Genomic DNA, 57,671 nt, shown 5'->3' on the forward strand with positions numbered 1-57,671 from the left:
CGGCCTCGTGACCGCTCCGCAGCCAGAAGGCTACGGAACAGAACTGCCAGCGCTAAAGAAGCAGGGAGCGAATATCCCCCAACAACTGACTCAACACGGATGTAAAACGGGCCGCATCCGCCCCGTTCACCGCCCGGTGATCATAGGACAGCGAGAGCGGCAACATCAGCCTCGGCTGGAAATCCTTGCCATCCCAGACCGGCTTCATCGCCGCCTTGGACACACCAAGTATCGCCACCTCCGGCGTATTCACGATCGGCGTAAACGCCGTGCCGCCGATACCCCCCAGACTGGTGATGGTAAAGCAGGCGCCCTGCATCTCAGCAGGTTTGAGCTGCTTGTCCCGCGCCTTCTGCGCCAGGTCCGCGCTCTCCGCCGCCAGCTCCCAGAGGCCCTTCTTGTCGACATCCTTGATCACCGGCACCATCAGCCCGTGAGGCGTGTCCACCGCAATCCCAATGTGAATGTACTGCTTGCGGATCACTTCCTTGCGGTCCATATCCAGAGACACATTGAACTGGGGCAACTCCGCCAGCGCCGTGGCGCAGGCCTTCAGCAGGAACGGAAGCGGTGTCATCTTCACACCTTTCTTCTCGCCGGCTGCCTTCTGGGCCTTGCGGAAGTCTTCCATGTCGGTGATATCCGCATCCTCGAACTGGGTGACGTGGGGCACGTTCAGCCAACTGCGCTGCATATTGTTCGCCGTGGCGAACATCATGCGTGACATGGATTCACGCTCAATTTCACCAAACTGACTGAAGTCCGGCAGTTTCACGCCTGGAATACCGGCGCCACCGCCGCCAGCCACTGTGCTGCCCTGCTGCGTCTGCTGCAGCTGGCTTTTCACGTAGGCCTGGACATCGTCCTTCAGGATGCGACTCTTCGGGCCGGAACCCTTGATGCGAGTCAGATCCGCGCCGAATTCACGGGCCAGCTTACGCACCGCTGGGCCCGCATGAACCTTGGCACCCGGTGCCGGTGGCTCGTAGGTTGCCGAGGACTGTTCCGGCTTCGGTTCGGAAGGCTTGCTTTTCGATTCAGGCTCACCTTCCTGCTTTTCCTTGCCGGAAGACTCAGACGCCTCGGACGACGCGTCCTCTTCGCCTTCGTCACCACCCTCTTCCACTATGGTCATTTCAACCAGATCGAGACCTTCGGAGATCTTGTCGCCCTCAGACACCAGAATCTTGCCGATCTTGCCGGCATAGGGAGACGGAATCTCCATGGTGGCCTTGTCGGACTCCACGGTCACCAGCGCATCGTCCGCCTCAACCTCGTCGCCTTCGCTGACGTTGATCTCGATCACCGGCACATTGTCGAAGCCGTCCAGCGCGGGCACCTTCACGGTTTCCTTACGGGAACCGCCGGATTTCTTCGGTGCCGGCTTTTTCTCTTCAGACTTGGCTTCCTTGTCGTCCGACTTGGCTTCCGCCTCGTCTTTCTCATCGGACTTGGCGTCTTCGCCAGAATCCTTGTCGTCATCCGAGCCACCAGTGTCGCCACTGGCTTCCATCATGCCAACGACATCGCCTTCCTTGACCTTGTCACCCACTTTGACGGTAATCTTGGTGATTTTTCCGGCACCCGGTGACGGCAGTTCTACCGATGCCTTGTCGGACTCCACCGTCAGTATCGGATCTTCTTCTTCAACCGAATCTCCCTTACTGACGAGCACTTCGATAACCTCGACCTCGTCTGCACCGCCGAGATCCGGAACCTTGATTTCCTGTTCACTCATGGCGGTCTCCTTAGCTCAGCACCGGGTTCGTTTTGTTGCGATCGATTCCGTACTTGCGCATAGCGTCGAGAACCACGTCATTCTTGACTTCACCGTCCCGCGCCAGGGCTGCCAACGCAGTCACCGCCACGTAGTAACGATCCACCTCGAAGTGACTCCGCAACTTCTCGCGGGTATCACTGCGGCCGAAGCCGTCGGTGCCCAGGGTCAGGTAGGTTTTCGGAATGTACGCCCGCACCTGTTCAGACAACAGCTTGATGTAGTCGGTGGACGAAACCACCGGCCCCTGCTGCTTCTCCAGGCATTGAGTGATGTACGACTTCTTGGGCGTATCGTCCGGGTGCAGGCGATTCCAGCGTTCAATGTGCAGGCCGTCACGGGCCAGTTCGTTGAAGCTGGTCACGCTCCAGATATCAGAGGCAACACCAAAGTCTTCTTTCAGCAGTTCCGCCGCCGCACGCACCTCATTAAGGATGGCACCGGAGCCCATCAGCTGAACCCGTGGGGTTTTCTTACGACCCTTGGTTTCAACGGAATCCAGCAGGTACATACCCTTGATGATGCCTTCTTCCACTTTCTTGCCGTCCTTGCCTTCCGGCATGGCGGGCTGCTCGTAGTTTTCATTTTCGATGGTCAGGTAGTAGAAGACGTTCTGGTTGTCTTCGAACATTTCCTTGATGCCATGCTGCACCACCACGGCCATCTCGTAACCGTAGGCGGGGTCATATGCCTTACAGCTGGGGATGGTCTGCGCCAGGATGTGGCTGTGGCCGTCCTGATGCTGCAGGCCTTCACCGTTGAGCGTGGTACGCCCGGCAGTACCGCCCACCAGGAAACCGCGGGCCTGAATGTCACCCGACGCCCAGGCCAGATCGCCCACACGCTGGAAGCCAAACATGGAGTAGAAAATATAGAACGGTATCAGCGGGAAGTTGTTGGTGCTGTAGGAGGTCGCCGCCGCCATCCAGGCTGCCATGGAACCATCTTCGTTGATCCCCTCTTCAAGCACCTGACCTTTCTTGTCTTCCTTGTAGTACATGATCTGGTCACGGTCTTCCGGCACGTATTTTTGACCTTCGGACGTGTAGATACCCAACTGTCGGAACATGCCTTCCATACCAAAGGTACGGGCCTCGTCGGGCACGATCGGAACAATTCGCTTACCGATACGTTTGTCCTTGGTCAAAGCCGTCAGCAATCGAACAAACGCCATGGTGGTGGAAATTTCACGACCGTTAGAGCCTTCCAACAAATTCTTGAAGGTATCCAGTGGCGGTGTCTGCAATGGCTGACAGTCCTTGCGACGCTTGGGGTAGAAACCGCCAAGTTCCTGCCGGCGCTTGTTCATGTAGACGATTTCCGGGCTGTCCGGCGCCGGACGGTAATAGGGTACGTCTTTGAGCTCTTCGTCCTTCAGCGGCACAGCAAAGCGGTCACGGAACGCTTTCAGTTGCTCGATATCGAGTTTCTTGAGCGAGTGCGCCGTGTTCTGCGCTTCGCCGGCGTTACCAAAGCCATAACCTTTGATGGTATGGGCCAGAATCACCGTCGGCCGCCCACCGTTGTTATGGATAGCGTGATGATAGGCCGCATAGACCTTGTAAGGATCATGGCCGCCGCGATTCAGCTTGTTGATGTCCTCGTCGGTGAGGTTATCCACCATCTTGGACAACTCCGGGTATTTGCCGAAGAAGTGCTTACGGGTATAGGCCGGGCCGTTGCTCTTGAAGTTCTGCAGGTCGCCGTCAACGGCTTCGTCCATGACGCGCTGCATCAGGCCGTCCTGATCCTTCTCGAACAGCGGATCCCACATGCGGCCCCAGACCACTTTCAGTACGTTCCAGCCAGCTCCCCGGAAGACGCCTTCCAGTTCCTGGATGATCTTGCCGTTACCACGCACAGGGCCGTCGAGACGCTGCAGGTTACAGTTAACCACGAAAATCAGGTTGCTGAGGTTTTCACGGCCAGCCACAGAGATGGAACCCAGGGTTTCCGGCTCGTCGCACTCGCCATCACCAACAAAGCACCAGACCTTGCGGTCCCCCATGTCGATCAGCTCGCGGCTGTGCAGGTACTTCATCACGTGGGCCTGATAAATGGCCTGAATCGGCCCGAGGCCCATGGACACCGTTGGGAACTGCCAGTAATCCGGCATCAGCCAGGGGTGGGGGTAGGATGACAGGCCGTCGCCGTCAACCTCTTCCCGGTACTTGTCCAACTGATCTTCGTCAAAACGCCCTTCCAGGTAGGAACGGGCATAAATGCCGGGAGAGGAGTGGCCCTGGAAATACACCAGATCCGATTCACGCTTCTCGTCACCGCCGTGGAAGAAGTAGTTGAAGCCAACATCGTACAAGGTGGCCGCCGAGGAGAAGGATGACACGTGCCCCCCCAGATCACCCGGGCGCTGATTGGCCCGCAGCACCATGGCCATGGCGTTCCAACGGATCAACGAGCGAATACGGCGCTCCATGAACAGGTCCCCCGGCATTCGGGCTTCCTGGGTCACCGGAATGGAATTGCGGAAGGGCGTGGTAATGGAGTAGGGCAACTCAGTGCCGTCGCGGCTGGCTCGTTCGGAGAGCCTTTCGAGAATGTACTTGGCGCGATCAACGCCCTCCTGTTCGATCAGAGACTCCAGCGCATCCAGCCATTCGCTGGTCTCTATGGGATCATCGTCCTGGTACATCAAACCTCCCCTTGGCATTAAAAAGTGCAGAGCGCGCCACGATCAGCAGCTGAGCGCCTTGCAATATCGATAAGCTGCGATGAAATGCAGAGCGTTTTATTATGGGTATCTGCCTGCCCGTTACCTTGAACAAGCATAGAACACGATCGCCAGTTTTACTGCGTGAAGCGCCCTGGGTCACTTGGCTTTCGGTCAGGCGAATTCAGGTAGCACTCACACACCGGCACAAACCACACCGACGATTAAGTAGTATTTTTACTACATTTCGGTATGAAAATTCAATTTTTGAGGAAAAATTACCATAGCCTGTCGGACTATTTCGGTTACTTACGTAAGAATGGCGCCTTTTTCTCTCCCAAACAAGCATATTCAGACCAAGGTCGTAGGTTTCCTACCAATTTGATTAGACCTGAAAATACTTTTAGATTTATGTATACTCGCCTGCCCGTTTTTTGACCAGCGGAGTGGTGGCAACGTCCACCCCTCCAGACTATGGCTCACAACCAAAGAGGGCGATCTATGAACTCCATCGTCACGTTCCCGAACCGGATTCCAACCGCCGAGTTCGAAGAGCGGCGTTTCAAGGTCTACACAGACCGCCAGCTCGATAAAATTGACGTTATCCAGAATCTCCCTGAAGAGACCCTGTTTGAAATGAAGGTGGTAGCCAGCGTGCTGCCCTTCCGAGTTAACGAATACGTGATCAATGAGCTGATCGACTGGAACAAAGTGCCGAACGACCCACTTTACCAGTTGGTGTTTCCCCAGAAGGGCATGCTGAAGGACGAGCATTACGAGCGCATGGCAAAGATGCATCGTGAAGGCGCGGAGAAGAAAGAAATACAGGCCGTGGCGAAAGAAATTCGCGACGAGCTGAACCCGCACCCGGCCGGCCAGATGGAAATGAACATGCCGGAACTGAACGGCGAAGTTCTGGACGGCGTTCAGCACAAATACCGTGAAACCGTTCTGTTCTTCCCGGCCCAGGGCCAGACTTGCCACTCCTACTGCACCTTCTGCTTCCGCTGGGCTCAGTTCGTGGGCGACAAGGACCTGAAAATGGCCAGCACCGAAGCGGAAAAGCTTCACGGCTACCTGCAGGAGCATACCGAAGTCAGCGATCTGCTGGTCACCGGTGGCGACCCCATGGTGATGAAAACCAAGAATCTGGTTCAGTACCTGGAGCCTCTTCTGCAGCCGGAGTTTGATCACATCCAGACCATCCGCATCGGCACCAAGGCCCTGACCTTCTGGCCATACCGTTTTGTGACCGACAAGGACGCAGACGAACTGATTGATCTGTTTGCCCGCCTTGTAGACGCCGGTAAGCACGTGGCGATCATGGCGCACTACAACCACTGGCAGGAAATCACCACTGATATCGCGGAAGAAGCCATCCGCCGCCTGCGTGCCACCGGTGCCGAAATCCGCGCTCAGGGCCCTTTGATCAAGCATGTGAATGACAATGCCGACGACTGGGCGAAACTGTGGGACAAGGAAGTACAGCTGGGCATCATCCCCTACTACATGTTTGTAGAGCGGGACACCGGCGCCAAGAACTACTTCGAAGTGCCGCTGGTAGAAGCCTTTAACATCTATCGCGAAGCCATCAAGCAGGTTTCAGGCCTGGCTCGCACCGCCCGCGGCCCATCAATGAGTGCTGGCCCCGGCAAGGTTGAGGTACAGGGCATCACCGAGATCAACGGCGAGAAAGTGTTCGTGCTCCGGTTTATCCAGGCCCGCAACCCGGATTGGGTACAGCGCCCGTTCTTTGCCAAGTACAGCGAAACAGCCACGTGGCTGCATGAGCTGGAACCGGCCCTTGGGGAGGAGAAGTTCTTCTTTGAGGATGAGTATGAAGAGATGAAGAAGGGTAACGGCTAACACCTTTCTGTCACCGAACCAAGGCGTCGCCGTGCCGGCGCCTTGGATATAAACCATTACCCTCTCCCCGCACCTTCATAACCCTGCACTACCTTCGAACTCCGAATTACCCCCATATGAGGGCGTTTTCCTGACAAGCCCGATGCTAGTCTCAAGCCTCACCAAACTGACTGTTTGTTTAGGAGTCTTCAGTGAAAAAAATAAACCACATTGCATTTGCAAGCGCTCTTTCCTCCTCACTCCTGCTCGCCGGTTGCGGCGGGTCATCGAGTAACAGCGATGCATCAGAGAGCAGCAACACTTCCGACGTTTCAATTTCTGGTACTGCCTCGGCGCCCGCTGCAACAGTTGCATTCGAGATCCCACCCAGCGCCATCGAATTCGCCCTGAATTTCTTTATTTCACCGGTCGCAGCCGCCGTCACAGGCCTGGACCCGATTGAAGGTGCGACGGTTGAACTGATCCGTGTAGATAACGAAGGAAAGCAGGTTGGCGAGGTGCTGGCAACGTCCGTGACCTCAATCACCGGCGACTACGAACTTACGTTACCTCAGAACGTCAACCTGGCCGGAAACCTGATTGTTCGGATCACTGGGCAGAACGACACCGCCCTTCGAGCACAAGTGGTGGACCAAGACGTTGATATCTCGCCGGTTTCCGAGTTCGTACTCCGAAAATTCATCAGCCAGGGCGCCGAACTCGACCAGTTAGTGGTGACCGACGTTGTAAAACTTGAAAGCAGCGTCGAAGAATTTGACCTCTCACTGTCTGGCTCGGCAAACCTTGAGCAGGCCTTTGCTACACTGGAAAACGCTATTGGTGATTTCGTCGAGAACGAAGTGGCAGTTGCCAAATCCGACAAAGGCGATGGCTCTGGCATCACCGGCAACTATCGCAGCGCTGCCTTCTCCTTTGCTCTACACGACAGCGAAAGCAACGACATTGGCACTTATGCCAACGATCTGTGGGCCAGTACTTTCAGCTTCGCCAACAACGGAAATGGCAACATCTCGGTGACCCATATCGCGGAAGATAGCGCCTATGGTAGCCTGACCGGCTCGGCACTGAACCAGAGCAGCGTCTATTACGAAGTTGGCTCGGAAGACATTGACGAAGGTTTTCCAGCAACCCTCACTGACAACGGCATCCTGTCGATCTCCGGCGAATTCGAGGAGGAAATCAGTGGTGACCATGGTTGGCGCTATCCCGCCCATACCTACAACTTGCAGCAAGTAACAGATACCGGCCTCTTCTTCGTCCTATCCAATGAAGCAGCTGTGCGCTATGCAACTGTCGACACAAACAGTGATGGCGAAAAAGATGCCGTCGACCCCCAACAGAAAACGGGTGACGAAGTATTTCGTTCACTTGAGGTGTTCAGCCGTCAACCCGAGGCCTTCCAGAACTCGGATCTGACCGGAACCTTTGGGCGGGTATATATTGAATCCTGGATAGCCGGGGGAGTCACTGAACTGGCAACGGAAACCAACATTCTCAGTTTCAACGGCGATGGCACTTACGACTACGGCCAGGTCAGCGGTCACCAGATTGGCCTGGAGTCCTCCGGCCCCACCTACAGCGTTCTGTCTGAATCTCCGGAGGCTGACCAGCCCATGGTGATCGCCACAAACGGCGACATAGCCTCAGCCGGCGGCGAGCCCGCGGACGGCTTCATCAACGACACGTTTAACTTCATGGCGTTTGCCGAGGCCGAGGGCGACCAGTACAACGCGGAGACCAGCAAAACCCTGCTGGTCAAGCTACCAGAAACAGCACCGACGGTTACCGGCAACCAGTACCGCATGCTTCTGACGTCCATGAAGCTGGGCAGTGGTGAAGACTTTCTGATGTCCTCCAGTAAGTTCAACACCTTCCTCACAATGACATCAGAAACGACCGGCGCCATCGACGGTGCGTTTTTCGAAGTTCGAAAGTCCGGCCTGGCCGGCGACATCGAAGTCACCACAGATACCGTCGAAACGCAGGCAGCCGTGTCTCTCGGCGGCGCCGGAAAGACCTCAATAACGATTGCCGGCAGTGATGGAACCACCCTTCTGGACGGCTTCTTCAATGAAGAAGCAAGTCTCGGCATTTTCACCCTGAAGTGGCAGGAAACCAACGAAGACCCGGATGAACTTGGCCTGGCCGTTCTGATCAAAACCAGTGAATGATCGGAAGCTGGTGCGGTGCGGGTTTTTCCTGCCCGCACCAGCGGCTCCAGTCCCCCCGCTCACCTTACCGCAGCAGCGATGACAGAATAGTGCTGATGAGCTGGCCCTGCCGACTCTGCCCGGTTTTCAGAAAAACCTGCTTCAGATAGCTTCGGACCGTTGCCTCGCTTTTATGGCGCCGGTGCGCGATATCCTTCAAGCTCATGCCTGTAATCAGATCCTTGCACAACTGGGCTTCCGCTCCGGTCAGCGAGAAATACTGCCGAATAGTCGCCTCATCAGGTAGCGCTCTCGACTCTGCATCGATCACCGTTACCAGCACACCGCCTGTCAGGAACTCGCTGTGCTCAAGAGGGCGCAGGCTCATCAGCAGAGGCGCTCTCTCTGGCCTAGGTATAACGAGCGTTTCCGGCTCATAGGTACGTCCTTCCAGATCCGCACGGGCAACTCGGGTAATCGTTCGAAAGAAGGTTTTCTGGGCAACGTCGTCACCGAACGTGAAGCGTTGCTGCCGCAACATGATGGTTCGGTCCGTAGCCAGAAACGCCTCCCCCCTTTGATTCGATACCATCAGGCGCCCACGACTGTTCAGAACAAACGCAGCGTCCGACACTAGCTCAATAAACGTCGACAACGCCTTTTCGGAATGTGGGTTCTGATGAAAGGTTTCCGCCAGGCTGACGGACTGACGGATAAAGGGGATCAGACGATCCATCGCCTCAAGTTCGGAGGGAAGATAGCCCCCCTGAGCGACTGTGCGCTGCACAGTCAGCATTACGATGTGTGTGTCTGAGGCATCGACAACCAGCCATGCCGAATCGAGCATGCTGTGATCCGACTCCCAGCGGTCGTACTGATCACCCGGAGGGCCGTCTTCAATAAGGGGCAGAGCCGAGTGGAAAGTGCCGGGAGCCTGGGTAATGGCGACGTTGGTCACGGCGTCATGGGCAATCATGTTGTTATCCAGATACCACCCAATGAACTCATCGGATAAACCGGCATACCAGATATGCTCAATCGCTCTCGGCGCTCTGCGTACAAACGAGAGCTGGGCCGCACAACCATTTACAGAGACCATCAGCATCGCCAGGAAATCATGAAATCCGGTCTGATTCTGCAGTGATTGATAAAGGCAGTGAATCAGATCAGCTTCATTTGCTAGAAACGTGTCTGCCGCTGACGTTCTTTCTCGCTGTTGAAGGGGCATCAAGCTTTCCTGCTTTCTCCGTTGGTAGGATTGTTCCGGTCAAACCGGCAACAATCACTATAGGAAGATCACAGAAAAATGTGTAGCAAAAAGGGGCGCTCCATCCTGGAAGGGGAACGGTTTCACAACCGATACCCGCGTCCGGAATGGCCGCATCAGTGCATCAACGTATACAGCTTACGCCGATAGGTACGCACATCCGGGTTGTTATTTCCCAGCTTGTCGAACAGCTCAATCAACGTGGTCTTCGCCACCTCATCCTTATACTTACTGTCCACACGCATGAGGCGAATCAGCAATTCCATCGCTTCGGCGTTGTTTTCCTGAAGGATGTGATGCAGCGCCAGCAGGTGCAGGGCATTAGGATCTTTCGGATCTTTATCCAGTGCATCTTCCAGTTCGTGGATGGGGGGCAATTCGGCTGAGGCCTTGAGGAATTTCAGCCGGGCCGCCAGCTGCTTGGCCTGGTGCTGCATCTTTTCTTCCGGCGGCAGGCTTTCCAGTACCTGTTCAGCGGTTTCCAGATCACCCAGTTCCGCCTTCAGTTGCGCGAGGTCAATCAGCACCTTCAGATCATCCGGGTTACTCCGGTTCATCTCGGTTAGCACGGCCAGTGCAGCTTCCACATCACCTTCTTCCCAAAGTCGATGAGCTTTATCGTAAGGGGCCTCCTCGTCTTCCGGTATCTCAATGTGCTTGTCGAGGACCTTGCGGATCTCGCTCTCCTGCAATGCACCATTGAAGCCATCCACTGCCTGGCCATCTTTCACAAGGATCACAGTAGGCAGGCTGCGCACGCCCAGGCTACCCGTCAGTTGCTGCTGTTCGTCGGCGTTGACCTTGGCCAGCATAAAGCCGCCCTTGTACTCATCTGCCAGCTTTTCCAGCAGCGGCATCAATTGCTTACAGGGGGCACACCACTCCGCCCAGACATCGATCAATACGGGCGTTTTAGAGGATGCTTCCATCACATCCTGCTGGAAGTTGTCCATGGTGGCTTCAAAAATGTAAGGCGAGTTGCTCATGGATGGCACCTGAAAGTAATTTCCTGAAATGTCATAACGGATTGTTGTTGGAAGTGGGGGCTGAGAGCCCGAATTCAAGGTTTTGCCGTCGGCTCTGTTCGCTGGCAGTAAATACCGGCACCTACCTTGAAATAATCCCCGTTGCCGTTACATAGGCAATAGGACCGGAGCGACTGCCCGGATGAAATCCCCTGGAGGATGCGTATACGGCATGAACGACGACAACCGCAACGACTCTTTTGAGGCTCCCGAAGAAGACCTGACCGAGTACATCGGCAAGGACGAGAACAGCAAAAGCCTGGTACTGCCGAAACAGCAGATGCCACGCCGCATGTACGTGTTACCGGTGTCGAACAGGCCTTTCTTCCCGGCCCAGGTGCAGCCGATTGTGGTTAACCAGAACCCCTGGCAGGAAACCCTCAAGCGTGTAGGCGAAACCGACCACAAGGTGCTAGGTATATGCTTTGTGGAAGACAGCGATCCTGAGCAAGGCATTCCCGGCAGCGAGGAACTGGAAACCGTGGGCTGCGCCGTGCGCGTCCATCACGCCCAGGGCGAAAGCGGCAAAGTCCAGTTCATTGCCCAGGGACTGCAGCGTTTTCGCATTACCCAATGGCTTCGCCGCCGGCCGCCCTACCTGGTGGAAGTAGAATACCCTGAAGAACCGGAAGAAGCCGCAGACGAACTGAAAGCCTATACCCTCGCCATCATCAGTTCCATCAAGGAGCTGCTGCGCACCAACCCGCTTTATGGCGAAGAAGTGAAACAGTACCTCTCCCGATTCGGACCGGATGACAGCTCTCCCCTGGCGGATTTTGGCGCCTCCATGACCAGCGCTCCCGGCCAGGAATTGCAGGAAGTACTTGATACCGTGCCGCTGCTCAGGCGTATGGAAAAAGTACTCCTGCTGATGGCGAAAGAACAGGAAGTGGCCCGCCTGCAAAGTGAAATCAGCGAAGAAGTGAACGAGAAGGTGCAAAAACACCAGCGTGAGTTCTTCCTGAAGGAACAGCTCAAGGTCATCCAGCGCGAACTGGGTATGGCCAAGGACGACAAAACCGCCGATGCCGAGCGCTTCCGCGAGCGCATGGCAAGCCTGAATCCGCCGGAACAGGTTCAGGAACGCTTTGACGACGAACTTCAGAAACTGCAGGTGCTGGAGCAGGGTTCACCGGAATACGGCGTTACCCGCAATTACCTGGACTGGCTGACCCAGGTGCCCTGGGGCGTGACGTCGGAGGACCATTTCGATCTGGCCGGCGCTCGCCGCATTCTGGACCGTGACCACGACGGACTCGACGACGTGAAAGACCGTATCGTCGAGTTCCTGGCCGAAGGCACCTTCAAGGGCGAAGTCAGCGGCTCCATTCTCTTGCTGGTCGGTCCGCCTGGCGTGGGCAAAACCTCCATCGGTCATTCCGTCGCCGATGCCCTCGGCCGCGAGTTCTATCGATTCAGCGTGGGCGGCATGCGTGATGAAGCCGAAATCAAGGGACACCGCCGCACTTATATCGGCGCCATGCCTGGCAAATTCGTGCAGGCATTGAAAGACTCGAAGGTGTCCAACCCGGTGATCATGCTGGACGAGATCGACAAGATCGGCGCCTCCTTCCAGGGCGACCCGGCCTCCGCCTTGCTGGAAACCCTGGACCCGGAACAGAACCGGGAATTCCTGGACCACTACCTGGACGTACGCATGGACCTGTCCAAGGTCCTGTTCATCTGCACCGCCAACCAACTCGACACCATTCCCCGGCCACTGCTGGACCGCATGGACGTCATCCGGCTATCCGGCTACATCACTGAGGAAAAGCTCGACATCGCCAAGCATCACCTGATGCCGCGGTTACTAAAACGAGCCGGCCTGCTGAAAAAGCAGATGAACATTACCGACGCCGCCATCAAACAGATCATCGAAGGCTACGCCCGTGAAGCGGGCGTCCGCAGCCTGGAAAAATTGCTGCACAAAGTCATCCGCAAGGGCATTGTGCGGTTGCTGGAAAACCCAGATGAACCCGTGAAAGTCGGCGTCTCCGACCTGCAAACCTACTTGGGGCAGCCGGCCTTCCGCAAAGAGAAATCCCTGAAAGGCACCGGCGTGGTCACCGGCCTGGCCTGGACCGCCATGGGCGGCGCCACCCTGAGCATCGAAGCCTCACGCATCCACAGCAGCCAGCGTGGCTTCAAACTCACCGGGCAACTGGGCGACGTCATGAAAGAGTCCGCCGAAATCGCCTACAGCTTCGTCTCTTCGAACCTCAAGCGATTCAAGGGCGACCCGACCTTCTTCGACAAATCCTTCGTGCACCTGCACGTTCCCGAAGGCGCCACCCCCAAAGACGGCCCAAGCGCGGGCGTCACTATGGCCACCGCCCTGCTGTCCATCGCCCGCCGCGAATCGCCACAGCAGAACCTCGCCATGACCGGCGAACTGACGCTCACCGGCCAGGTACTACCCGTGGGCGGCATCCGCGAAAAAGTCATCGCTGCCCGTCGCCAGAAAATCACCAACCTGATTCTGCCGGAGGCAAACCGGGGGGATTATAAAGAGCTACCGGAATACCTCAAAGAAGGCCTGACGGTGAATTTTGCGAAGCATTACAACGACGTGTTTCAGGTGTGTTTCGGGAACAAACCCCGCAAGGGATCAAGCGTCCACTAATATTACTGGTCTGACCACTGCGGGGCTGCCTTGACGCCTATGCAGCCGTTGTCTTTACTCGCTTTGACATGAGCAAAAACCGAGCACCGGTGACCCGAGGGTCACCGGCTTCCGACTCGCTGAGTCAAAGGGAGTGGCAAAACAATGAACAAGAACAACTCAATCCTGTGCGTGGCTGTGGGCCTTGCTTTCATCCCCTTCGCTCACAGCCAATCTGACGACACTCTCAAAAAGCTTGGCAACTTCCAGACCACCGGGAAAGCCGAGTTCACTGTGATCGACCAGAAAAGCGACAGCGCCGACGCTATTCGCAAGACCCTGCAGAAAATAACACTTCCCGAGGGGTTTGAAATAAGCCTCTACGCGCTCGTTCCCGACGCGCGACACATGGCGGTTGGCCCCCAGGGTGTTGTTACCTTTGTCGGAACCCGTAAAACCGAAGTCTGGGCAATGACCGACCGGGATAAAGACCGCGTGGCCGATGAAGTAAAGAATTTCGCACCGTCGCTGGCCAAGTCCGTCCCCAACGGTCCCTGTTTTTCGCCGTCGGGTGTACTCTACATTGCAGAACAGAACCGGGTCCTGGCGTATCCGGCCGCGGAGTTCTTCTTTGAGGGGGGCGATGTAGTCGCCTCAGAGGTGATCCCAGGGGGCGAGTTGATCCCTGAGCAGTTCGTCAGTTACAACCACACCGCCCGGGTCTGCGACATTGGCCCGGACGGGAAGCTCTACATCTCGCTCGGACAACCCTACAATGTTGCGCCGAAAGAACACTTGGACACGTTCAGTGAGTGGGGCATTGGCGGGATTATCCGGGTTAATCAGGACGGCAGCGGACGTGAAATCTACACACGTGGTGTCCGCAACTCTGTAGGGCAGGACTTTAACCCCAATACCGGCGAACTGTGGTTTACGGACAATCAGGTCGATGGCATGGGCGACGATATCCCACCTGGAGAAATCAATCGCCAGACCGCCATGGGCCAGCATTTTGGCCATCCCTGGTACGGAGGCGGTGATGTTCGTACCAACGAATACAAAGGCGAGGAAGTGCCGGTAGAAGTGGTGTTCCCAGTCTCTGAGACGACGGCACATGCGGCCAATCTGGGCATGATGTTTTACACCGGAAACATGTTTCCGAAGCAATATCAGGGCGGAATTTTCTCAGCGCAACATGGCTCCTGGAACAGGACCGTTCCGGTCGGAGCACGGGTCATGTTCACGCCGGTGGACGCCGAAGGCAATATTAGTGGCGAAACGATTCCTTTCGCCGAAGGGTGGCTGGATGAAAACGGTGAATACCTCGGCCGGCCGGTTGATGTGGCCCAGTTGAAAGATGGCTCACTGCTGGTCTCGGATGATTTGGCCGGGGCTGTATACAGAATCGCGTACACAGGTTCCGGCTCATGATTCCCAAAACAGGTGGGGATCCTCCGGCTCTCCGGAAAAATCATGCGGCAAGAAAAGTCAGAGCCGCCTATTCAACAATAGCGGTTCTGGCATCTTTTCTTGCGATGAGCCCAGTGGCCCAGGGCGCAGACCCTGCCGAGGGGCGGAAACTCGCAGCCCAGTGCAAGACCTGCCACGGCCTGGACGGGATAGCGAAGATCCCAGTCGCACCCAACCTTGCGGGCGAAAGTCAGATTTATATTGAAAAACAACTCAAAGCTTTTCGCAGTGGCAAACGGGAGCACGAGATGATGTCTTTGGTCGCCAAGAACCTGACGAACCAACAGATTTCTGATCTGGCGGCTTGGTACCAATCCATTGAGATCATCGCAAAAATGCCGGAATAATCCTTGAAGCCGGTGCCATCACCTCAGGACTTGTCATCGGCCTTCCAGCCATCATCCTTTAGCACCGAGCCCACCGTGAGCATCGGTGCAGCATCGATATCGTCAGCGTCCATCATATTGGCCACCCGCTGCAACGAAGCCAGAATCATGGTCTGCTCCCACTCCGCCAGGCTCTGGAACTTCCGTGTGAAGTCTTCCTGAAGCGGGTTCGGTGCCCGCGAGAGAATTTCCGCACCCTCACTCGTCAGATGCGCATGAACCTTGCGTTTGTCCTGGGTGCTGCGAACACGGTAAACCAGCTTACGATGCTCCAGCCGATCAAGAATCGTGGTCACGGTTGCCTGGCTCAGACTCACCTTGTCGGCAATGGTGCCGATGGTCACCTCTCCCAGATCACGAATGCTGCGCATAATCAGCAATTGTGGCCCAGTCAGACCCGCATGCTTGCTAAGGCGTTTGGAATGCAGGTCAGTCGCTCGAATCACCCGACGCAACGCCACCAAAACCTCTTCGTAATTGTTCAACGCACCACTCCGCTTAGATTTGACGAATTGTTTATAACACTAAGTATTAGAGGTCTTTGCTCCCGATATTGCAAGTACTAGCACTCCCTCCCATCTGAGCGTATTGCACTGACCTGCCAGCCCTTTTAAGAATTTCCGCATTTTTTCCGCCAACCACTATGCTAAGGTCACCCCCTTGTTGAATTTCCGCAAAACGGATACGGCCCAATGAACACCCAAGCACACAACTTGCTCCCGCTACGCTCTCTCTGGAAGCGCCTGACAACCGTCCTCGCTTCATGCCTGATCGCACTGCTACTCAGTTCTGCCACCATGGCCCAGGAGCCCGGCGAGAACCTTACCGCCGAGGATGTGCAGCAGCGAATCGACACCGCGGAAAAACCCATGTACACGCCATTTGTTGAGCTGTACCTGCTGGAGGAAACCAAAGCACTGCGCAAGGAAATGATGAACACCCGCGCCGAGCTGATCGAGAAGGTTGTGGACAAGGAACTCTCGGTGGCTGACAAGACCATGTCTTACGCCACCGACACCGTTACCTACTTCTTCTACCTGATTGCGGGCGCCACCTCCATTCTCGTGGTCATTGGCTGGAATTCGATTCGCGACATGCGAAACCAGCTCACCAGCCTTGCCGAGAAGCGGGTCAACGAACTGGTCGTTGAATATGAAAAGCGCCTGGAGTTCATCGAAGATCAGTTAAGGCAGAAATCCGACATCATTCATCAGAACCAGGCCGAGATCGAACGCACCAACGAGGTGCACTCCCTTTGGCTGAAGGCCAGCCAGGAAACCTCCCAACAGAACAAGATTTCTGCCTACGATACCATCCTCGATCTTCGGCCTGACGACGTGGAAGCACTGAGTTACAAGGCCGATGCGGTGCTGGAAATGCAGGAGCCCCTGTGGGCCATCAGTCTTTGCCAGCGCGCCTTGAAACTGGCCCCTGAGAACGGCCATGCGCACTATCAGCTGGCCTGCGCCTATGCCGAGATCGGTCGTTGGGACGATGCCGTGACGACGCTGCAAAAGGCGATTAATATCTCAGAAGCGTACAAGGACGACGCGTCCGTCGATCCCAGCTTTGAACAGCTAAGGGATCACGACAGTTTCCGGAAACTGATTTTTACGGACGACGGAGACCAGCCTGACGCCTGACGCGACAGTCAGGCACGCTCTTTGCTCGTCTTAATGTCGGAAAAAAACCGTCGACGTTCCGGCACATTCACTGACGCTGTCCGCTTGACAAGGTGGCAGGTGTGGTGTTTGTTTACATCGCTGAGAACATAAGAAAAACCCTGACACAAAACAGGACAGACCCAATGAGAACACCAGTCAAGAAACTCGTATCCGCTGTAGCAACCTCTATTGCCGTGATGGGCGCCGGCCAAGTGGCCGCCGACATCAAAATCGGTATCGCGGGGCCCATGACCGGCCCTGTCGCCCAGTACGGTGATATGCAATTCTCCGGCGCCCGCATGGCGATCGAACAGATCAATGCCAATGGCGGCGTCATGGGAGAAAAACTCGTCGGTGTTGAACAGGACGACGTTTGTGACCCCAAGCAGGCCGTGACCGTTGCCAACAACATGGTGAACGAAGGCGTGCGTTTCGTAGTTGGGCACCTGTGCTCCAGTTCAACTCAGCCGGCGTCCGACATCTACGAGGATGAAGGCATCCTGATGGTGACGCCAGCCTCCACCAGCCCGGACATTACCGAGCGTGGTTATGAGCTGGTTTTCCGTACCATCGGCCTGGACAGCATGCAGGGCCCCGTGGCCGCCAACTACCTGATCAGCCAGAAGCCGGAGCGCGTTGCCGTTATTCACGACAAGCAGCAGTACGGTGAAGGCATCGCAACTGCCGTACGCGACACCCTCAAAGAAGGCGGTGTTGAAGTGGCCATGTTCGAAGGTATTACCGCCGGCGCCAAGGACTTCTCGTCACTGGTCACCAAACTCAGGCAGGCCGACGTGGACTACGTTTACTATGGCGGCTACCACCCTGAACTGGGCCTGATTCTGCGCCAGGCTCGCCAGGCTGATCTGGACGCCACCTTCATGGGCCCGGAAGGCGTCGGTAACAAAGACATCAATACCATCGCCGGCGATGCGGCCGAAGGCCTGCTGGTTACACTGCCGCCGAGCTTCGACGAGAAAGACGAAAACCAGGAACTGGTTCAGGCCTTTGAAGAAAAAGGCGAAGACCCATCCGGTCCTTTCGTACTGACGTCCTACACCGCCGTTCAACTGATTGCCGACGGCATTGAAGCCGCCGAATCAACCGACCCGTTCGATGTTGCCGAAGCGCTGCGTGCAGGCACATTCCAGACGCCAATCGGTACCGTTGAGTACGACAGCAAAGGCGATATGGAGTCGTTTGAGTTTGTTGTGTACGAATGGCATTCAGATGGCAGCAAAACTCCGGTAAACTAAGCCGCAATCGTTAACAAACGGTAATTTTGAGAGCACCTTCTCACCGCGATCCGGGAGAAGGTGTTTTTCTAGGCCCCTGTTGATCCTGTATCCAGTACGCCCGGTACCCCGGGTACCTGCATGCAGCGGAGGGGGCAGGCTATCGGAGTCCCACACAGATGCAAGACCTCCTGTATTTTATCCAGCAGCTCATTAACGGGCTGACGATCGGGAGCACCTACGCCCTGATCGCCATCGGTTACACGATGGTTTACGGCATCATTGGCATGATCAACTTTGCCCATGGTGAAATTTATATGATCGGTGCCTACACGGCGCTTATCGCCATTACCGGCCTTGCCGCACTGGGCATCGCCTGGTTGCCGCTGATACTGATCGTGGCGCTGGTCTGCGCGATGATTGTATCCAGCTCCATGGGCTGGGCGGTGGAACGGGTGGCTTACCGCCCTGTGCGAGGAAAGCATCGCCTGATTCCGCTGATCTCTGCCATTGGCATGTCCATCTTCCTCCAGAACTACGTTCACCTCGCCCAGGGGTCGCGCAACATCGGCTTCCCTGCGCTGATTGAGGGCGGCTTTCGTTTTGGTGCCGAAGACTCATTCCAGACTTCAATTACCTACATGCAGATCACCATTTTCGCAACCACATTGGTTTGCATGACGATTCTCTCCCTGTTTATTTCCCGCTCCCGCATCGGCCGCGCCTGTCGCGCCGTTTCCCAGGATCTTGGCATGGCCAACCTTCTGGGCATCGACACCAATCGCATTATCTCGGCAACGTTCGTCATCGGCGCCGCACTCGCGGCAGTCGCGGGCCTGCTTCTGGGGATGTACTACGGCTCTATCGACCCGCTGTTCGGGTTTATTGCGGGACTGAAGGCGTTCACGGCGGCAGTACTCGGAGGCATCGGAAGCATTCCCGGTGCCATGCTGGGCGGGCTTATTCTCGGCGTCGCCGAAAGCATGACCTCCGGTTACCTCAGCGGCGAATACAAGGACGTTGTGTCCTTTGGACTACTGATCCTGATCCTGCTGTTCAAACCCACCGGCCTGCTTGGCAAACCGGAGGTTGAAAAGATCTGATGGCTGCTCATAACCTGAAACACGCGCTGTTTTGCGCCATTGTCACCCTGATCATTTCGTACCCCATTCTGGGATTTAACCTGGCCAGTGAAGGCACTACGGTTACCCTTGAAGGGGCCAAAACCTCGACCATCGTCGGCGTGCTGCTGGCAGCGGTTGTCGTCTTCCTGTTCCAGTTGTTCCGGGACAACCTGATGGGGTCGCTGCGGCAACTGCCCGCCGTAAACCCGCTGGCCAACCGCAAGCCAATGGAGCAGAGCAAGCGGCTGAAACTGGAATCGACCCTGCTCACATTGATGATCATAGGCGCTCTCGTCTGGCCGTTTATCGCCTCCCGTGGCGCGGTGGATCTGTCTACCCTGGTACTCATCTACATCATGCTGGCCTTGGGCCTGAATGTGGTGGTCGGCCTGGCCGGCCTGCTGGATCTGGGCTACGTCGCTTTCTACGCTGTAGGGGCATACACCTTTGCCCTGCTGTCGCAGTATTACGGCGTTTCATTCTGGTTCGCCCTGCCGATCGGTGCCCTGCTAGCAGCCCTGTTCGGATTGGTCCTCGGCTTTCCGGTATTGCGATTGCGCGGGGATTACCTGGCCATCGTCACACTCGGTTTTGGGGAAATCATCCGCATCCTGCTGAACAACATGACCAATCTGACGGGCGGCCCCAATGGTATCGGCGGCATTCCCGACCCTACCCTGTTCGGCATGGAGTTCGGTCGTCGGGTGAAGGAGGAAGGCAATACGTCGTTCCATGAAACCTTCGGCATTGCCTACAGCGGTGAGCATAAGGTGATTTTCCTGTACCTGATTGCTCTGGTACTGGCCGTCATCACTGCTATCGCTATCCGTCGCCTGATGCGTATGCCGGTAGGCCGTGCTTGGGAAGCCCTCCGCGAAGATGAGATTGCGGCTAAATCCCTGGGGTTGAACCGGACTGCGGTCAAGCTTTCCGCCTTTACCATCGGCGCTTTCTTCGCCGGCTTTGCCGGTACGGTGTTCGCCTCCAAGCAGGGCTTTATCAGCCCGGAATCCTTTGTGTTCCTGGAATCGGCCATCATTCTGGCGATTGTGGTACTGGGTGGCATGGGCTCCCAGATGGGGGTTATTCTCGCCGCAATCGCGGTCACTATACTGCCGGAACTGGCGCGGGAGTTCTCCGAGTACCGGATGCTGATCTTCGGCGCGGCCATGGTGTTGATGATGGTCTGGCGCCCGCAAGGCCTGCTGCCCATGCGACGCATCCACATTGAACTGAAAAAGCAGGAGTGACGGATAATGCTTGAAGTACAGAATCTGTCGATGCGCTTTGGCGGGCTCCTGGCGGTGGATCAGGTGTCGCTGGACGTACGGGAACATGAGATTGTGGCGATCATCGGCCCCAACGGAGCCGGCAAAACCACGGTGTTTAACTGCATGAGCGGTTTCTACAAACCTACTGGTGGCAAGATCCTGTTCAAGGGAGGCGAAATCCAGGGGAAGCCGGACTATAAGATTTCCCGTCTTGGCTTGGTCAGAACCTTTCAGCACGTGCGGCTGTTCAGCCGTATGACGGTGGTTGAGAACCTGCTGGTGGCGCAACATCGCCACCTCAACACCAATCTGCTCTCCGGCATACTGAATACGCCGAACTATCGGGAGAAAGAGCAAAAGTCGCTGGACCGGGCCGCGTATTGGCTGGACCGGGTGGGACTGACAGATATGGCGAATCGGGAAGCCGGAAACCTGGCCTACGGCCAGCAGCGCCGTCTTGAGATCGCCCGCTGCATGGTGACCGAGCCCAAGCTACTGATGCTGGATGAACCCGCTGCCGGCCTGAACCCGGCCGAAACCAAAGACCTGAACCAATTGATCATCAGCCTCAAGGAAGACTACAACGTGTCTGTGGTGCTGATTGAGCACGACATGAGCCTGGTGATGGATATCTCCGACCGCATCAATGTGATCAACCAGGGGCGCCCCCTGGCCAGCGGCACACCGGATGAGATTCGCCGCAACGATGATGTTATCAAAGCCTATCTGGGTGAGGCCTGAGGAAAAACCATGCTTGTACTAGAAGACGTCCATACCCATTACGGCAAGATTGAGGCACTTCACGGTGTCTCTGTCGAAGTAAAGAAAGGTGAGATTGTGTCGCTGATCGGTGCCAATGGCGCCGGCAAGACCACGCTGCTGATGACCGTCTGCGGGAATCCCCAGGCCACATCCGGCCGAGTGATTCTCCAGGGACGGGATATCACCCGTGACCTCACCTCAAACATCATGCGCTCGGGCATTGCTATCGTACCGGAAGGCAGGCGCGTATTTTCCGGCCTGACGGTTGAAGAAAATCTCCACATGGGCGGTTTTTTCAACACCAAATCGGAAATCCGCAAAAGCCAGGACCACGTCTACGAGCTGTTTCCACGCCTGAAGGAACGTGAGCATCAGCGTGCCGGCACCATGTCTGGTGGCGAGCAGCAGATGCTGGCCATCGGGCGGGCGCTGATGAGCAAACCGAACATGATCATCCTGGACGAACCTTCCCTTGGGCTGGCGCCACTGGTGATCAAACAGATCTTTGAAATCATCGGAAAGCTGCGTGAGGAAGGGATTACGGTGTTCCTGGTGGAACAGAATGCGCATCAGGCGCTGAACCTGGCGGACAGAGGCTACGTTCTGGAAACCGGACGCATCCGCCTGCACGATACCGGGAAAAACCTGCTGGCCAACCCGGACGTTCAGAATGCCTACCTCGGTGGTTGATGAGATAGCCACCCAACGCTAGAACGGCGTACCTAAACGCAAAAAAGCCGGAACATGGTGTCATGTTCCGGCTTTTTTGTAACACCTGGCATTAAGCAAACACTTACTTAACGCTTTTGATGGTGCCCTTGTAACCTTCAACAGTGACGTTGATGGTTGCAAACACCACGTAATCGTCCTTCTGGACGGTGTAACGCGGAGCAACAATCACGTCAGCGCCGGATTCCTGAATCGCGTTGTAGGCAGCTGCTGCCTTGACGGACTCAACCGGGTTCGGCAGCGCGAAAGGCAGAACACTTCCACCGCTACCACCGGCAGAGTAGGCAACGCCATCAGCGTATTCAGTTTCAGCACCCAGGGTGAAGAACAGAACCTTGGTTGCAGAGGATTGACCGGTAATTTTCTCGCCTACTTCGATGTCAGCCTTGACGTCGGTAGCAACGGAGCCGGACAGCGGCAGGGAAGGAGCGCTGGTGTTCAGTGAGGAACAGCCAGTCAGTGCGCCGGCAAGAATCAGTGATGATGCGACAAGAACTTTTTTCAAAACTCAATCTCCATGTGTTGTGTACAAGCCTTCATGGCCGCGCGCACTATACCCAAACAAACGCTATATAACAAGATCATCATAAAAGAACATTTTTTAGCCGATTTAGAAATATGAACACGTGATCACACTTTTGACTTTGCGGGCCAAATCAATCACTCAGCGCCTTTGTAATTTGCCTTCCTGAGATTTCAACTATACTCAGAGTCAACGGTCGACCTGTCTCCACGGGAAATCAGTCAGGGCCGTTAGCGCGCCGGCCCCGGGACCCTCTCAGGCGGGCATGGCGCGTTTGCGACGACAGCTAAACCAAACAAGGAGTGGATAATGAAAAAACTCATCGCAGGTGCACTGCTCATGGGTGCTTCTACCCTAGCCTTCGCTCAGCCTGGTTGCGGCGTGGGTGCAATGATCTGGAAAGGACAGTCAGGCATCGCCCCCCACGTTCTGGCGGCAACCACCAACGGTACTTTCGGTAACCAGACGTTTGGTATGACCACCGGTACCCTGGGTTGCCAGACCAACCAGTCCGTGCAATCCATGGCCATGTACATGGACAGCAACATCGATAAGGTAGCCCGCGACATGTCCCGTGGCTCCGGCGAGAATCTGGACACCCTGGCCGTACTGCTGGGTGTGGACGAGGCGGATCGCGACTCTTTCCGCAAAGTTCTGCAGGATAATTTCGCCACCATCTTCCCATCGTCCGACACCACCTCTGGCGAGGCTGTCGATGCCATCGTAGCCCTGCTGGAGCAGAATGATACGCTGAGCAAGTACGTAGCCGCCTGATCTTCGGGCGCGAAAAAAAAGGAGTTTGCGCGCCATGGACGGCGCAACGAATTTCTCACCATCCACCTGTCGCCTAACCCGGAATTGACTGACCATCCATGCGCACTTCGCTTCGGTTCGCGCTGGCCCTTATCTGGCTGGCATCCTGTCTTAATGCATTTGCCTCATCGCTCCCCGACACCGGAAACCTGCATCTGAATCCTGCGTGGCTGACCCTGCTCCATTACCAACCCGATCGCTTTGGCGACGGCTACACCGGTCAGGCGGACGACGATGCCTTCTATCTCAGCGACAACGGCAAAACCTCACCAAAGGCGGAGTTGGAAGCCACACTCACGGCCATCACCCAACCCGGAGGCGGAAATGAGCACGCGCGCTGCCGCTTCCCGGCACGGGACCGCTGGCTGAGGACGCAACTGGACCTGCCGGGGCACCCCGTAAACTGCCCCGCTTTCGAGGAATGGACCGACGAGTTGAATACTGAAACCGTGACCCTGGTGTTCGCCGCGTCGTATCTGAACAGCCCATCGTCCATGTTTGGTCACACGTTCCTACGCCTCGACCCACCCCGGGAAGACGAAGAAACGAACCTGATCCTGGCCAACACCATTTCCTATGCCGCCGATGCAGCTGCACACGACAGCGAAATCCTGTTTGCCTACAAAGGCATTTTCGGTGGCTACCCGGGCATTACCTCTATCCAGCCCTACTACGAAAAAATTCGCCTCTATTCCGACATTGAGCACCGGGACCTGTGGGAGTACACCCTCAACCTCACCCAGGCGGAAGTGGACATGATGCTCGCCCATACCTGGGAGATACGCGACCGCAACTTCGATTACTACTTTTTTGACGAAAACTGCGCCTACCGCCTGCTGGCCCTGATCGACGTCGCCCGACCCGGCACCGACCTGCTGGGGGAAGTTGGCACCCATGCCATTCCCTCGGACACGGTGCGATGGGCTGTCGACAAGGGGCTTGTCGACTCCGTCTACTACCGCCCCTCAGCAGCCACCAACGTCAGCCACCGCATCGACGCCCTGTCGGACGATCATCAGACACTCGCCGCCGCCATCGCCAACGGGTATGTGGATGCCGATGCGCCCGAGGTACAAGCGTTAAGCGATGAGCCGCGTGCGAGGGTGCTGGACGCCACCTACGACTATGTTCGCTACCAAAGCGAAGCCGAGGGCTGGCCCAGGGAACACGCAGCCCCACTCTCCCATGACCTGCTAAGGGAACGCAGCGAGATCCGCGGGGTCGCAATACAGGACGGCCCCCCGGAGCCTGCCATCCGGGACGACCAGGGCCATGACACCTTTCGCGCCAGCGTCAGCGGCGGGCGCATGGGTGACCGCAACTTTAGCGAACTCACGTTACGCCCCGCCTACCACGATGTACTTGACCCTCCCGCAGGCTACCGTGGCGGAGCACAACTCCAATTCCTGCGCCTGGACGCCCGCCTTTACACGGACAACGACGAAGTACAGGTTGAACAACTGACCGGCGTGGAAATCCGCTCCCTCTCGCCGCGCAACCAGTTCTTCTCGCCACTGTCCTGGCAAGTCGGCTTCGGCGGCCGCCGCACTGACACCGAAACCAACCGCGTATTCACCCCCTACCTCGAGGGCGGTGCCGGTGGAAGCTGGCGACTGACAACCGGCACCCAGGCCTTCGCCATGGCCACCGCCGACCTGGAAATCGACAACGACCTGCGCAGCGGTTACGACGCTGCGCCCGGCGCCGATCTGGGCATACTCCACCAAAACAACCAGTTCAGCCTTCTGGGTGGCGTGAAAACCAAGGCCTGGATCGTCAGCAACCAACACCGCCAGGACCAAGCCTACCTGGAAGGCAACTGGCACCTCGGACGGGACTTCAGCCTGTTCGGAAAATTCAGCCGTGAAGACCACTACGACAGGTACCGCAGCACATGGCAACTCGGACTCCACGCCTACTTCTGACAACTCTGAGAACACTGGCCAGCCTCATCGCCGCGTTTACCCTGCTGCTGCAGACCGGCTGCAGCAGCGTGTTCTTCTACCCAGACCAGGTTACCTACATCACCCCGGACCGACTGAACCTGGACTACGAAGATGTGTTCGTGGAAACCCCGGACGGCGAAACCCTCCACGGCTGGTGGCTCCCCGCCAATTCCGAACCGAAGGGGACTGTTTACTTCCTTCACGGCAACGCCCAGAACATCAGCAGCCACATCATGAATGTCGCCTGGCTGCCTGAGAAGCGCTACAACGTCTTCCTGATCGACTACCGGGGATATGGGCGCTCTACCGGCGCACCGGACATAGAAGGCACCCTGCACGACGCAGAGACCGGTCTTCGGTGGCTGGTTGGACAACAGGACGTCGAAAACCGCCCCCTGTTCCTACTTGGCCAGAGCCTCGGCGGCGCACTGGGAACCGCCCTTGCGAGCGAATGGGTTCAACGCAATGAACAACCACCTCTTGATGGCGTCATCCTCGACGGCACCTTCTCCGGCTTCCGCGCCATCGCCCGTGAAAAACTCGGCGACTTCTGGCTCACCTGGCCGCTGCAGGTTCCATTGAGCTGGACGATCACTGACGAATACGAAGCTCACGAACGCATCGGTGATATCAGCCCGGTTCCAGTGATGGTGATTCACAGTGTTCGGGACGGAATCATCCCGTTTCATCATGGGGAGCGATTATATGAAGCGGCGGCGGAACCAAAATCGTTTTTGCAAACGGATACGCCCCACGCCTCAACATTTGTGATTCCGGGGTATCAGGAGGAAGTTCTGGAATTCATGGAAGGCGAGTAAACAGCCTGGGCGTCCGTCGCAGACAGGCTTTCAAAACCGTGGAGCGCCAGGGATGGCGCGACCGAGCCCTACAGGGACGTATTTACGTGGCGTGTTTTGAAAGCCTGTCTGCGACGGGCGCTTCACAAGGATCGAAGGCCTGAAAATAAAAAACCCGCCAAACTCCGAAGAGCGGCGGGTTTTTGTCAAAGACAGAGCTTACAGCGCGGACAGATCCGTCGGCTGCTCACCTTCCTTCACTTCCTTCATGGACAGCTTCACGCGCCCCCGGTTGTCCACATCCAGAACCTTGACCAGAACTTCCTGACCTTCGCTCAGCTCGTCAGTCACATTCTCGATACGACGCTCGGAGATCTGGGAAATGTGCACCAGACCATCCTTGCCAGGCAGGATGTTAACAAAGGCGCCAAAGTCCACAATGCGCTCAACGCGACCGCTGTAGATAGCGCCAACTTCGATTTCCGCAGTGATTTCCATCACCCGCTTCATCGCAGCATTGGCCGCATCCTGATTGTCAGCGTAGATCTTCACGTTGCCATCATCATCCAGATCGATGGAAGCGCCGGTCTCGTCACAGATAGAGCGAATGGTGGAACCGCCCTTGCCGATAACGTCACGGATCTTCTCCGGGTTGATCTTGATGGTGGTGATGCTTGGCGCGCGGCTGGAAAGCTCTTTACGCGGCGCAGAGATAACCTTCGCCATCTCACCCAGGATGTGCAGACGTGCTGCATTGGCCTGGTCCAGAGCAATTTCCATGATCTCGTCAGTGATGCCCTGAATCTTAATGTCCATCTGCAGCGCAGTGATACCGTCCGAGGTACCCGCAACTTTAAAGTCCATATCACCGAGGTGATCCTCATCACCCAGGATGTCGGTCAGAACCGCGAACTGGTCGCCTTCCTTGACCAGACCCATGGCGATACCGGCCACCGGCGCCTTGATGGGCACGCCCGCGTCCATCAGCGCCAGGCTGGAACCACAGACAGACGCCATGGAGCTGGAACCGTTGGATTCGGTGATTTCGGACACCGCACGGATGGTGTACGGGAATTCTTCCATGGTGGGCATAACCGCTGCCACACCACGCTTGGCCAAACGGCCGTGGCCAACTTCACGACGGCCCGGCGTACCCACACGGCCAGCTTCACCAACGGAGTACGGAGGGAAGTTGTAGTGGAACAGGAACGGGTCTTTACGCTCACCTTCCAGGGCATCGATGATCTGCATATCACGCGCAGTACCGAGCGTGGTGGTCACGATGGCCTGGGTCTCGCCACGGGTAAACAGGGCGGAGCCGTGGGTGCTGGGCAGAACGCCAACTTCCACTTCAATGGGGCGAACGGTCTTGTTGTCACGGCCATCGATACGCGGCTTGCCATCGATAACCTGCTGGCGAACGATGGTCTTCTCAACCTTGGCGAAATACTTCTTCACTTCGTCTTCCGCCGGCTGACCTTCTTCCTCTCCGGCCAGTTTTTCAACGGCCGCGGACTTGATCTCGCTCAAGCGGGCATAGCGCTCCATCTTGTCACGGATACCATAGGCCTGCTCGATATCGGCCGAAAAGTCAGCCTTTACAGCGTTCAGAAGCTCAGTGTTCTCTGCTTCTGGCTGCCACTCCCAACGAGGCTTGCCAACTTCAGCGGCAAATTCCTTGATCGCGGTAACCGCTGTCTGCATTTCCTGGTGCCCGAAGAGCACGGCGCCCAGCATCTGGTCTTCTGTCAGGCCCTTGGCTTCGGATTCAACCATCAGAACCGCGTCTTCAGTACCGGCAACCACCATGTCCAGCAGGGAGGTTTCCAGTTCTTCAAAGGTCGGGTTCAGGAAGTAGCCACGCTCGTTGGTGTATGCAACGCGGGATGCACCTATAGGACCATCGAACGGGATACCGGAGATGGACAGGGCGGCGGAAGCGGCCAGCATGGCGGCAATATCCGGATCCTGGTTCTTGCTGGAGGACATGACCGTAGTGATGACCTGGGTTTCGTTCATGAATCCCTTGGGAAACAGCGGACGAATCGGACGGTCAATCAAACGGGACGTCAGGGTTTCTTTCTCGGACGGACGGCCTTCACGCTTGAAGAAACCACCCGGGATTTTGCCCACAGCGTAGGTCTTCTCGAAGTAGTTAACGGTCAGCGGGAAAAACGGCTGGCCCGGCTTGGCTTCCTTGGCGGCAACCACCGTACCCAGTACCGAAATGTCGTCTACGGTAACCAGCACAGAACCGGTAGCCTGGCGGGCGATGCGACCAGTTTCGATGGTGACGGTCTTGCCGCCGAGTTCGAACGATTTTTTAACGGGATTAAGATCCACGGTAACTCCTGAATTCATCATTTCAATTGGTTGACCCGGACAACTCGCCCCTGCGAATTATCCGCTATAACTGCAACATAGTCCGAAGTGATGAACTGAAGGGTAGCCCGTCTGAAAGCTAACAGGCTGTTGCAAAACCCCGGGGACAGAAGCCACTTGGCTAAACCGGGCTTTTCAACAACCTGCTATCAAATTCAGCTTTCCGTTACGACAGGGAGTTCAGTTCCTTCAGGGTTCACAGACAGACACGATGCAGGAGAGAGGCACAACCAGCGGGGCTATCAAAGCCCCGCCGGCCGTTAAGTACAACCGGATTAGCGACGCAGGCTCAGACGCTGGATCAGGTCCAGGTAGCGGTCTGCATTCTTACGCTTCAGGTAATCCAGCAGTTTACGACGCTGGTTAACCATCCGGATCAGACCACGGCGGGAATGGTGATCCTGCTTGTTGGTCTTGAAGTGATCCTGCAGCTTGTTGATGTTGTGGCTCAACAGTGCAACCTGAACTTCAGGAGAACCGGTATCGCCATCACCTTGCTGAAAATCCTTAACGATCTGTGCTTTCTCGTCGGCAGAAAGTGCCATAAAACTCACCTCATTGTCGCGATGCTATCGAATTCGGCCGAACCACGCATCTCTACAGCCCGGCTAACTGGCAATAACCCTTAAAGGGCTATCAGCCACTCTTCACCAGACGACGAGGCACCAGTTTGGTCGCCTCCCCCTCCGGGAATCCTTCCGCCAGCCCGACAAAACGCCCGTTGCCATAAAGGCGAACGAACCCTTCCGCAGGCTGACCCGATATTCTAACTGGTTGTCCGTTCAATATCGACACCAGCGAACTGCCTTCCAGATCCCGCTCCGGGAACATGGACAGAGCAGCATCCGGGGCCACCAGCAGGCCATCCAGACTTTCACCTTCTTCGCGCATGGACTCCAGCATTGAAACCTCACGGGCATCCGCCAGCGTGAAACCGGAGGCCATGGTGCGGCGCAATGCCGTGACATGGGCACCGCAGCCCAATGCCTCGCCAATGTCCTCCACCAGCGAGCGAATATAGGTGCCTTTCGTGCAACTTACCGCGATATCAATCTCGGTCTCGCGCACCTCCAGCAGCGTCAGCTCGTATATGGTCACCGGGCGCGACGGACGCTCCACTTCAATACCTTCCCGCGCGTACTCATAGAGCGGCCTGCCCTTGTGTTTTAACGCGGAATACATGGAGGGAACCTGCTGGATATCGCCACGAAAGCGCTCCAACACCGGTTCCAGAGCTTCGGCATCGAGCCCAGGGGGCACCGGTTTCTCAGCGACCACGGCACCTTCGCTGTCCCCGGTTTCGGTGCGGACACCCAGACGAGCGGTGGCAATGTAGGCTTTGTCGCTGTCCAGCATCATCTGGGAAAACTTGGTGGCTTCACCAAAGCACAACGGCAACACACCGGTGGCCAGCGGGTCCAACGCACCGGTGTGACCGGCCTTGGCCGCCCCGAACAGGCGTTTTACCTGCTGCAGGATGCCGTTGGATGTTATGTCCATCGGCTTGTCGATCACCAGGATGCCGTTAACATCGCGGCCTTTACGACGTCGACTCAAGCGTTTTGCTCCGGATCATCAGACGCCCCGTCGTTGCGGGCGTCGTCCTCACGGTCAACCACTGGCTTGTCGCCAACCGCTTCCCGAATCAGGTTGTCCATGTGGCGACTGTGCCCAAGCAGCGTATCGAAATGAAAACGCAACTGGGGCGTCACCCGCAATTTCATGGCACGGCCGACCTGCCCTTTCAGGAAGCCAGCCGCTTTATTCAGCACTGTCAGGGAATCCCGCACCTGCGGCGATTCCTCGGTCAGCTCTTCGGTGGTCAGCAGCGACACGTAAACGTCTGCATAACCCAGGTCACGGCTCACCTTGACGGCATTCACCGTGACCATACCCACCCGCGGGTCCTTGACCTCCCGCTGGATGAGTTGGGCCAGCTCTCGCTGCATCTGATCGCCGATGCGATCAATCCGGCTGAACTCTCTTGGCATCAGGTTTCCTTTAATCTCAGGCGCATCACGCGCCGGTGGACTCAAGCTTACGCTCAACCCGAACGCGATCGAATACCTCGATCTGGTCGCCGACTTTCACGTCGTAGCCCTTAACGCCGATACCACACTCCATACCGTTGCGGACTTCGGGTACGTCATCCTTGAAGCGGCGCAGCGATTCCAGCTCGCCTTCAAAGATAACCACGTTGTCACGCAGGACACGGATCGGCTTGTTGCGGTAAACGTTACCCTCGGTGACCATACAGCCAGCCACCTGGCCAAACTTCGGCGAACGGAACACATCACGCACATCGGCAATGCCCACGATATCCTCGCGGAATTCCGGCGCCAGCATGCCGGTCAGAGCTGCTTTCACATCGTCAATCAGGTTGTAAATGATGCTGTAGTAGCGCAGATCCAGACCTTCCTGCTCCACCAGACGCTTGGACGCGGTGTCCGCACGTACGTTGAAGCCGAAGATAACCGCGTTGGTCGCCATGGCAAGACTGATGTCCGTCTCTGCGATACCACCAACGCCCGAGGACACGATCTTGACCTGTACTTCATCGTTGCCAAGATCCTGCAACGACTTGGTGATGGCTTCGAGGGAACCACGAACGTCGGTCTTGAGCACCACGTTGAGGGTTTTGACCTCGTCCTTACCCATATTCTCAAACAGGTTCTCAAGCTTGGCAGCCTGCTGCCTGTGCAGACGCTGCTCCCGCTCGCGGGACTGACGGAACTCCGCCAGTTCCTTGGCTTTCTTTTCGTCGGCCACGGCAAAGAACTCATCACCAGCGTTCGGCGTGCCGTTCAAGCCCAGGATTTCCACCGGAATGGAAGGCCCGGCTTCTTTGACCTGCTTGCCGGCCTCGTCGGTCATGGCGCGAACCTTACCGAAGAAGGAACCAGCCACCACCATCTCGCCCTGACGGAGCGTGCCGTTCTGGACCAGTACGGTGGCCACGGAACCGCGACCACGCTCAAGGCTGGATTCGACAACCACACCCTTCGCAGGGGCGTCCGGAGAGGCCTCAAGCTCAAGAATTTCGGCCTGCAGCAGCAGCGCCTCAAGCAAATCTTCAATGCCGTCACCGGTATGGGCGGATACAGGGATGAACTGAACATCACCGCCCCAGTCTTCCGGAATAACTTCCATACCGGCCAATTCGGTCTTGATACGATCCGGGTCGGCCTCTTCCTTGTCCATCTTGTTGATGGCAACAACGATGGGAACGCCGGCGGAACGTGCGTGATCCACGGCTTCCTTGGTTTGCGGCATTACACCGTCATCGGCAGCCACCACCAGGATAACGATGTCAGTGCACTGGGCACCCCGCGCACGCATCGCCGTGAAGGCAGCGTGACCCGGAGTATCCAGGAAGGACACCATGCCATGGTCAGTTTCCACGTGGTACGCGCCGATGTGCTGGGTGATACCCCCAGACTCGCCGGACGCCACCTTAGTGCGACGAATATAGTCCAGCAGCGAGGTCTTACCATGGTCAACGTGACCCATTACGCTGACGACAGGCGCACGCTTGGTCTTTTCCTTGCCTTCAAAGGAGAATTCGCTCAGAACTTCTTCCTCGAACGCGTCTTCACTAACCGTGTTGGCTTTGTGACCGAGTTCCTCAGTCACCAGCACAGCGGTTTCCTGATCGAGAGCCTGGTTGATCGTCGCCATTACCCCCATGCCCATCAGTTTCTTGATGACGTCCGCTGACTTGACGGCCATCCGTTGGGCGAGATCACCCACTGTGATCGTCTCGGGAATATCGACTTCTCGTACCATTGGCTTGGTCGGCCTCTCGAAAGCATGACGCTTTTCTTTGGGTTTCTTTTTCGCACGGAGCGGCTTGCGCAGCGTAGTGTCTTCTTCCTCTTCATTGATAATCAGAGGTTCTTCCACTGGACGGCTGCGGGGCCCACGGTGTCCTGCAGACTTCTTCTTGGGCTTACCTTCTTCCGGCTCGTCACCGCGCTCACGGGCCTTCTCTTTCTTCTTCTTCGGCTTGCGATCCTTCCCTTCGCCTTCTTCAGGCGGCGGAATCGGCATGTCTTCCGGCGCGGGAACCGGTGATGGTTCCGGCTCGGCAGCCACTTCCGGCTGAGCTTTTTCTTCCTTTTTCTCCTCGACGGCCGGCTCTTCAGCCGGAGACTCGGAAACCGGCGCTTCCGTCGTGGGCGCTTCTGCAGTTTGCGCCTGCTCAGCCGCTACGGCTGTTGGCGCTTCGTCCTGCTCGGCAGCTTCTTCCTGCTTCGCCGCTTCCGGCTCGAGCTCGGCGCGCTTGATATACGTACGGCGCTTGCGAACCTCAACATTGACCGTTTTGGTACGGCCCGCTTTCAGCGTGGTTGTTGTCTTGCGCTTGAGAGTGATTTTCTTGGGCTCAGCCTCACTCTCACCGTGATTCTTTTTCAGATAGGTCAGCAACTGCTGCTTCTCATCACTGGTAACAGAATCCCCTTCGGAGCGGGCTTTCAGGCCAGCCTCCACGATCTGTCGCAGCAAACGATCCACGGGAGCGCCTACATCTGCGGCCAGTTGTTTTACCGTTACATCAGCCATACTGGTCCTCCTCCCGATTAAGCCTGGTCTTCAAACCAGGGGGCGCGTGCTGCCATAATCAACTGGCCGGCACGCTCTTCTTCCATTCCTTCAATGTCAAGCAGGTCGTCAACCGACTGCTCTGCAAGATCTTCCATGGTACGAATCCCCATACCGGCCAGTTTGAAAGCCAGGCCACGGTCCATACCGTCCATTGCGAGAAGATCTTCTGCGGGCTCAGCGCCCTCTAACGCCTCTTCACTGGCCAGGGCCTGATTCAACAGGGCGTCCTTGGCACGACGGCGCAATTCGGTCACGGTTTCTTCATCAAAACCGTCTATGGCAAGCATCTCTTCCATGGGGATATACGCCACCTCCTCAATGGAGGTAAAGCCTTCCTCAATGAGGACGCCTGCAAATTCCTCGTCCACATCCAGATTGCCGGTGAAGTGCTCAAGCAGAGAATTATACTCCTGCTCCTGACGCTCACCCGCCTCTTCCTCAGTCATGACGTTCAGCGTCCAACCCGTAAGGTCCGTAGCCAACCGAACGTTTTGACCATTCCGGCCAATGGCCTGGGCCAGATTGTCCTCAGCTACTGCCACTTCCATGGTATGGCGATCCTCATCCATAACAATGGACGCGACTTCTGCCGGCGCCATGGCATTAATGACCAGTTGCGCGGGGTTGTCGTCCCACAGCACGATATCCACACGTTCGCCACCCAACTCGTTGGAAACCGCCTGTACTCGTGAACCACGCATGCCCACGCAGGCGCCCACCGGATCAATCCGGCGGTCGTTGGTTTTGACTGCAATCTTGGCGCGGGAACCCGGGTCCCTTGCTGCGCCACGAATTTCAATCAGCTCCTCCGCGATTTCCGGCACCTCAATACGGAACAGTTCGATCAGCATCTGCGGATCGGTACGGCTCAGAATCAGCTGCGGGCCGCGATGATCGGTACGAATTTCCTGCAGCAGAGAGCGCACACGATCACCCATACGGAACGTTTCACGGGGGATCAGGTGTTCACGGGGCAGCAGGGCTTCGGCATTGGCACCCAAGTCCACGATGACGTTGTCACGTGTTACTTTCTTTACGGTGCCAGAGACGAGTTCACCCACGCGATCACGGTAACTGTCGACAATCTTGGTGCGCTCGGCTTCCCGCACTTTCTGGAATATGATCTGTTTCGCTGCCTGGGCACCGATACGGCCAAAAGCAACGGATTCCACTTTCTCTTCGTGGGTATCTCCGGGCTGCAGACTCTTGTCGATGTCTTCCGCTTCCTGCATGGTCAGCTCGGTGCCCAAGGCAGGAACCGCATCGTTATCAACCACCAGCCAGCGACGGAACGTCTCATATTCGCCGGTGCGGCGATCAATGGAAACGCGGATATCCGCTTCCTCGTCGTCGTAGCGTTTTTTGGCAGCGGTGGCGAGTGCCAGCTCGATTGCTTCGAAGATCACGTCCTTCTCGACACCTTTCTCGTTCGAGACGGATTCAACCACCAGCAAGATCTCTTTACTCATTGGATTGCCCTGCCCTTAAAAATAAACTTTGCGTCCACTGACTTACTCAAATACCGGAACGATGTTGGCTTTCTCGATGCTATCGAATGGCAACAGGTATTCGTGATCATCAACAACCACGACAACGTCGTCTCCTTCAATGCCTTTAATCAGGCCCTGAAACTTGCGACGCCCCTCGAATGCCATTCGTAATTTGATCTGGACCTGGTGGCCTGCGAATGCCTCATATTGCTCCAGACGGAACAACGGCCGGTCCATGCCCGGAGATGATACCTCCAAGGTATACTCCGTCTGGATGGGGTCTTCCACATCCATTACGCCGCTGGCCTGACGACTGACTTTCTCACAGTCTTCAATGCCGATGCCGTTTTCGGCATCGTCAATAAAAATCCTCAACAGGGAATGGTGTCCCTGGGAGCGAAATTCAATGCCCCAAAACTCATAACCCAGACCTTCCACAATGGGCCTGAGCAATTCTTCCAGCTGCTTCAACTTGGCTGACAAGGTTATCCCGTCTCCGTTACTCGATTTTTCCGACCCCAAAAACAAAAAAAGGGCTGTTGATCAGCCCTTTTTATGCACCAGGGCCTGATGCGCCAGGCCCCTTAATCAAAAAGCCCCTAAAAAGTGGGGCCCTTTGTTGCAAGAACTCACAGGGGAAAAGCAATCTAAACACCCCCTGCTGACAGACACCTGGCCTGCCTGGAACCGGCAGGGCAAACTGCGCCCGGAGCCCGCTCCAATATCCGCCGGAGTATAGAGACGCCGGCCTTACTGGTCAAGGACTGACCAAAAAAAACGGCCTGGTAAATCCAAGCCGTTTTTCTTCTTAATATGGTGCCCAGGGCCGGACTCGAACCGGCACGGCTTTCGCCACTACCCCCTCAAGATAGCGTGTCTACCAGTTCCACCACCTGGGCAGCACCCTTACTCGAGCTCGGGGAGTTTATTCTCATCCCCGCGCCCGGCTTCGCTTTCTGTCGCTGAATCACCTTCAGCCTGCCCGGCATCCGATGCTGCCGGAGACTCCTGAACCACAGGAATACCCGCCTCACCTGCCACTTCGGCACGCTGCTTGGCAAATACAGCCAGCGAAAAACTCGTTACAAAAAATACAATAGCCAGCAAGGTTGTGGCGCGAGTCAGAAAACTGCTGCTGCCCTCGCTGCCAAACACGGTCTGGGAGGCACCGCCACCGAATGCAGCACCGGCATTGGCACCTTTACCCTGCTGGAGCAGGACCAGCGTCACCAGCGCCACCGCAATGAGCACGTGCAGAACGACAACCAGTGTTTCGACCCAATCCATAATGACTCTCTAATGACTCTTGCTAATGGCTTTCGCGAACCTTTAACGTTCAGGATTTGCCCGGCACCGCCCGGCAAATACTCACAAAATCGCTTGCATCCAATGACGCGCCACCAATCAACCCGCCATCGATATCCGGCTGAGCAAAAAGCGCCGCGGCATTATCCGCTTTTACACTGCCGCCGTAAAGCAGCGACACTTCATCCGCCGGAGCCCCAAGGGACATCAACACAGCGCGGATGGCGGCATGCATGGCCTGAGCATCATCGGCGGTCGCGGTTTTACCCGTCCCTATGGCCCAAACTGGCTCATAGGCAATCACAACCTGCTGCCACAACCCATTGCCGACGTCAGCGACGGCTTTGCGGACCTGCCGGGACACGACATCTTCTGCCTTGCCCGCATCACGCTCTTCGAGGGTCTCGCCAACGCAAATGACAGCGACCAACCCGGACGCCAAGGCCTGCTCGACCTTGGTAGCAACCTGCTCATCGGTTTCGCCGAAGAGTTGCCTGCGCTCCGAATGCCCAACCAAGGTGAAGCCACAGCCGCAATCTTTTGCCATCGCTGCGGAGATTTCCCCGGTGTAGGCGCCTGAACTCCAGCACGCTACGTTCTGGACACCAACAGCCAGCTTCTTGCCTGCCTGCTCAACGACATCGTCAACAAACAGGGCGGGAGGAATAATAACAGCCTCCACACCATTATCAAACGATGCTAACTCGGACCGGACTTGACCAACCAGATTGCTCACGAGGCCTTTCGACCCGTTCATTTTCCAGTTGCCGGCGACAATCTTACGGCGCATAAAAAACCCCTGAATCAAGGGAGGGCGAACTATACAGCAGTCTTTTACGGCAGACAACTGCCCCTGACCACAAAATCATGCCCGCGAATTCTCAACCACAACAGCCAGTTCCTCGGCAATTTTCACGATTTGTGTCTCATCTTGCCCTTCCGTCATTACCCGGATCAGAGGTTCAGTGCCCGATGCCCTCAGCAGCACGCGACCACCACCACCCAGCTTGGCCTCCGCCGATTCCACGGCTCTGACAATATCCTCGCGACCGAGGGGATCGAAACGCTGGTCGACGCGTACATTGATCATTTTCTGTGGCAGCTTGCTCATGCCCTGGCGCAAATCTGCCAGGGAACTGCCTGAACGACGAATCGCCAACAAAACCTGAAGCGCCGACACAATACCATCACCCGTGCTGGTGCAATCACGGATGACCATATGGCCGGAACCCTCTCCGCCGAGCAGCCAGCCCCGGTCGATGAGTCGCTCCATGACATAGCGGTCGCCGACTTTTGCGCGCTCGAAATCAATACCCTGCTCCCTGAGCGCCAACTCAACACCCAGATTGGTCATCAGGGTACCCACTACACCCCCCTTCAATGTACCGGCGGCATGACGTTGCGCGGCGATCACGTAGAGCAACTCGTCGCCATCGACTTCCGACCCGTCACGATCCACCATGAGCACCCGGTCACCATCACCATCAAAAGCAATCCCGAGATCGGCCTGCTTCTCAAGAACGGCCCGGCTCAATGATTCCATGTGGGTGGAACCAACATTGAGATTGATGTTCAAACCGTCAGGCTCGCCCCCCACCACGGAGATCTTCGCCCCCAACTCGCGAAACACCTTCGGGGCAACGTGGTAGGTAGCGCCGTGGGCACAATCCAGGACAATATGAAGCCCTTCGAGTGAAAACTCATTGGGTACCGTACTCTTACAGAACTCAACGTATCGGCCTGGGGCGTCATCAACACGAAACGCCTTGCCTAACTCTTTCGATCCGCAGACCTCAATGGGCTTATCCAGCCACTTCTCGATCTCTGTTTCCAAAGCATCATCCAGCTTGGTCCCAGCGGGGGAGAAAAACTTGATACCGTTGTCGTGGTGCGGATTGTGGGACGCACTGATGACAATACCCGCGGAGGCGCGAAAGGTTCGGGTCAAATAGGCGATGGCAGGGGTGGGCATGGGGCCCAGCAGTTTCACGTCCACTCCGGCCGCGGACAAACCTGCTTCCAGGGCGGATTCGAACATATAGCCCGAGAGACGGGTGTCTTTGCCAATCAGCACACTGTTGCGCTGCCCGTCCTGCTTGAAGGCCTGCCCTGCGGCCCAACCCAGGCGCAGCATGAACTCGGGTGTTATGGGATACTCACCCACCCGACCCCGGATACCGTCCGTACCAAAATATTTTCTGTCACTCATCGTCCAGCTTCCTCCATTGCCGTCACCACTTTAACGGCATCGACTGTTTCCCTGACATCGTGGACGCGAATGATGGATGCGCCCTTCATGGCGGATATTGTCGCGGCAGCGAGACTTGCGGGCAAGCGTTCACTGACATCACGACCGGTGATATGACCCAGCATACTCTTGCGGGACATGCCCACCAGTATTGGGTGCCCCAGCAACTGCAGTTGTTCCAGCGAGGCCAACAGCTGAAGGTTGTGCTGCGGAGACTTGCCGAAACCAAAGCCGGGGTCAAGGATGATATTGTCTGGCCGCACACCGGCTTTTTCTATCACCCGCATCCGCTCGGTGAGGAACGAACTGACCTCCCGCCGCACATTCCGGTAGCGAGGATCATCCTGCATGGTATCCGGCTCTCCCTGAATGTGCATGACACACACCGGCACGCCTGCGCTTGCCGCCACCTCGGGCGCTCCATCCCGCTGCAGCGCCCTGACGTCGTTAATCATCCCGGCACCGAGCTTCACCACCTCCGCCATAACCTGGGGAGAGCTGGTATCGACTGAAACGACAACGTCCAGATCACGGGCAATCGCCTCCACCACCGGACAAACTCTCGCTAACTCTTCCTCAACAGACACCGGAGTAGCACCTGGCCGTGTGGACTCACCCCCTACATCAATAAAAGCCGCACCGTCCGCCACCATCTCGCGAGCCCTCGCCAGGGCAATCTCGACGGTACTATACCGACCTCCATCCGAAAAAGAGTCCGGCGTCACATTCAGGATCCCCATGACGTGGCAGCCGGACATGCCCAGAATCCTGCCCGCGAAGTTCATCTGCATAAATAACCTTTTCTGCAACCCGCAAAAACAAACGCCGCCCCGTCAGGGGCGGCGTTCAGTCTTCAACTACATCGGTCCAGTATCCAGCCTGGCTCAGTGCTCACCGGCCGGTCGACCAACACCTGGTTGGCGACCGTCGTCGGAACCCTTCGGAGCAGGCGCCTGCTCAGGCTCATCAGCCGGAACACCACCGGAGGGACCGCTATCCCCCCAACCTTTCGGCGGACGGGGCTCACGACCTTCCATAATGTCATCAATCTGGTGACGGTCGATGGTCTCGTATTTCATCAGGGCGTCCGCCATCAGGTCGAGCTTGTCACGGTTATCGACGAGCAACTGCTTCGCCTTTTCATAACAGCTGTCAATGATGTTGCGAACTTCTTCATCGATACGCTGCGCCGTTTCAGGAGAATAGACCGTCTGCGCCTGGCCGGCAGACCGGCCAAGGAAAGGCTCTTCGCTGTCGGTATCGTACTGCAGTGGGCCGAGCTTCTCCGACAGCCCCCAGCGCGTCACCATATTGCGCGCCAGGCTGGTTGCCCGCTCGATATCGTTGGAAGCACCGGTGGTGACGCCATCGAAACCGAGGGTCAGTTCTTCTGCAATACGACCACCAAACAGGCTGCAGATCGAACTGATCAGGAAGCGCTTGCTGTGGCTGTACTTGTCTTCCTCTGGCAGGAACATAGTGACACCCAAGGCGCGGCCGCGAGGAATGATACTGACCTTGTAGACCGGATCATGCTCAGGCATCAGACGCCCGACAATGGCGTGACCGGACTCGTGGTATGCCGTATTACGCTTCTCTTTCTCGCTCATGACCATGGATTTGCGCTCGGCGCCCATCATGATCTTGTCTTTCGCGAGCTCAAACTCTTCCATGGAGACCAGACGCTGGTTGCGACGGGCCGCAAACAACGCAGCTTCGTTCACCAGGTTCGCCAGGTCAGCACCCGAGAAGCCAGGCGTGCCACGGGCAATCAACACAGGCTCTACCCCATCGGCCAGGGGCACTTTTTTCATGTGTACCTTGAGAATCTGCTCACGGCCGATGATGTCCGGCAATCCGACAACGACCTGGCGGTCAAAGCGCCCCGGGCGGAGCAGAGCCGGGTCCAGCACGTCCGGACGGTTGGTGGCGGCAATCACGATAACGCCTTCATTACCCTCAAAGCCGTCCATCTCTACCAGCAGCTGGTTCAGTGTCTGCTCACGCTCGTCGTGACCGCCACCCATGCCAGCGCCGCGATGGCGGCCAACGGCATCGATCTCGTCGATGAAGATGATACAGGGGCTCTGCTTCTTGGCCTGCTCGAACATGTCACGGACACGGGAGGCACCCACACCTACGAACATCTCCACGAAGTCCGAACCGGAGATTGAGAAGAATGGCACCTTGGCCTCACCGGCAATCGCCTTGGCGAGCAGGGTCTTACCGGTACCCGGCTGACCTACCATCAGTACGCCCTTGGGAATACTGCCACCAAGACGCTGGAACTTGCTGGGATCCCGCAGGAAATCCACCAGCTCCTTGACGTCTTCCTTGGCCTCGTCGACACCGGCAACGTCACCAAAGGTGGTTTTGATCTGATCCTCGCTCATCAGGCGGGCTTTACTCTTGCCAAAGGACATGGGTCCTTTGCCACCGCCACCGCCCTGCATCTGCCGCATAAAGAATACGAACAGCGCGATAATGATAAGGATGGGGAAGGCAGCCACCAACAACTGAGTCCAGAGGCTTTGACGCTCCGGCTCCTTACCGATGACTTCCACATTGTTGGCCAGCAGATCGTCCATCAGCTTGTTGTCGGACACCTGAGGGCGGATGGTCTGGAACTGGGAGCCGTCACCACGGGTACCCTGAACCTGCAGACCGTCAATGGTGACCTGACGGACCTGTCCGTCCTGCACCATTTCCACAAACTGCGAATAATTGACCTGTTGTCCGCTGGTGGTGGGCGTGAAATTCTGAAACACCATCAGCAGTACGGCGGCTATAATCAGCCAGAGAACCAGATTTTTTGCCATATCGTTCAAGGATCGTCACCTGTGAATTGAAGGATCGCCCCGTCAGGAGAAAGCCTTTTCGGACACCTTACACCAATTGTACGCCCGTCCACCAGAATCGGCCTATCCGTATCGACCACTGCGGGGGTGTCAATCCCACGGTCATTCCGTTCCGGAGCGGGTCAGCCCTTAAATCCCTTGCACACCTGATAAATCTCCCTGGATCTTGCACGGGAGGAGTCAGGCTTCCTGCTGACAACGGTGCCAAAACTTTTACGCATTTCAGCCAGCAGGGCATCAAATCCCTCTCCCTGAAATACTTTGGCGACAAACACGCCACCGGGCTTCAGGACTTGCTGCGCCATATCCAGCGCCAGCTCCACCAAACCCATGGCGTTAGGAATATCCACTGCCGCCATACCACTCATATTGGGTGCCATATCCGAAATTACAACGTCAGCGCGGCGATCACCCAGTAAATCCAGCAATTCATCCAGCACTGACTGCTCGGTAAAATCGCCCTGGACGAACGCCACACCTGCAATCGGGCTCATTTCAAGAATGTCGCTGGCAACCACCACGCCGTTGTCACCGACCCGTTCTATCGCCACCTGTGACCATCCGCCAGGCGCGGCACCCAAATCAACAACGGTCTGCCCGGGGCGGAACAGGCGATCCTTATTGTCGAGCTCGATCAGCTTATAGCTGGCCCGCGAACGATAGCCGTCTTCCCGGGACTTTTTGACCCAGACATCATCAAAATGTTCCTTCAGCCAGCGGTCACTGGTTTTCGAGCGAGCCAAAACCTACCTCCATAAAGCGCTCCAATTGGGCCTCCGATCATATGGGTACGTGGTAACGGCGATTTCACCGGCCGATTGATCTGATACAATCCCGCGATTATACGGAATTGGCGAGCGTTTCGCCGCTGACGTTTTATTAATCGCACCCATAAAGAGATCACATAATGAGTCTTTCGCCGGAACAGCGCCGGGAATACCGGGGCATCGCCCACAACCTGAAGCCCGTTATCATTGTCGGCGACAAGGGCCTGACCGAAGGGCTTCAGGAGGAACTCGAGCGGGCCCTGAACGACCACGAGCTGATCAAGATCAAGGTTGCCAGCCAGGACCGCGAAACCCGCCAGGAAGCCGTTGCCGCCCTGTGCGAAGCCTCCGGTGCGGAGCTGGTGCAGACTATCGGCAAGATCGCCGTGATCCTGCGCCGGGCGAAAAAGCCCAACCCCAAGCTGTCCAACCTGCTGCGCCAGAAACACTGACGCTGTCAGCACGCCAGAGCCACACAATGTAAAAAGCCGGCTGTTGTTCGCAGCCGGCTTTTTGTTTGCAGAATTCGCACCCGACGAATGTCAGATGTGCTCTACCTGCTCGATTTCATACTCAACGGTGCCCGAAGGCACACGCACGGCAACCACGTCACCCTCGCTTTTACCCACCAGAGCCCGCGCGATTGGCGAGGAAATGGACAGCTTTCCAGCCTTGATGTCTGCCTCATCCTCACCAACGATCTGGTAGCTGACCTGCTCGTCGGTATCGACATTGAGCAGTTGCACCGTGGTGCCGAAGATCACCTTACCGGTGTTTTCGATGGTGTTGACGTCGATCACCTGGGCTGCTGACAGCTTGCCTTCGATTTCCTGGATACGCCCTTCGATAAAGCTCTGCTGCTCCCGAGCGGCGTGGTATTCCGCGTTCTCTTTCAGGTCGCCGTGTTCGCGGGCATCGGAAATAGCCGCGATCACCCGGGGACGATCTTCGGACTTCAGTTTCTGAAGCTCCTCACGTAGGCGGATTTCACCCGCCTTTGTCATGGGTACTCTGTCAGCCATAGTCTTACTTTCCTGCGTGTAGATCCTGGAGGCGGCGCACAGTGCGCTCGGGGCCGAACTTGATGGCCCTGCAGAAGGCTTCGCCGCCCGCCAGTGTCGTTGTGTAGGTTACCTTGGTCTGCAGGGCCGACTGGCGAATCTGTGCCGAGTCGGAAATCGCCTTGCGACCTTCGGTGGTGTTAATAATCAGCTGCACCTGACCATTCTTAATCGCGTCCACGATATGCGGACGACCTTCACGAACCTTGTTTACCCGGTCAACGGTGAGCCCGGCCTGCTTCAGCGCCTTGGCGGTACCGGTGGTGGCAATCACCTTGAAACCGGCGTCAATCAGATCCTGTGCCACCTTCGCGGCCCCGGGCTTGTCGACGTCCCGCACAGACATGAAAGCCGTGCCCTTGGCCGGCAGGCGCTCACCAGAGGCCAGGGCTGCCTTGGCAAAGGCTTCGTCGAAGCTGTCACCAATACCCATCACCTCACCGGTGGATTTCATTTCCGGCCCCAGGATCGGGTCCACCGCCGGGAACTTGTTGAACGGGAACACCGATTCCTTGACGGAATAGTAAGTCGGTACAATTTCCTGGGTGAAGCCCTGCTCCGCCAGTGACGTGCCAGCCATGCAACGGGCCGCCACTTTGGCCAGTGAAACACCGATGGCCTTGGACACAAACGGCACGGTACGGGACGCCCGCGGGTTGACCTCGATCACGTAGATCTGACCACCCTGCCAGGCCAACTGGACGTTCATCAGGCCGATGACATCCAGTTCAATGGCCATCTTGCGTACCGCCTCGCGCATCTCATCCTGCACATCTTTCGGCAGGGTGTAGGGCGGAAGGGAACAGGCGGAGTCACCGGAGTGCACGCCGGCCTGCTCAATGTGCTGCATGATACCGCCGATCACCACGTCCTTGCCGTCACTGATGGCGTCAATGTCCACCTCAATAGCGGCATTGAGGAAGTGATCCAGCAGCACCGGGCTGTCGTTGGAAACCAGCACCGCATTGCGCATGTAGCGAACCAGCTCTTCCTCGTCATAGACGATTTCCATGGCACGGCCACCCAGCACGTAGGAGGGGCGCACCACCAACGGGTAACCGATCTCGCGAGCCGCCAGAATGCCTTCTTCATGACTGCGCACGGTGGCGTTTTCCGGCTGGATCAGGCCAAGGCGGCCGATCATCTGCTGGAAACGCTCCCGGTCTTCGGCGCGGTCGATGGCGTCCGGGCTGGTACCGATAATAGGCACGCCCGCCGCTTCCAGGCCTCGGGCCAGTTTCAGCGGGGTTTGGCCACCGTACTGGACAATCACACCCTTGGGTTTTTCGACGTGGATAATTTCCAGCACGTCTTCCAGGGTTATTGGCTCGAAATAGAGTCGGTCCGAGGTATCGTAGTCAGTGGAAACGGTTTCCGGGTTACAGTTGATCATAATGGTTTCATAACCGTCGTCGCGCATCGCGAGGGCGGCGTGAACACAGCAGTAATCAAACTCAATACCCTGACCGATGCGGTTGGGACCACCGCCGATCACCACAATCTTCTCGCGACCAGAGACATCCGCCTCGCACTCTTCCTCATAAGAGGAATACATATAGGCCGTCGAGGACGCGAATTCAGCCGCACAGGTGTCCACCCGCTTGTAAACCGGGCGGATGTCCAGATCATGACGCAGCTTACGCAAGCTGACTTCGGAAATACTCAGGAGCTTGGCCAGGCGCGCATCGGAGAACCCTTTGCGCTTGAGACGGAACAATGTGTCGCGATCAATATCCGCCTTGCCGGCGGATTTGAGGGCAGCCTCTTCCTTGATCAGGTCTTCGATCTGTACCAGATACCAGGGGTCTACATGCGTGTTGTTGAACACTTCCTCCACGGTCATTCCGGCACGGAAGGCATCGCCGATGTACCACAGGCGCTCGGCGCCGGGAACGTTCAGTTCCTGGGTCAGGGTTTCCTGGCCGTCGGTGGTGTTCAGATCGACCTTCTCTTCAAATCCGTCGGAGCCCACTTCCAGGCCACGCATGGCTTTCTGCAGGGACTCCTGGAAGGTACGGCCGATGGCCATCACTTCACCCACGGATTTCATCTGGGTGGTCAGGCGCGCATCAGCCTGGGGGAACTTCTCGAAAGTGAAGCGCGGAATCTTGGTGACCACATAGTCGATGCTGGGCTCGAACGAGGCCGGAGTGACGCCACCGGTGATTTCGTTGCGCAGCTCATCAAGGGTGTAACCCACCGCCAGCTTGGCGGCCACCTTGGCAATCGGGAAACCCGTTGCCTTGGACGCCAGCGCCGAAGAACGCGACACACGGGGATTCATCTCGATGACAACGACACGGCCGTTGTCCGGATTCACGCCGAATTGCACGTTGGAACCGCCGGTTTCCACACCGATCTCACGCAGCACCGCCAGAGAGGCGTTCCGCATGATCTGATATTCCTTGTCGGTGAGGGTCTGGGCCGGCGCCACGGTAATGGAGTCACCGGTGTGGACACCCATGGCGTCAAAGTTCTCGATGGCGCAGACAATGATGCAGTTGTCGTTCTTGTCGCGGACAACTTCCATCTCATATTCTTTCCAGCCGATCAAAGACTCGTCGATCAACAATTCGTTGGTCGGCGACAGGTCCAGACCACGGGTACAGATTTCCTCGAACTCATCGCGGTTGTAGGCAATACCGCCGCCGGAACCACCCATGGTGAAGGACGGGCGGATGATGCAGGGAAATCCGATGTCATTGGCCACTTCCCAGGCTTCCGCCATGGAATGGGCAATCGTGGCGCGCGGGCACTCCAGGCCGATCTTCTTCATGGCCTTGTCAAAACGATCCCGGTCTTCGGCCTTGTCGATGGTGTCGGCATTGGCACCGATCATTTCCACACCATGCTCGGCCAGAACACCGTGCTTCTCAAGGTCCAGAGCGCAGTTCAGGGCAGTCTGACCACCCATGGTGGGCAGCAACGCGTCCGGCTGCTCTTTCTCGATGATCTTGGCAACGGTCTTCCAGGTGATGGGCTCGATGTAGGTGGCATCGGCCATTACCGGGTCGGTCATGATCGTGGCCGGGTTGGAGTTCACCAAAATAACCCGGTACCCCTCTTCACGCAGGGCCTTACAGGCCTGAGCTCCAGAGTAGTCAAACTCGCACGCCTGCCCGATCACGATGGGGCCCGCGCCCAGAATCAGAATGCTTTTAATGTCGGTACGCTTTGGCATCAACGTGCCTCCATCAGGCGGATAAATTCATCAAACAACGGCGCTACATCGTGCGGGCCGGGGCTCGCTTCCGGGTGACCCTGGAAACTGTAGGCTGGCTTGTCGGTACGGCGGATTCCCTGCAGAGACCCATCGAACAGGGATTTGTGGGTCGCCTCCAGATTGCCCGGCAGGCTGGTTTCGTCTACCGCAAACCCGTGGTTCTGACTGGTGATCATCACGGTACCGTCGGCGATGTTCTGTACCGGATGGTTGGCACCATGGTGGCCATGCCCCATTTTGATGGATTTGGCCCCACTGGCCAGGGCCAGCAACTGATGGCCAAGGCAGATGCCAAAGACGGGAATATCGGTCTCCAGCACATCTCGAATGGCGCTGATGGCGTAGTCACAAGGCTCTGGGTCGCCGGGGCCGTTGGATAGGAAAACACCATCCGGATTCATCGCCAGCACATCGGCAGCCGGGGTCTGGGCTGGTACAACGGTGATGTCGCAGCCGCGACTGGCCAGCATACGCAGGATATTGAGTTTCACACCGTAGTCCCAGGCGACAACCTTGAACTTCGATTCAGTGCGCTCGCCATAGCCACTTTCGATATCCCACTCGCTCTGGCTCCAGGTCCAGGCTTTCTCCGAGGTAACCTCCTTCGCCAGATCCATGCCTTTCAGGCCGGGAAAAGCGTTGGCCAGCTCCAGGGCGCGCTCGGCCGTGGCGTCTGCGCCGGCAACCACGGCGCCATTCTGGGAGCCCTTGTCCCGAAGGATTCGGGTCAGGCGACGGGTATCGATGTCGGCAATGCCGACGATGTTGTTGTCACGCAGGTAGTCCTGTAGCGAGCCAGTGCTGCGCCAGTTACTCACCAGCAGGGGCAGATCACGGATAATCAGGCCGGCGGCCTGGACGCGATCAGATTCGATGTCTTCTTCGTTCACACCGGTGCTGCCGATGTGGGGGTATGTAAGGGTGACAATCTGGCGGGAGTAGGACGGGTCGGTCAGAATTTCCTGATAACCGGTCATGGCGGTGTTGAACACCACCTCTCCGCTGGTTTCCCCTTCAGCGCCAATGGCGGTGCCGTAAAACAGGCTTCCGTCTGCGAGTGCAAGGATGGCAGGTATACTCAAGGCTTGTATCCTCATCGAGTGGCGTACAGGTTCGTCACGAACAGGAACGCAAGCGCAAATTCAGGTCGCAAAAAAGCGAGAGGGAGTTGAACTCCGTCCCGCTTTTTCTGTTGAGCGTTGTCAAAGCTACGCTTGGTGCAGTTAAACCGCCTTATTGTACGAAATATGGCAGTTTGTGTCCACGCGAAATCTTGCTCGTCGCTACTTCAGTCCCAACACATCCTGCATGTCATACAACCCGGCGGGCTTACCTTCCAACCACAATGCCGCACGCATCGCACCTTTGGCAAACGTCATCCGGCTGCTGGCTTTGTGAGTAATTTCAATACGCTCACCTTCAGTGGCGAACAGCACGGTATGATCGCCAACCACATCACCGGCCCGGATAGTTTCGAAGCCGATCTCCTTGCGGGTACGCTCACCGGTAAACCCCTCGCGGCCATAGACGGCACACTCTTTCAGGTCGCGACCAAGGGCGTCGGCGACAACTTCGCCCATTCGCAAAGCCGTACCCGAAGGCGCGTCTTTCTTGTGGCGGTGGTGAGCTTCGATAATCTCGACGTCGTAGTCGTCACCCAGGGCCGCAGCGGCAGTGCGCAGCAGGTTGAGGGTGACGTTAACGCCGACACTCATGTTGGGAGCAAACACCACGGGAGCTTTCTCGGCAGCAACAGCGAGCTGCTCTTTCTCGGCGTCGGTCAGGCCCGTGGTGCCGATCACAATCATCTTGCCGCTGGCTTTACAGAATTCCGCGTTTTCCAGGGTCAGGTCCGGGAAGGTGAAGTCGATGAGTACGTCGAAATCGTCCTTCACATCGGCCAGGCTGCCAGCCATCTTGACGCCGGTCTTGCCGATACTGGTCATTTCACCGGCATCTGCACCGATAAGACTGCTGCCTGGCTCGACGACCGCCGCGCCGAGCTCCAGGCCCTCGGTTCCATCAACAGCTTCGATCAACACCTTGCCCATGCGCCCTGCGGCGCCGATGATTGCTACCCTCATCATGCCTGCCCTCAGAATTTCATTTCGTCGAAGAAGCTTTTCACACCCTCAAACCAGGAGGTTTTTCGCGGGCCATGCTGATTGCCATCGCCGCCGTCCAGGGTCTTCTGAAACTCTTCCAGCAACTCTTTCTGGCGCTTGGTGAGATTAACCGGGGTTTCCACCATCACGCGACACAGTAAATCTCCGGCCGGGCCACCGCGAACCGGGCTGACACCTTTGTTACGCAGCCGGAACAGCTTGCCGGTCTGGGTTTCCGGGGGAATCTTCAGCTTCACCCGACCATCAAGCGTTGGCACTTCCAGCTCGCCGCCGAGACTGGCATCCACAATACTGATGGGCACTTCGCAATACAGGTTACGGCCATCCCTGGTGAAGATCGAGTGCTCACGCACGGCAACTTGAACATAAAGGTCACCCGGCGGGCCACCCTGAACTCCCATTTCGCCTTCACCGGAAAGACGGATTCTGTCACCAGTGTCCACACCCGGCGGCACTTTGACCGACAGTGTCTTTTCTTCCTGAACCCGTCCTGCGCCATGGCAGCTCTTACACGGGTTCTTGATAATCTTGCCTTCACCTCGACAGGTAGGACAGGCCTGCTGCACTGTGAAGAAGCCTTGCTGCATCCGTACCTGGCCCATGCCATTACAGGTACCACAAGCTTCCGGCCGAGAACCCTTCTCGGCTCCGGTGCCGTCGCAGGTGTTGCACTCAGTGTGACCGGGAATGCGGATTTGAACGGTTTTACCTTTTACCGCCTCTTCCAGATCCAACTCCAGCGTGTAGCGCAGGTCGGCCCCGCGTGTGTTTCGGCCACCGCGGCCGCCGCCAAAGATATCACCGAACACATCGCCAAAGATGTCGGAGAAGCTGGCACCGCCACCGCCTCCGAATCCACCGCCAGCAGAGCCATCAACACCAGCGTGACCAAACTGATCATAAGCCGCGCGCTTGGAAGAATCAGAGAGAATCTCATAAGCTTCACTGGCTTCCTTGAACTTATGATCGGCGTCCTCATCATCCGGATTCCGGTCAGGATGATACTTCATCGCAAGCTTGCGGTAGGCTCGCTTGATCTCTTTTTCATCCGCTTCCCGGGACACCCCGAGAATCTCGTAATAGTCGCGCTTGGCCATGCTCTAAAACCCTGTTGGTAAAACGAGGAAAACGCGGGAGAGCTCCCGCGTTTTCCAACTGCCTGATGATCTTAAGCTTTATCGCTTGTCGTCGTCTTTGACTTCTTCAAACTCGGCATCAACGGCGTCGTCACTGGAACCGGACTGGGCGGCTTCTTCGCCCCCGGCCTGCTGCGCCTGCTCTGCCTGATCCGCATACATCTTCTGGGCCATTTCAGAAGACGCTTCCGTCAGCTTCTGAGTCTTGGCCTCGATGTCGTCCTTGTCGGAACCAGCCAGGGCTTCTTCCAGCTCCTTGATCGCAGCTTCGATAGACTCTTTCTCGCTGTCAGACACCTTGTCACCAGCATCGGCCAGAGTCTTGCGCACGGTGTGAACCATGGCGTCGCCCTGGTTACGGGCCTGGACCAGCTCTTCGAACTTGCGATCCTCGTCGGCGTTGGCTTCCGCGTCCTGAACCATCTTCTCGATTTCGTCGTCGTTCAGGCCTGAAGACGCCTTGATGACGATCGACTGCTCTTTGCCAGTCGCCTTGTCTTTGGCCGACACGTTCAGGATACCGTTGGCATCGATGTCGAAGGTAACTTCAATCTGCGGCGTGCCACGGGGCGCCGGCGGAATGTCCGCCAGGTCGAAGCGACCCAGTGATTTGTTCTGTGTCGCCTGCTTCCGCTCACCCTGGACCACGTGAATGGTCACGGCGGTCTGGTTGTCATCCGCGGTAGAGAACGTCTGCGACTTCTTGGTCGGGATGGTGGTGTTCTTGTCGATCAGCGGTGTCGCCACGCCACCCATGGTCTCGATACCCAGGGTCAGCGGGGTAACATCCAGCAACAGAACGTCTTTCACGTCACCGGAGAGCACAGCCGCCTGGATGGCAGCACCCATGGCTACGGCTTCGTCCGGGTTCACGTCCTTACGTGCTTCCTTACCGAAGAAGTTCTTCACTTTTTCCTGAACCATCGGCATGCGGGTCTGACCACCGACCAGGATGACTTCGTCGATTTCACCAATCTTGGCGCCGGAATCTTCCAGCGCGGTGCGGCAAGGTGCAAGGCTGCGCTCAACCAGCTCTTCAACCAGTGACTCCAGCTTGGCGCGGGTCACTTTCACGTTCATGTGCTTGGGACCGCTGGCATCCGCCGTTACGTATGGCAGGTTCACGTCGGTCTGCTGGCTGCTGGACAACTCGATCTTGGCCTTCTCGGCGGCTTCTTTCAGGCGCTGCATGGCCAGTGAGTCGCCGCGCAGGTCGATACCACTGTCTTTCTTGAACTGATCGGCAAGGTATTCGATCAGCTTCATATCAAAGTCTTCACCACCCAGGAAGGTGTCGCCGTTGGTGGCCAGCACTTCAAACTGGTGCTCACCGTCAACATCGGCAATCTCGATGATGGAGATATCGAAGGTACCACCGCCCAGGTCGTAAACGGCGACAGTGCGATCACCGCTCTTCTTGTCGAGACCGTAGGCCAACGCAGCAGCAGTCGGCTCGTTGATGATCCGCTTCACGTCCAGACCAGCGATCTTGCCGGCGTCTTTGGTGGCCTGACGCTGGCTGTCGTTGAAGTAGGCCGGCACGGTGATAACGGCTTCAGTTACCTTCTCGCCCAGATAGTCTTCCGCGGTTTTCTTCATCTTCTTGATGACTTCCGCAGACACCTGTGGCGGCGCCATCTTTTCGCCTTTAACTTCCACCCACGCATCGCCATTATCAGCCTTGGCGATTTTGTACGGCACCATCTTGATGTCTTTCTGAACCACGTCATCTTCGAAACGACGACCGATCAGACGCTTGATGGCATAGAGGGTGTTGTTCGGGTTGGTGACCGCCTGGCGCTTGGCAGACTGGCCTACCAGCGTTTCGCCATCTTCGGTATACGCAATGATGGAAGGCGTGGTGCGGTCGCCCTCTGCGTTCTCGATAACCTTGACCTTGTCACCATCCATGATGGCAACACAGGAGTTTGTGGTTCCCAGGTCGATACCAATAATTTTACTCATGCAATTGCTCCAATTCGGTTGTTCAATTCAGTTCCGGCTGCCTTAAAAGTTGCCCCGGAGTCCCGGTGCGCCGCCTGTTTACTGGCTATATTGGCGCGTTAATCTACTTTTCAAGCCTGCTCGTCGATTTTTGGTGCGTCCTCGGCCTTGGCAACCACCACCATCGCGGGACGAACAAGGCGATCGTTCAGGGTGTAGCCCTTCTGGACCACAGCCACGACACTGTTGGGCTCGGCATCAGGTGCCGGCACCATGGACATAGCCTCGTGCTGCTGGGGGTCAAACGGCTCACCCACAGGGTTAAGCTGAACCACATTGAACTTGCCGAGACTACCCATGAACAGATTGAGGGTCATCTCGACCCCTTCGCGTATCGAGGCCACCAGCTCGCCAGCGTTTTCATGCCCCTCAGTGCTTTCAACCGCCTTTTCCAGGCTGTCAGCGACCGGCAGGAGCTCCTTCACAAACTTCTCCAGCGCGAATTTGTGGGCTTTCTCCACATCGATCTCAGCGCGGCGGCGAACATTCTGCATCTCCGCCTGGGAACGCAACATCTGCTCCTGAAACTCTTGCGCCTGGGCCTTCAGGACCTCAATTTCGCTTTCCGGGCCGGCTTCGGCACTGTCTTCCGTCGCCGTTTCTTCTTCGGGAGCGGCTTCCGCAGTGTCTTTCAACTCTTCTTCCACCTGCTCGTTACGATTCTCGTCAGCGCTCATGACTACTCCTGCTTAATCGTCGGCGGCCAGACGACCGGCCGGTTAACGTTTGGTTTCCGACCGCCAGAGGCCGGAAAAAACATGTTTGCGAACGGATATGGGGCCCGTATCGAATGTTTCAACCGTTGCGCACCGCATTCATTCACAAATTCGCCAGGCGATGTTTGCAAACTGGAAAAACCCTGTATATATTTACAGTCACTGTATGTAATCACAGTATTCAGGAATCGAGCGGAGGACCTCTGCATGCTCACACAGCTCACCGTTTCCAATTACGCCATTGCCGAGCGGGTCGAACTTCAGTTTGGAAAGGGCATGACGGCACTGACCGGAGAAACCGGTGCCGGCAAATCCATTGTCCTGGACGCCCTTGGCCTTGCCATGGGGGGGCGCGCCGACGCTGGCGCCGTACGCCATGGCGCCAAACGCGCCGACATCACCGCGACCTTCGACGTATCCCGCATTGCCGAAGCCCGACAATGGCTGGAAAACCATGAGCTCGATGATGACCACGAATGCATTTTGCGACGGGTAATCAGCAAGGACGGCCGCTCTCGCGCCTACATCAACGGCCAGCCCTGCCCCCTTGCTCACCTGAAGGATCTGGGTAGCGCCCTGATGGACATCCACAGCCAGCATCAGCACCAGTCGCTACTGCGCAAGGAGACCCACCGCAAACTGCTGGATGAGTTCGCTGGCGCAGAAGCGCTGGGAGAACAAACCAGGGACGCCTGGAAGGCCTGGCACAAAACCCGCCAGCGACTGACTGAACGCCAGCAGAATGCCGATGAGGCAGAGGCCCGCCTGCAGTTGCTGCGCTACCAGGTAGAAGAACTGGACCGCCTGGCGTTGGAAGACGGAGAGCAGGCAGAGCTGGAGAAGGAGCAGGAACAGCTCAGCCATGCCGACACGGTACTGCATAACAGCCATCAGGCTACCCTGCTGTGCACGGAAGATGAGAATAGTGCGGCGGATCTGGTACGCCAGGCATTACAGCAACTGGAACAGCTGCCGGTGGAGGTTCCGGCACTGGCGGAAACCATCCAGATGCTGAATGAAGCCCAGATTCAAATCACCGAGGCCGGCGACAACCTGCGCCACTTTGTGGAAGATTACGACGCCGATCCAGCCCGGCTGGCCGAAGTGGAAGAACGTCTGAGTGCCATTTACCAGATGGCCCGCAAGCACCGCATCACACCGGAGACTCTCCCGGAATTCCACCAGAGCCTCAGTGCCGAACTGGCCTCCCTGGACGACGGCGAAGGCAGTGTTGAGAAACTGGAAGCGGAACTGGAAGAACAGCGAAGTCACTTCAATACACTGGCGACCGAGCTGTCGAACGCTCGCCAACAGGCTGCTGCCAACCTTGATCAGCGCATCGCGGAGGAGCTCGCCCAACTGAGCATGCCAGCGGTTCAGTTTGTCACTCATCTGAGCCGAAACAAGGGCGACGAGCCTGCACCCCATGGCCTGGAAGACATTGAATTCCTGGTCAGCGCCAACCCGGGCCAACCAGCACGCCCTCTAGCCAAGGTGGCCTCGGGCGGCGAACTCTCACGCATCAGCCTGGCCATTCAGGTGGTGGTTGCCCAGACCTCCACCACACCAACACTGGTCTTTGATGAAGTGGATGTGGGCATTGGTGGCGGAACCGCCGAAGTGGTTGGCCGCCTGCTTCGCAGCCTGGGCAGCAATGGACAGGTTCTGTGCGTCACGCATCTTGCCCAGGTTGCAGCCCAGTGCCATCAGCACCTGTTCGTCAGCAAGTTTACGGAATCAGACGCCACTTACTCGAAGATTGAGTCACTGGACGACAATGGCAGAGTCAGCGAAGTGGCAAGAATGCTCGGCGGCGTGGATATGACCGAACACACCATTGCCCACGCCCACGAAATGTTCACCAAAGGCCAGGCAACGCACCACTGAACAGTTTGAAAGGTAAGCGTATTCCCCTCTCGATCCTGAGAGTTGTTGGGGCGGGCTAAAACCCCGCCCCCTTTTTTCTTTTTGCCCGGACAAATCCTGAATGATCAGGATTTGAGGGGTTTGACGTAAAGAATCAGGCTGTGATCGACAATTTCATAGCCTCGTTCTTTGGCAATCTTTTGCTGCCGCTCTTCGATCACCTCATCGACGAACTCAATGACCTCACCGGTCTGTGTGCAGACCATGTGATCATGATGATCGTCGCCGGCCATCTCAAATACGGCGTGCCCACCCTCGAAGTTGTGGCGCAGAACCAGGCCAGCTGCCTCAAACTGAGTCAGCACCCGGTAGACGGTTGCCAGGCCCACGTCATCACCCTGTTCGAGGAGCTTTTTGTACACATCCTCGGCGCTGAGGTGATGCTCCTCGGAATTCTCCAGGATATTGAAGATCTTCACTCTTGGCAGAGTGACTTTAAGACCGACTTTTCGTAATTCGGTGTTTTCGGATGACATGTTACGATTCACTCTTTGGTGTGCCTCACGGCTTCCGGTATGATGAAGCCGCATGTTAACGGTCAGACCGTGTCACACCTGCCCCTGGCAGGCGATTTCAAGATAGAGGATTTCCCCCGGCGATGCAAAAGCTCACAGCTCTCATTCTAACTCTCATCATGGCTGGCTGTGTTTTCCCAGGCGTATACAAGATCAACGTACAACAGGGGAACATACTGACCGACGAAGAGCTGACATCACTGGCCGAGGGCATGTCCCGCAGCCAGGTCCACTCCTTGCTGGGAACGCCGCTGATGACAAACCCCGCCGATCCGTCGCGGGAATACTACGTGTACACCTTCCAGCGCAGTGGTGGCGACATCAAAGAACAACGGGTCATCGTCTACTACGATAACGACCAGTATTCCCATTACGAAGCCCAACTATTGGAAGAAACGCCCGCCTACTGAGCCCGACCTCAGCCCTTCTTCTTTGCCCGGTTGAGCCGGGCTTGCTTGGGATCGATCTGTAGCGGCCGGTAAACTTCAACCCGGTCGCCGTCCCGTAATTCGTGGGCAGAGGGGTTCTTGATCACCTTGCCGAAGATCCCCATATCGTCACTTTCCGGGTCGACCTCAGGAAATATGGCGACAATGCCGGAGCGCTTCACAGCCTCCACAGCGGTGGTGCCCTCTTCAACACTCAAGCTGATGATTTCCTGCCTGTCCGGCCGGGCAAAGGCCACCTCTACTCGAATCATTGTTATCCCCCGAGATAGACTTGGTCTGCGCGGCGGCAGAACGCATCCACCATGGTATTCGCAGCCTGATTGAAGACTGGCCCAAACGTCATCCTCGACAAGGATCCGGAAAACTCGAATTCCAGCGTAAGAATCACCTTGCAGGCGTTATTCTGCAGCGGCTTGAACTGCCAACGACCGCTAAGGTTGCGGAAAGGGCCATCCACCAGACTCATTTCAATGGTATGCGGCAGATACAGCTGGTTGCGCGTGGTCAGCCGGTGACGGATACCACCTTTGGCAATGTCCATGGACGCCATGATTTCGTGATCTGTCTGCTCGTGCACCTTGCTGGCCGAACACCAGGGAAGAAAGTCGGGGTAGCTGGCAACATCGTTGACCAGGTGGAACATGCGTTCCGCCGAGTGCATGACCAGCGCGGTCTTGTCGATCTGATGGGGCATTGGAACCGGACGTCCTGCTTGCGAATACTTTTGAGTTGATGACCCTGCAAAGGGGATTCCCCTTTAACCGGGACGCCAATATCAGACGCTATGATAAAGGATATCACCGCTGTTGGGGTCACTTTCCTGCCTGGCCGGACCATTCTTACCGCTCTCCTCTCCTGGCCTGGCCTCTGTATTGCCCCCCCTGTCGGCATCATCGGCCTCATTGTTGATATCGTCCGGATCCGGCGCAGCGGGCGTCATTGAACTTGGCGCCAACTCAGCGGAAGGTTCGCACCACAAGCCGTTGCTACCGCTATTGCACAAAGCCACCAGCGACGTGGCGGTGTACTGCAGGCCGATATACGCCACCACCAACGGCAAAATCAAACGCATCACCCAGAACCATATACGGCCAATCAGACGTGGCGCCTTTCCCAGTATGGTGAAGGTCAGATTGCGGGTCAGGTACCAGCCCGCGAAGACAGAAATCAGGATACTCACCAGCGGAATCAGAAAGCCACCCGTGATCAGCTCGAGCCAGCGGAACAAGGTACCCCCGGCGAAACGTTCATCGGACCATAGATTGAAGGACAGCAACGACCCAAGCCCCGCCAGCCAGACCGAACCACCCATCAGGAAGGCAGATAAGCCCCTTGGTGCGCCTGTCCACTCCTGAAACCAACCGACCACCGGCTCAAGCAACGAAAGAGACGTCGTCCACACAATCATGACGATGACCAGGAACACAGCCGCCACCAGAAACTGACTGCCCGGCAGATCCGCCAGGGCCACCGGCAACGACAGGAACAGTAGCCCGAACCCACGCTCGCCTTCCATGGAATGGCCATCAGGCGCCAACGAATAAATCGCCAACCCGGCCCCGATGGCGATCAGGGTATCCATCAACACCACAGCCAGCACAGAACGCTTAAGACGAGTGTCTGCGGGTGTATAGGCACCGAACAGGGTCCACACGCCCATACCGAGCCCAAGAGTGAAAAACGCGTGAAACAACGCTGCCCGCAAACTGTCCAGGGTCACATCGGCGGGGCGGAAATCCAGCATAAAGTCCGACGCGCTGCGAAAATCCCCGCTCCAGGCGGCAAGACCGCAGAGCGCCAGCAAAATCAGCATCATCGCCGGGGCCACCACCCGCACCGCACGCTCTACACCGTCCACCACACCCTGCATCGATACCCACACCACCAGCAACAGGAAGAACCCGTGCCAGCCCATGAATACGCGATAGTCCCGAGAGTCTGACACCAGTGTCGAGAGGATACCTGCAGCTTCGGCTTCCCCGGCACCAATAAACCGCCCCATCGCACCATAGAACACATAGGCCAGAGCGATGGCACCGAAAACAGCCGTAAAGGAAAGCACCAGAAAAGCCGCCAGCACACCCAGCCGGCCAGCCCACATCCACGCCCGAGACCGACGCGCACTGCGAACAAAACCATCCATCGCCAGCACCAATCCGTGGCGGGCATATCTTCCCATAGCGGACTCGGTCACCATCAACGGCAGGGTCACCAACAACAGGCACGCCAGGTACAGCAATATGAACAACCCGCCGCCATGCTGGCCAGCCAGGTAGGGGAACTGCCACACGTTCGCCAGACCAAAGGTTGCCCCGGTCGCGGCCCAGAAAAAAGTGGTTGGCCGGGTCCAGGACCCGATTGGTGTTTCGTATGGAGTAGGCATTCCATTCCCTGACGACTTCTCAGCGCACATTGTAGCGGAGGAATCGCAACCCATACGACCATCGACTCAGTCAATCGCGCCGATTTCGTGACCAGTCTGGCACTCCTAGGCTACAATGCGCGCTTTTCCGGCACGATTACGCACGGTAAATTTTTCTGTCCGACTCCGGATCAACGATTCATGAGCAAGAAGAAACCCGGCGCACCGAGCGCCACCATTGCCCTAAACAAAAAGGCAAAACACGAATATCACATCGAGGAACGCTTTGAGGCGGGCCTGGCCCTGCTCGGTTGGGAAGTAAAATCCATCCGTGCCGGCAAGGCGCAGCTCACCGACGCCTACGTGCTGCTAAAGGACGGAGAGGCTTGGCTGCTGGGATCTCACATTATCCCTCTAACCGCC

At 57.0% G+C, this 57,671-nt stretch carries 48 protein-coding genes and 1 tRNA gene (1 of these 49 running past the window's edge); 18 read left to right on the forward strand and 31 right to left on the reverse strand.

The genetic code is table 11. The features are described 5' to 3' along the window. Positions 1-52 precede the first annotated feature (52 nt). Positions 53-1,738 (reverse strand): dihydrolipoyllysine-residue acetyltransferase, encoded by a 1,686-nt coding sequence (aceF, locus tag MDG893_RS07155; protein WP_007153077.1) that lies wholly within the window; start codon positions 1,736-1,738, stop codon positions 53-55. A gap of 10 nt (positions 1,739-1,748) precedes the next feature. Continuing rightward, positions 1,749-4,427, reverse strand: a complete 2,679-nt coding sequence (gene aceE, locus MDG893_RS07160) for a pyruvate dehydrogenase (acetyl-transferring), homodimeric type (protein ID WP_007153078.1) — start codon at positions 4,425-4,427, stop codon at positions 1,749-1,751. A 519-nt stretch (positions 4,428-4,946) separates the two neighbouring features. Here aceE and MDG893_RS07165 point away from each other — a divergent pair. Continuing rightward, the gene (locus MDG893_RS07165) at positions 4,947-6,311 is read left to right on the forward strand and encodes a KamA family radical SAM protein (protein ID WP_007153079.1); all 1,365 of its coding nucleotides are present in this window, start codon (positions 4,947-4,949) and stop codon (positions 6,309-6,311) included. A gap of 191 nt (positions 6,312-6,502) precedes the next feature. Then, entirely contained in the window at positions 6,503-8,482 is a 1,980-nt protein-coding gene (locus MDG893_RS07170) for a hypothetical protein (RefSeq protein ID WP_007153080.1), read from the forward strand. Between the two features lie 64 nt (positions 8,483-8,546). On the opposite strand, the gene MDG893_RS07175 is transcribed toward MDG893_RS07170, so the two are convergent. Both MDG893_RS07175 and trxA read right to left on the reverse strand, forming a co-directional pair. Then, a complete protein-coding gene (locus tag MDG893_RS07175; RefSeq protein ID WP_007153081.1) occupies positions 8,547-9,689 on the reverse strand; it encodes a helix-turn-helix transcriptional regulator in 1,143 nt (380 codons plus the stop codon). Positions 9,690-9,844: 155 nt separating this feature from the next. Further along, positions 9,845-10,714 carry a thioredoxin gene (gene trxA / locus MDG893_RS07180; protein ID WP_007153082.1) on the reverse strand — a complete coding sequence of 290 codons (870 nt, stop codon included), beginning with the start codon at positions 10,712-10,714 and terminating at the stop codon, positions 9,845-9,847. Positions 10,715-10,925: 211 nt separating this feature from the next. Between trxA and lon the strand changes: the two genes are divergently transcribed. From lon to MDG893_RS07195, 3 genes are all read left to right on the forward strand, one after another. Further along, entirely contained in the window at positions 10,926-13,376 is a 2,451-nt protein-coding gene (lon, locus tag MDG893_RS07185; protein ID WP_007153083.1) for an endopeptidase La, read from the forward strand. A 144-nt stretch (positions 13,377-13,520) separates the two neighbouring features. Then, positions 13,521-14,786 (forward strand): PQQ-dependent sugar dehydrogenase, encoded by a 1,266-nt coding sequence (locus MDG893_RS07190; RefSeq protein WP_007153084.1) that lies wholly within the window; start codon positions 13,521-13,523, stop codon positions 14,784-14,786. Next, the gene (locus tag MDG893_RS07195) at positions 14,783-15,172 is read left to right on the forward strand and encodes a c-type cytochrome (protein WP_007153085.1); all 390 of its coding nucleotides are present in this window, start codon (positions 14,783-14,785) and stop codon (positions 15,170-15,172) included. Before MDG893_RS07190 ends, MDG893_RS07195 begins: the two co-directional genes overlap by 4 nt. Positions 15,173-15,195: 23 nt before the next feature. Here the strand turns inward: MDG893_RS07195 and MDG893_RS07200 are convergent, their stop codons facing one another. Continuing rightward, a complete protein-coding gene (locus MDG893_RS07200) occupies positions 15,196-15,696 on the reverse strand; it encodes a MarR family winged helix-turn-helix transcriptional regulator (RefSeq protein ID WP_007153086.1) in 501 nt (166 codons plus the stop codon). Positions 15,697-16,008: 312 nt separating this feature from the next. On the opposite strand from MDG893_RS07200, the gene MDG893_RS07205 reads away from it, so the two are divergent. The 6 genes from MDG893_RS07205 to MDG893_RS07230 all read left to right on the forward strand — a co-directional run bounded on the left by MDG893_RS07205 (position 16,009) and on the right by MDG893_RS07230 (position 21,957). Beyond that, positions 16,009-16,854 carry a TPR end-of-group domain-containing protein gene (locus MDG893_RS07205; RefSeq protein WP_050776483.1) on the forward strand — a complete coding sequence of 282 codons (846 nt, stop codon included), beginning with the start codon at positions 16,009-16,011 and terminating at the stop codon, positions 16,852-16,854. Positions 16,855-17,018: 164 nt separating this feature from the next. Continuing rightward, positions 17,019-18,131, forward strand: a complete 1,113-nt coding sequence (locus tag MDG893_RS07210; protein ID WP_007153088.1) for a branched-chain amino acid ABC transporter substrate-binding protein — start codon at positions 17,019-17,021, stop codon at positions 18,129-18,131. Positions 18,132-18,289: 158 nt separating this feature from the next. Continuing rightward, entirely contained in the window at positions 18,290-19,213 is a 924-nt protein-coding gene (gene livH, locus MDG893_RS07215) for a high-affinity branched-chain amino acid ABC transporter permease LivH (protein WP_007153089.1), read from the forward strand. Continuing rightward, positions 19,213-20,484 carry a high-affinity branched-chain amino acid ABC transporter permease LivM gene (locus MDG893_RS07220; RefSeq protein ID WP_007153090.1) on the forward strand — a complete coding sequence of 424 codons (1,272 nt, stop codon included), beginning with the start codon at positions 19,213-19,215 and terminating at the stop codon, positions 20,482-20,484. Before livH ends, MDG893_RS07220 begins: the two co-directional genes overlap by 1 nt. A gap of 6 nt (positions 20,485-20,490) precedes the next feature. Continuing rightward, positions 20,491-21,246, forward strand: coding sequence for a high-affinity branched-chain amino acid ABC transporter ATP-binding protein LivG (gene livG / locus MDG893_RS07225; protein ID WP_007153091.1), 756 nt, complete (start codon positions 20,491-20,493; stop codon positions 21,244-21,246). Between the two features lie 9 nt (positions 21,247-21,255). Next, positions 21,256-21,957, forward strand: coding sequence for an ABC transporter ATP-binding protein (locus MDG893_RS07230; protein WP_007153092.1), 702 nt, complete (start codon positions 21,256-21,258; stop codon positions 21,955-21,957). Positions 21,958-22,060: 103 nt separating this feature from the next. Here MDG893_RS07230 and MDG893_RS07235 read toward each other — a convergent pair whose 3' ends face one another. Continuing rightward, positions 22,061-22,501, reverse strand: coding sequence for a hypothetical protein (locus MDG893_RS07235; protein WP_007153093.1), 441 nt, complete (start codon positions 22,499-22,501; stop codon positions 22,061-22,063). A 327-nt stretch (positions 22,502-22,828) separates the two neighbouring features. Between MDG893_RS07235 and MDG893_RS07240 the strand changes: the two genes are divergently transcribed. The 3 genes from MDG893_RS07240 (at position 22,829) to MDG893_RS07250 (ending at position 26,096) form a co-directional block, all read left to right on the forward strand. After that, the gene (locus MDG893_RS07240; protein ID WP_007153094.1) at positions 22,829-23,293 is read left to right on the forward strand and encodes a DUF3015 domain-containing protein; all 465 of its coding nucleotides are present in this window, start codon (positions 22,829-22,831) and stop codon (positions 23,291-23,293) included. Positions 23,294-23,391: 98 nt separating this feature from the next. Continuing rightward, a complete protein-coding gene (locus tag MDG893_RS07245) occupies positions 23,392-25,257 on the forward strand; it encodes an Lnb N-terminal periplasmic domain-containing protein (protein ID WP_007153095.1) in 1,866 nt (621 codons plus the stop codon). Beyond that, positions 25,227-26,096, forward strand: a complete 870-nt coding sequence (locus MDG893_RS07250; protein ID WP_007153096.1) for an alpha/beta hydrolase — start codon at positions 25,227-25,229, stop codon at positions 26,094-26,096. Before MDG893_RS07245 ends, MDG893_RS07250 begins: the two co-directional genes overlap by 31 nt. Positions 26,097-26,294: 198 nt before the next feature. Here MDG893_RS07250 and pnp read toward each other — a convergent pair whose 3' ends face one another. From pnp to rlmE, 14 genes are all read right to left on the reverse strand, one after another. Next, positions 26,295-28,418 (reverse strand): polyribonucleotide nucleotidyltransferase, encoded by a 2,124-nt coding sequence (gene pnp / locus MDG893_RS07255; protein WP_040474398.1) that lies wholly within the window; start codon positions 28,416-28,418, stop codon positions 26,295-26,297. Positions 28,419-28,732: 314 nt separating this feature from the next. Continuing rightward, a complete protein-coding gene (rpsO, locus tag MDG893_RS07260) occupies positions 28,733-29,002 on the reverse strand; it encodes a 30S ribosomal protein S15 (protein WP_007153099.1) in 270 nt (89 codons plus the stop codon). A 91-nt stretch (positions 29,003-29,093) separates the two neighbouring features. Further along, entirely contained in the window at positions 29,094-30,014 is a 921-nt protein-coding gene (truB, locus tag MDG893_RS07265; protein WP_007153100.1) for a tRNA pseudouridine(55) synthase TruB, read from the reverse strand. Next, positions 30,011-30,448, reverse strand: coding sequence for a 30S ribosome-binding factor RbfA (rbfA, locus tag MDG893_RS07270; RefSeq protein ID WP_007153101.1), 438 nt, complete (start codon positions 30,446-30,448; stop codon positions 30,011-30,013). The genes truB and rbfA overlap by 4 nt, the downstream gene beginning before the upstream one ends. Positions 30,449-30,473: 25 nt before the next feature. Beyond that, positions 30,474-33,020: a translation initiation factor IF-2 gene (infB, locus tag MDG893_RS07275; RefSeq protein WP_007153102.1), complete on the reverse strand. Its 2,547-nt coding sequence runs from the start codon at positions 33,018-33,020 to the stop codon at positions 30,474-30,476. Between the two features lie 17 nt (positions 33,021-33,037). Beyond that, entirely contained in the window at positions 33,038-34,531 is a 1,494-nt protein-coding gene (gene nusA / locus MDG893_RS07280) for a transcription termination factor NusA (protein ID WP_007153103.1), read from the reverse strand. 42 nt (positions 34,532-34,573) lie between these two features. After that, positions 34,574-35,035, reverse strand: a complete 462-nt coding sequence (rimP, locus tag MDG893_RS07285) for a ribosome maturation factor RimP (protein WP_007153104.1) — start codon at positions 35,033-35,035, stop codon at positions 34,574-34,576. Positions 35,036-35,366: 331 nt separating this feature from the next. After that, positions 35,367-35,451: transfer RNA gene (locus MDG893_RS07290), tRNA-Leu, on the reverse strand. Between the two features lie 7 nt (positions 35,452-35,458). Continuing rightward, entirely contained in the window at positions 35,459-35,839 is a 381-nt protein-coding gene (secG, locus tag MDG893_RS07295) for a preprotein translocase subunit SecG (RefSeq protein WP_007153105.1), read from the reverse strand. 49 nt (positions 35,840-35,888) lie between these two features. After that, positions 35,889-36,647, reverse strand: coding sequence for a triose-phosphate isomerase (gene tpiA, locus MDG893_RS07300; protein WP_007153106.1), 759 nt, complete (start codon positions 36,645-36,647; stop codon positions 35,889-35,891). 75 nt (positions 36,648-36,722) lie between these two features. Continuing rightward, entirely contained in the window at positions 36,723-38,066 is a 1,344-nt protein-coding gene (glmM, locus tag MDG893_RS07305) for a phosphoglucosamine mutase (protein ID WP_007153107.1), read from the reverse strand. Next, the gene (gene folP, locus MDG893_RS07310; RefSeq protein ID WP_007153108.1) at positions 38,063-38,896 is read right to left on the reverse strand and encodes a dihydropteroate synthase; all 834 of its coding nucleotides are present in this window, start codon (positions 38,894-38,896) and stop codon (positions 38,063-38,065) included. Before folP ends, glmM begins: the two co-directional genes overlap by 4 nt. A 93-nt stretch (positions 38,897-38,989) precedes the next feature. Beyond that, a complete protein-coding gene (ftsH, locus tag MDG893_RS07315) occupies positions 38,990-40,933 on the reverse strand; it encodes an ATP-dependent zinc metalloprotease FtsH (RefSeq protein ID WP_007153109.1) in 1,944 nt (647 codons plus the stop codon). A gap of 152 nt (positions 40,934-41,085) precedes the next feature. Beyond that, on the reverse strand, positions 41,086-41,706 hold the full coding sequence (gene rlmE / locus MDG893_RS07320; protein ID WP_007153110.1) for a 23S rRNA (uridine(2552)-2'-O)-methyltransferase RlmE: 621 nt from the start codon (positions 41,704-41,706) through the stop codon (positions 41,086-41,088). Positions 41,707-41,870: 164 nt separating this feature from the next. Between rlmE and yhbY the strand changes: the two genes are divergently transcribed. Further along, positions 41,871-42,182 (forward strand): ribosome assembly RNA-binding protein YhbY, encoded by a 312-nt coding sequence (yhbY, locus tag MDG893_RS07325; RefSeq protein ID WP_007153111.1) that lies wholly within the window; start codon positions 41,871-41,873, stop codon positions 42,180-42,182. Between the two features lie 90 nt (positions 42,183-42,272). On the opposite strand, the gene greA is transcribed toward yhbY, so the two are convergent. From greA to grpE, 7 genes are all read right to left on the reverse strand, one after another. Continuing rightward, positions 42,273-42,752 carry a transcription elongation factor GreA gene (gene greA / locus MDG893_RS07330; RefSeq protein WP_007153112.1) on the reverse strand — a complete coding sequence of 160 codons (480 nt, stop codon included), beginning with the start codon at positions 42,750-42,752 and terminating at the stop codon, positions 42,273-42,275. A gap of 4 nt (positions 42,753-42,756) precedes the next feature. After that, on the reverse strand, positions 42,757-45,972 hold the full coding sequence (carB, locus tag MDG893_RS07335) for a carbamoyl-phosphate synthase large subunit (protein WP_007153113.1): 3,216 nt from the start codon (positions 45,970-45,972) through the stop codon (positions 42,757-42,759). Beyond that, complete coding sequence (gene carA, locus MDG893_RS07340) at positions 45,972-47,096, reverse strand: glutamine-hydrolyzing carbamoyl-phosphate synthase small subunit (protein ID WP_007153114.1); 1,125 nt, start codon at positions 47,094-47,096, stop codon at positions 45,972-45,974. The genes carB and carA overlap by 1 nt, the downstream gene beginning before the upstream one ends. A gap of 201 nt (positions 47,097-47,297) precedes the next feature. Beyond that, a complete protein-coding gene (gene dapB, locus MDG893_RS07345) occupies positions 47,298-48,101 on the reverse strand; it encodes a 4-hydroxy-tetrahydrodipicolinate reductase (protein ID WP_007153115.1) in 804 nt (267 codons plus the stop codon). A gap of 8 nt (positions 48,102-48,109) precedes the next feature. Continuing rightward, positions 48,110-49,237: a molecular chaperone DnaJ gene (gene dnaJ, locus MDG893_RS07350; protein WP_007153116.1), complete on the reverse strand. Its 1,128-nt coding sequence runs from the start codon at positions 49,235-49,237 to the stop codon at positions 48,110-48,112. A 78-nt stretch (positions 49,238-49,315) separates the two neighbouring features. Further along, positions 49,316-51,241 carry a molecular chaperone DnaK gene (gene dnaK / locus MDG893_RS07355; RefSeq protein WP_007153117.1) on the reverse strand — a complete coding sequence of 642 codons (1,926 nt, stop codon included), beginning with the start codon at positions 51,239-51,241 and terminating at the stop codon, positions 49,316-49,318. A gap of 110 nt (positions 51,242-51,351) precedes the next feature. After that, positions 51,352-51,957, reverse strand: coding sequence for a nucleotide exchange factor GrpE (gene grpE, locus MDG893_RS07360; protein ID WP_007153118.1), 606 nt, complete (start codon positions 51,955-51,957; stop codon positions 51,352-51,354). Positions 51,958-52,203: 246 nt separating this feature from the next. Here grpE and recN point away from each other — a divergent pair, with 246 nt between their 5' ends. Continuing rightward, the gene (recN, locus tag MDG893_RS07365; RefSeq protein ID WP_007153119.1) at positions 52,204-53,883 is read left to right on the forward strand and encodes a DNA repair protein RecN; all 1,680 of its coding nucleotides are present in this window, start codon (positions 52,204-52,206) and stop codon (positions 53,881-53,883) included. A gap of 104 nt (positions 53,884-53,987) precedes the next feature. Here recN and fur read toward each other — a convergent pair whose 3' ends face one another. Further along, positions 53,988-54,398: a ferric iron uptake transcriptional regulator gene (fur, locus tag MDG893_RS07370; protein WP_007153120.1), complete on the reverse strand. Its 411-nt coding sequence runs from the start codon at positions 54,396-54,398 to the stop codon at positions 53,988-53,990. Between the two features lie 122 nt (positions 54,399-54,520). Here fur and MDG893_RS07375 point away from each other — a divergent pair, with 122 nt between their 5' ends. Beyond that, positions 54,521-54,847 carry an outer membrane protein assembly factor BamE gene (locus MDG893_RS07375; RefSeq protein WP_007153121.1) on the forward strand — a complete coding sequence of 109 codons (327 nt, stop codon included), beginning with the start codon at positions 54,521-54,523 and terminating at the stop codon, positions 54,845-54,847. 8 nt (positions 54,848-54,855) lie between these two features. On the opposite strand, the gene MDG893_RS07380 is transcribed toward MDG893_RS07375, so the two are convergent. The 3 genes from MDG893_RS07380 to MDG893_RS07390 all read right to left on the reverse strand — a co-directional run bounded on the left by MDG893_RS07380 (position 54,856) and on the right by MDG893_RS07390 (position 57,269). Beyond that, a complete protein-coding gene (locus tag MDG893_RS07380; protein WP_007153122.1) occupies positions 54,856-55,137 on the reverse strand; it encodes an RnfH family protein in 282 nt (93 codons plus the stop codon). Between the two features lie 2 nt (positions 55,138-55,139). After that, on the reverse strand, positions 55,140-55,580 hold the full coding sequence (locus MDG893_RS07385; RefSeq protein WP_007153123.1) for a type II toxin-antitoxin system RatA family toxin: 441 nt from the start codon (positions 55,578-55,580) through the stop codon (positions 55,140-55,142). 81 nt (positions 55,581-55,661) lie between these two features. Further along, entirely contained in the window at positions 55,662-57,269 is a 1,608-nt protein-coding gene (locus tag MDG893_RS07390) for a sodium-dependent transporter (RefSeq protein WP_007153124.1), read from the reverse strand. A 180-nt stretch (positions 57,270-57,449) separates the two neighbouring features. Between MDG893_RS07390 and smpB the strand changes: the two genes are divergently transcribed. Further along, positions 57,450-57,671, forward strand: partial view of an SsrA-binding protein SmpB gene (gene smpB / locus MDG893_RS07395; protein ID WP_007153125.1) — the start only. 258 nt of this gene lie beyond the right edge of the window; only the first 222 of its 480 coding nucleotides appear in the window; the start codon lies at positions 57,450-57,452; its stop codon lies beyond the right edge, outside the window.

It is taken from the genome of Marinobacter algicola DG893 (assembly GCF_000170835.1).
In the GTDB taxonomy this organism is placed as follows: Bacteria; Pseudomonadota; Gammaproteobacteria; order Pseudomonadales; family Oleiphilaceae; genus Marinobacter; species Marinobacter algicola.

Coding starts and splice junctions, on each gene's coding strand:
- glmM (WP_007153107.1), bottom strand. CDS start 38,066: ATGAGTGACAGAAAATATTTTGGTACGGACGGTATCCGGGGTCGGGTG.
- MDG893_RS07190 (WP_007153084.1), top strand. CDS start 13,521: ATGAACAAGAACAACTCAATCCTGTGCGTGGCTGTGGGCCTTGCTTTC.
- MDG893_RS07230 (WP_007153092.1), top strand. CDS start 21,256: ATGCTTGTACTAGAAGACGTCCATACCCATTACGGCAAGATTGAGGCA.
- livG (WP_007153091.1), top strand. CDS start 20,491: ATGCTTGAAGTACAGAATCTGTCGATGCGCTTTGGCGGGCTCCTGGCG.
- dnaK (WP_007153117.1), bottom strand. CDS start 51,241: ATGAGTAAAATTATTGGTATCGACCTGGGAACCACAAACTCCTGTGTT.
- greA (WP_007153112.1), bottom strand. CDS start 42,752: ATGGCTGACAGAGTACCCATGACAAAGGCGGGTGAAATCCGCCTACGT.
- MDG893_RS07250 (WP_007153096.1), top strand. CDS start 25,227: ATGGCAACTCGGACTCCACGCCTACTTCTGACAACTCTGAGAACACTG.
- folP (WP_007153108.1), bottom strand. CDS start 38,896: ATGCAGATGAACTTCGCGGGCAGGATTCTGGGCATGTCCGGCTGCCAC.
- MDG893_RS07195 (WP_007153085.1), top strand. CDS start 14,783: ATGATTCCCAAAACAGGTGGGGATCCTCCGGCTCTCCGGAAAAATCAT.
- dapB (WP_007153115.1), bottom strand. CDS start 48,101: ATGATGAGGGTAGCAATCATCGGCGCCGCAGGGCGCATGGGCAAGGTG.
- MDG893_RS07210 (WP_007153088.1), top strand. CDS start 17,019: ATGAGAACACCAGTCAAGAAACTCGTATCCGCTGTAGCAACCTCTATT.
- MDG893_RS07245 (WP_007153095.1), top strand. CDS start 23,392: ATGCGCACTTCGCTTCGGTTCGCGCTGGCCCTTATCTGGCTGGCATCC.
- MDG893_RS07220 (WP_007153090.1), top strand. CDS start 19,213: ATGGCTGCTCATAACCTGAAACACGCGCTGTTTTGCGCCATTGTCACC.
- infB (WP_007153102.1), bottom strand. CDS start 33,020: ATGGCTGATGTAACGGTAAAACAACTGGCCGCAGATGTAGGCGCTCCC.
- rpsO (WP_007153099.1), bottom strand. CDS start 29,002: ATGGCACTTTCTGCCGACGAGAAAGCACAGATCGTTAAGGATTTTCAG.
- MDG893_RS07165 (WP_007153079.1), top strand. CDS start 4,947: ATGAACTCCATCGTCACGTTCCCGAACCGGATTCCAACCGCCGAGTTC.
- dnaJ (WP_007153116.1), bottom strand. CDS start 49,237: ATGGCCAAGCGCGACTATTACGAGATTCTCGGGGTGTCCCGGGAAGCG.
- grpE (WP_007153118.1), bottom strand. CDS start 51,957: ATGAGCGCTGACGAGAATCGTAACGAGCAGGTGGAAGAAGAGTTGAAA.
- aceE (WP_007153078.1), bottom strand. CDS start 4,427: ATGTACCAGGACGATGATCCCATAGAGACCAGCGAATGGCTGGATGCG.
- recN (WP_007153119.1), top strand. CDS start 52,204: ATGCTCACACAGCTCACCGTTTCCAATTACGCCATTGCCGAGCGGGTC.
- MDG893_RS07385 (WP_007153123.1), bottom strand. CDS start 55,580: ATGCCCCATCAGATCGACAAGACCGCGCTGGTCATGCACTCGGCGGAA.
- MDG893_RS07240 (WP_007153094.1), top strand. CDS start 22,829: ATGAAAAAACTCATCGCAGGTGCACTGCTCATGGGTGCTTCTACCCTA.
- MDG893_RS07205 (WP_050776483.1), top strand. CDS start 16,009: ATGGCCCAGGAGCCCGGCGAGAACCTTACCGCCGAGGATGTGCAGCAG.
- secG (WP_007153105.1), bottom strand. CDS start 35,839: ATGGATTGGGTCGAAACACTGGTTGTCGTTCTGCACGTGCTCATTGCG.
- rbfA (WP_007153101.1), bottom strand. CDS start 30,448: ATGCCAAGAGAGTTCAGCCGGATTGATCGCATCGGCGATCAGATGCAG.
- MDG893_RS07390 (WP_007153124.1), bottom strand. CDS start 57,269: ATGCCTACTCCATACGAAACACCAATCGGGTCCTGGACCCGGCCAACC.
- trxA (WP_007153082.1), bottom strand. CDS start 10,714: ATGAGCAACTCGCCTTACATTTTTGAAGCCACCATGGACAACTTCCAG.
- MDG893_RS07175 (WP_007153081.1), bottom strand. CDS start 9,689: ATGCCCCTTCAACAGCGAGAAAGAACGTCAGCGGCAGACACGTTTCTA.
- nusA (WP_007153103.1), bottom strand. CDS start 34,531: ATGAGTAAAGAGATCTTGCTGGTGGTTGAATCCGTCTCGAACGAGAAA.
- livH (WP_007153089.1), top strand. CDS start 18,290: ATGCAAGACCTCCTGTATTTTATCCAGCAGCTCATTAACGGGCTGACG.
- MDG893_RS07380 (WP_007153122.1), bottom strand. CDS start 55,137: ATGATTCGAGTAGAGGTGGCCTTTGCCCGGCCGGACAGGCAGGAAATC.
- carB (WP_007153113.1), bottom strand. CDS start 45,972: ATGCCAAAGCGTACCGACATTAAAAGCATTCTGATTCTGGGCGCGGGC.
- aceF (WP_007153077.1), bottom strand. CDS start 1,738: ATGAGTGAACAGGAAATCAAGGTTCCGGATCTCGGCGGTGCAGACGAG.
- fur (WP_007153120.1), bottom strand. CDS start 54,398: ATGTCATCCGAAAACACCGAATTACGAAAAGTCGGTCTTAAAGTCACT.
- lon (WP_007153083.1), top strand. CDS start 10,926: ATGAACGACGACAACCGCAACGACTCTTTTGAGGCTCCCGAAGAAGAC.
- yhbY (WP_007153111.1), top strand. CDS start 41,871: ATGAGTCTTTCGCCGGAACAGCGCCGGGAATACCGGGGCATCGCCCAC.
- MDG893_RS07375 (WP_007153121.1), top strand. CDS start 54,521: ATGCAAAAGCTCACAGCTCTCATTCTAACTCTCATCATGGCTGGCTGT.
- tpiA (WP_007153106.1), bottom strand. CDS start 36,647: ATGCGCCGTAAGATTGTCGCCGGCAACTGGAAAATGAACGGGTCGAAA.